Origin of the sequence: Prosthecobacter sp. (assembly GCF_044222345.1) — a bacterium.
GTDB lineage: Bacteria > Verrucomicrobiota > Verrucomicrobiia > Verrucomicrobiales > Verrucomicrobiaceae > Prosthecobacter.
Window position 1 is genome coordinate 57,672 of record NZ_JBGANL010000020.1, and the last position, 48,224, is coordinate 105,895.

The following is a 48,224-nucleotide window of genomic DNA, read 5'->3' on the forward strand; positions in this document are numbered from 1 at the left end:
GCTGGCCAAGCTGATGCTCGCCACAGGCCTCGACTCCAAGACTGACAAGATGCCCATCGACGAAGGCGTGAAGAGCGCGCTGCCGGATGCCAAAATTCGATGACTTCGATTTAAACCCTTGTAAAACCATCCAAATGAGACAGCGTCTCATTTCATTTCCAACCGATCTTTCATGCGCCGTTTTCTCGCCTCCTTCCTCTGCTTTGCCGGTCTTGTGACCGCCCAAACTCCCGCGGTCAATCCAACGCCTGCGGTGCCAGAAACTCCGGCTGCTTCTGGAGGTAATCCGGTTCCGGCCGCACCAGCCAGCCCAACGCCTACAGCCACACCCAATGCCGCGCCGGCCACCGCTGCTGCCACACCCACTGAAACACCCCAGCCTGCCCCACTGCCCCCCATCCAGCCGCCGCCGGTGAAGGTGCCTGTGGTGCCGACACTGCCAGCGGGACCACCGCCGAACATCATCGTTGTGCTTGTCGATGACATGGGCTGGACGGATCTGGGCTGCTACGGCTCGAAGTATTATGAGACGCCGCACATCGACAAGCTGGCGCAGGAGGGCATGCGCTTCACGCAGGCGTATTCGGCATGCACCGTGTGCTCGCCCACACGTGCGGCCATGCTGACGGGCAAAACACCTGCCCGCCTGCACATCACTGACTGGATCGCAGGCCATGTGCCGAGCAATGGACGCCTGCTTATTCCGAATTGGACGATGCAACTGCCACTGGAGGAAGAGACCATCGCCGAACGTCTCAAGACGCGTGGGTACGCCACGGCAAGCATCGGCAAATGGCACCTCGGCGAGGAGGCGTTTTATCCCACCAAGCATGGCTTTGATGTGAACATCGGAGGCATGCACATCGGCTCTCCACCGAGCTATTTTTCGCCTTACAAAATCGCCACGCTGCCAGATGGACCCAAGGATGAGTTCCTGAGCGACCGCCTCACCGATGAGGCCGTGAAATTCATCGAGAAGAACAAGGCCAAACCGTTCTTCGTTTACCTTCCGCACTACGGCGTCCACACGCCCATCATGGGCAAGCCGGAAGTCATCGCGAAGTATCAGGCGAAGAAAGCCGTGGGCGGTCACAGCAATCCCGTGTATGCCGCGCTGGTCGAAAGCATTGATGACAGCGTGGGCAAACTGCGCGCCAAATTGGATGAGTTGAAGCTCGCTGAGAACACGATCTTCATCTTCACCAGTGACAACGGCGGCCTCAGCGGAACCGTCAACGCCAACGGCTGGTCACGCGGCCCCACGGACAACAGCCCGGCACGGCTCGGCAAAGGCAGTGCGTATGAAGGCGGTGTGCACATCCCTCTCATCGTCTCCTGGCCCGGGCTGGTGAAACCCGGCAGCACCTGCGATGTGCCGGTGATCACCTATGACCACGTGCCCACGCTGCTGGCCGCCACGCAGACGCCGCTGCAGAAGGATCAGGTCGTCGATGGCGAGTCACTGCTGCCACTGCTCGGCGGCACGGACACGCTGGCCCGCGAGGCCATCTACTGGCACTACCCCCACTACCACCCTGGCAGCGCGACGCCTTACAGCGCCATTCGCGAAGGCGACTGGAAACTCATCTACTTCCATGAGGACAGCCACGTCGAACTTTACAACTTGAAACTCGACGCAGGTGAAGCGGACAACCGCGCGCCGTTTGACTCGGTGCGCGCGATGCAGCTGCGCGACAAGCTCATGGCCTGGCTCAAAGACAGCGGCGCCCAGATCCCAGAACGCAATCCGAAGTACGATCCCGACAAGCCTCTCAATGAGCCGCGGAAGCCGGGGGCGGGGAAAAAGAAGGCGAAGTGATTCAAAGAAGCGCAGCTCTTTGTGCTTCCTGACGTTTCTGCGGAAGCTCCGCCTGCGATGGTGCGTTGTAAGTGTACAACCATGAGTGCCAGCCAACCTGTCTCGTCCCGCCGTCAGTTCCTTGCCCGCAGCGCCACCGCAGCTGCAGCCTTGGGATTTCCCGCCATTGTCAGTTCACGCTCCCCGAACGAGAAGCTGAATCTCGTCTTCATCGGCGTGGGCGGACGCGGTGCATCGAACATCAAGGAGCTTACCGGTGTCGCGCTGTACACGCCACCGCGTGGCAAGAACGCCGCCAAGCCAGACGCGGGTGCGCAGCCGCCTCCTGCCATGGAACCGCGTGAAAACGTCGTCGCCATTTGCGATGTGAATGGCGAGAACCTTGACCGCGCAGGCGTGGCCTTTCCCAAGGCGCAGAAGTTCCGCGATTTCCGCAAGTTGTACGATTCCGTCAGCGCTGGTGAGATTGATGCCGTGGTGGTCAGCACCACGGAGCACACGCATGCCTATGCCACGCTGCCTGCGCTGCTGATGAAGAAGCATGTGTATTGTGAGAAGCCGCTGTCCCACAACGTCGCCGAAGCGCGTTTCATCACCGAAGTTGCTGCCAAAGCCGGTGTCGTCACGCAGATGGGCACGCAGATTGCAGATGGGCACGCAGATTCACGGCATGCCAAACTACCGCCGTGTGGTGGAACTGATTCAAAGTGGTGCGATTGGCAAAGTCACGGAAGCCCATGTGTGTGTCTCGCGCGCCTGGGGCCTGCAGAGCGAGGAAGACGCGAAGAAGAACGGAGACATTGTTTACGTCACGGAGCGCCCCACTGTGGGAGAAACACCACCGCCGTATCTTGACTGGGATCTGTGGATCGGCCCTGCGCCGATGCGTCCTTACAACAGCGTTTATTTCCCAGGACCCAAGTGGTACCGCTGGTGGGACTTCGGCAATGGAACGATGTCCGATCTCGGCAGCCATTGGAACGACCTGCCGTTCTGGGCGCTCAAGCTCGACGCCCCGCTCAGTGTCGAAGCCTTTGGCCCGCCGCCGCACCCCGAGATCGCCCCGGCTTCTATGCACGCCGTGTATGAGTACGGTCCGCGTGGCGACATGCCCGCGTGCAAGATCCACTGGCACCAGGGTGCGGACAAACCCGACGTGTGGAAGAATGATCCTTTCATCAGCAAATGGAGCAGCGGAGTGCTCTTCATTGGCGACAAAGGCATGCTGCTCTCTGACTACGGCAAGCATGTCCTGCTTCCTGAAGCCACGTTCAAAGACTTCCAGGCACCCAAGCCCTTCATCGCTGACTCACCAGGACAGCATGCCGAATTCCTCGCCGCCATCCGCAACGGCACCCCCACCGGCAGCCCCTTCAGCTACGCGGGTCCGCTGACGGAAGCCAATCACCTCGGCAACGTGGCGCACCGCGCGGGTGGCAAGATCGTATGGGATGCGAAGGCCATGCGCATCACGAACAATGAGGCGGCGAATCGTTTCCTCAGTCGTGTGCCGCGTGAGGGATGGAAGCTGGGATGAGCCTAAGTGTTTAGCAAGGAGCGGGACTTGCCAAGTCCCGCTTGGCAAGGTTGATTCGAACCCATAGACGGCACTTGGCAAGTGCCGCTCCTTGGGAGCGCCTTACGCCGCCACCATTTCGTCACGCATCTTCCAGCGCTGCTCGTGATTGAGAAGGGTACGGAAGAAGTCTTCCTCCTTCTTGGGATCCAAGTTGGTTTCGACGGGCAGGCTGAATTCGAGCTCCAGGCCACGCGGCTCCAGATGGCGGGCCTCGGCGGTGCCGCCATGCAGATGCATGGTGACGTAGCAGGCCATCATGTTCACGCCAAAATCATCCGGCTTGCGGCTGCGGGTGTAGAAGGGGTCAAACAGGTTCACTGGTTTGTCTGCACCCTCCCAGACACCGGTGTCGCGCACATACATCACCAGATGCGACCGGCCTCTCGCATCCTGACGCACTTTCGCGCTGATGTGAATGCTGTCTCCAGGACTCAGATGTGTGAGCTCCTCCATGAAGATCAAACGCCACATCTGGCGGAAGCGTGCGCCATGCACCAGGACGGGCGGCAGGCCAGGATCCACCGAGATCTCGAGATGCAAGTTCTTTTCCTTCATCTGCTGTGAGAACAGTTCGAGCATCTCGCTCATCACGCTGCTTAGATGGCATTCATCGTTGCGTTCCAGGCGCTTGGAGTGCGAGGCCTCGGCCAGACGGGCCAGCATGGATTGAATGCGCTCCAGCTGTGACTGAGCCTGATTTTGCACATCAATCCAGAAAGATGGATCACGCGGATGCGCGCCGCCGATTTCCTCCATCAGCTTCATCGGCGCCAGATCAATGAATGCGCGCACAACTGTAAGCGCATTGCGCAGATGATGATTCAGACCTTCCGCTAGGATGCCGAGGCCAGAAACTTTGTCGGCAGAGAGCATGTTGCGCACGGATTCCGCCTTCTCCACCAGCAGACGTTCGCGCTCAATGAGCGCGTGGTAGTAATTCAGCGCGTGCTTGATCACCACACCCAGCTCATCGGGGTCCCAGGGCTTGTGAATATAACGGAAGCAGCGTCCTGAGTTCACCGCATCCACCGCCGCATGATAATCGGTGTAAGCCGTGACGAGAATGCGCACCAAGTTGGGATTGAGCTTGCGGGCGTGCTCCATCAGTTCGACCCCGCTGGGGCCGGGCATGCGCTGATCCGTGAGCAGCAGGCCGATCTGCGGCCCATAATTTTGCAGGATGCGGTAGCCGTCCATCGCGTTGTTGGCGACGTGGATCGTGTACTCATCACCAAAGATCTCCTTGAAGTAATGCAACGCCTTCTCCTCGTCATCGACGTAGAGGATGTGATAGGGCGATAGCAGCGTGCTCGGCATCAGGCTCAGGTGTTCGCAGGTTTTTTCAGGCTCAGTGTAAACTGAGTGTGGCTGCCCTCAACAGTGTCAATCTTCACTTCGCCTTCCATCTGCTGGATCATGCGGAAGCAGATGCTCAGGCCCAGGCCCATGCCCTGCCCAACCTGCTTGGTGGTGAAAAAGGGATCAAAGATCTTGGAGAGGTTCTCTTTCGGAATGCCCGGACCGTTGTCCCGAACAATGAAATCCACACCGTTCGCGGTTTCGCAGGCTTTGAGCCAGATGGTGGGCGATGGACGACCAGCCAGCGCGTCCAGGCTGTTTTGCACCAGATTGAGCAGAATCTGGATGAGGTAGTTCTCGTCTCCCTGCGCGATGACATCCGCCGGGATCTCATCCACCAGCATCACTCCGCGGTCACCGATCTCCTTGGCCAGCAGGCGCAGCGCCTTGCGCGCGGTCTCCTGCAGATTCACCGGTCGGGAGCCACGATGTTCCGGATGCGCAAAGGTGCGCAGATCCGAGACAATGGCAGCCACGCGGTCGATGCCTTCACCAATGTCTTCGGCAATGCTGGTGAAGGTCTCTGCAATGTCAGGCGGCAGCGCCCTGCCCTTTTTCTTCAGCAGATAGACCGCTGACTTCACGTAGTTCAGCGGGTTGTTGATCTCGTGCACGATCCCGGCGCTGAGACGGCCGATGGAGGCGAGCTTTTCACTCTGATCAAGCTGGGCTTCGGTTTCGCGCAGGCGCTTCAGCGTGGCGGTGAGCTCTTCATTGCGTGCGGCCAGTTCTTCACGCTGGTCCTCCACCTTGCAGCGGTTCGCAAACTCCCGCAGGCGGATCGCGTGATGCTGGCGGCTGCCGACATAGAGAACCACGCAATGCAGCAGGAGGAAGCCGGTGTTGTTCACGAAAATCCCCAGAGCCCGGGGATCATTCGTGGTGAAAAGATTGGGAAGCGTGGCCGCAAGGTAGGCGATCACCACCAACCCAAGTGTGATGCCGATCTCACGAAACGTCCAATGGAACACAAACGCCGTGGCCACAATGCAGAGCAGCAGCCCGGCATAATAACCGGAGCCAGGGTCTCCGCTGAGGTAGATCATGAAGCAGATCATCAGCGCCGGCAGCAGCGGCAGAATAATCGGGTAGGCCCGGCAGTATCTGCGGCCTAGCGATCCGTTCAGAGCCAGCAGCAATGGCACGCAGCTGGCCGCACAGGCCAGGCGCAGCACTAAAAACTGCCAGTAACTTGCAGGATAAGCCATCCAATCGAGGAAACTGCACAATGGAACAAGGACCATGACAAACCAAGCCCCCATTCGAGCATTTCGTAAATTAAGCTCCATCTGTTCCCTCTCGAAACGGTTGGGTGGTGGCACGGTTTTTTCTGGACCACGCCTGACGGGGCGGTCGGTACTGGGTGCAATCAGGGGCGTATTGATCTCTGCCAGGGCGGCGCTTGACATAATTACCATAAACTTAATAATATTTACGTCGATAAAGCAAGGTCAATTCAAGGTTTTTTACAATTCCCTGACACCTTAAAGCAGGCACTTCTTGAGATTCAAAACACACACCAGCTTGGCAGTCCACGGCGTCTCGGCATCATGCAGCGCACATGCGCATTCTCATCGCCATCGACAAATTTAAGGGCTCCATCCCGGCCAGCGTAGCGGCTCAGGCCATCGCCTCGGCTATGAATCAGACTTTGCCAGAGGCTGCCTGCGATCTCTGCCCGATTGCTGACGGGGGGGAAGGCACCGCCGAGGCGGTCGTCGCTGCACTGAATGGCGAATGGTGTGAGGCCGCGACATTTGACGCCCAAAACCGCCCGGTCACAGCAAGCTATGGTCTTGCGCGGGAGACCGGAGGTTTGGAAGCCATCATGGAAATGAGCACTGCGTCCGGTCTTGCCATGGTCAGTGACCTTCCGCTGAATCCGGCCACGGCCAGCACGCACGGCACGGGTTTGATGCTGCAGGATGCCATGGCACGTGGCGTGCAGCGCATCGTCATCGGCATCGGCGGCAGTGCCACGAATGACGGCGGCATCGGCATGGCGGCGGCGCTGGGGTTTCGTTTTCTGGACGCGTCAGGTGCACCGCTTGAGGCCATCATCGCCAACATGAACCTGCTGGCCAGGATCGAGCCTCCAGAAGGTGAGTTTCCCGAAATCCTGGTCGCCTGTGATGTGAACAATCCCCTGCTCGGCCTCCATGGTTGCACTCAGGTGTATGGAAAGCAGAAGGGTGTGGCGGATTTTGAGTTCTTTGAAAGTCGTCTGCTGCATCTGGCGGACATCGCGAAACGAGATCTCGGTGTCGATCACCGCGATGTTCCCGGCGCAGGAGCCGCTGGAGGCCTGGGATTTGGCCTTATGGCTTTCTGCGGTGCCAAACTCACCAGCGGCTTCGATTTGATCGCCGATCTCGTCCATCTGCGGGAGCGCATCGCCGCCGCAGACCTCGTCATCACAGGTGAAGGCAGGCTGGACGCCCAGACGCTCCACGGCAAAGGGCCCATGGGCGTCGCTGACCTGGCCCGCGAACTTGGCAAACCCATCGCCGCCTTTGCCGGAGCCATCGAGGCCGAAGACCAGCTCCGCACCCGCTTCGATTTTCTCTGTGCCATCAAACCCAAGGAAATGCCCCTGGCCGAGGCCATGCGGCGCGGCCCAGAACTCCTGATGGAAGCGGTCATTGCCCAAAGCCCGGCTATTCGCGACCTCTTGACCCGCCCCACTGACCGTGCTCAGTGATCCCTTCCACTCATTGAACAACCAGTCTCCCGTATCCAGCATCTCCGAATGAACGCAGTCCTCCTCTTCGCCGGTCAAGGCGCCCAGAAAGTCGGCATGGGCAAAGATCTTGCCGAAAGCTATCCCACCGTCCGCGCCCTCTTTGACCAGGCCGATGCCACCCTCGGCTACTCACTTTCGAACATCATGTTTGAGGGCCCGATGGAGGAGCTGACGAAGACATCGCGCTGCCAGCCTGCGCTTTACGCCCACGGCCTGGCCATCCTCGAAGTGCTGAAGAGCAAAGTGCCCGCGCTCAACATCACCGCCACCGCCGGACTTTCCCTTGGTGAATTCACCGCGCACGCCGCTGCAGGCACCTTTGACTTTGCCACCGGCCTCAATCTCGTCTTCCAGCGCGGCAGCTTCATGGAGGAAGCCTGCGAAAACACGAAGGGGGCCATGCTGGCTTTGCTCGGTGGTGAGGAATCCGCCATCCGTGAACTCGCGAAGGAATGCGATGTGGACGTGGCCAATCTCAACGCGCCAGGACAGATCGTGCTCAGTGGCAGCGCTGAAGGCATTGCCGATGCTGCGGCCAAGTCGAAGGACAAGGGCATCAAGCGCGCCATTCCCTTGCCCGTCGCCGGTGCTTACCACAGCCGCCTGATGAAGTCTGCGCAGGACAAACTCGCCGTGGCGCTTGCTGCGGCATCCATCCAAAGCCCGAAGGTTCCGGTGGTGTGCAACTTTGAGGCCCGCCCTGTTTCCACGCCTGAGGAGATTCGTTCCACGCTCACCAGCCAGGTCACCGGCAGCGTCCGCTGGGTGGAGAGCATGCAGCACCTCATCGCCGCAGGTCACACCACCTTCATCGAACTCGGCCCTGACGCCACCCTCGCCGGACTCATGGGCAAGATCGACAAATCCGTGAAGGTCATCAGCATCAAGGACGCGGCTTCGCTGGATGCAGCGGTGGCTCAACTTCAATAAGGCCATGAAACACCTGCTTGTCGCCCTGCTGCTCTTCACCAGCATCGTCTCCGCACTCGAACTCCCAGCCACGGATGGCAAGAGCTACGATCCTGCGGCTGCGGGCGACAAGAAGGCCATCGTGCTCTTCTTTGTCTCCCCTTTCTGCTCGACCACCAAGTCGTTCATGAAGGAGATCAACCAGATCACGGCCGATTACAGCGACCGGATTGTGGTGTACCTTGTGCATTCGGATCCGGAGATCACGAATGAAGTGGCGATGGAGCATGCCATCCTCTCCGAGGTGAAGGCCACCGTGCTGCTCGACAAGGGGCAGGCGCTCGCCAAGCAGGTGCAGGCCAGGATCACGCCGGAGGCTGTCGTGCTCTCACCCAAGAGCGAAACGCTTTACAAGGGCCGTATCAACGACCTCTACCTGGGCCCCACCAAGCGCCAGCGCAAGGCGACAACGAAGGACCTGCGTGACGCGCTGGACGCCATTCTTGCAGGCAAGCCTGTGGCGTCTCCGCAACCTGAGGCGCAGGGCTGCAAGATCGGCGGCATGAAGTGAGTCACCTCACTCCTCTATCTTTTTCCCTTTGCCCTTCTTCTTGGGCTCTGGCTTGGGGCCCGCCTGTGCGACGTATTCCTTCTCCAGTTTCGCCCAGCGCTCCGTCATCGCCTTCACGCGCTCCGGTTCCTTGGCGGCGAGGTTGTTGGACTCTGCGCGATCCGTGGTCAGATGATAGAGTTCCCACGCATTGCCGTTGTCAGCGGCGCTGACGATTTTCCAGTCGCCTTCACGCAGCGCGCGATTGCCGGAGTGGTTCCAGAACAGGAAGTCGCGGCTGATTGTCTCGTCTTTCGCAAATGCGGGCACCAGACTGCGTCCCGGAAACGGTGGGGCATTTTCGGGGATGGCGGTGACATCACCCCCGGCGAGCGTGAGGATCGTGGGCACGATGTCGATGACATGTCCCGGTGTGTGGCGCAGTTCGCCCTTGGCGCTGATTCCCTGCGGCCAGTGGGCGATGAGCGGCGTGCTGATGCCGCCTTCATGCACCCAGATCTTGTGACGACGGAAGGGTGTGTTCGACACTGTGGAGCCTCCGGGCCCGAGGCAGAGATAGGATGCGGCAGCGCCCATGGGTGCGGCTTTGTCATGTCCGAGTCCGCGCACCATGATCTCTGCGCTCGCGCCGTTGTCTGAGAGGAACAGGATGAGCGTGTCCTCGAAGGCGTTCATGGCTTTCAACTGGGCCAGCACCCGGCCCACTTCCTGATCCAGGCGATCAATCATCGCCGCATGGACCGCCTGTTTTGTGGCTTGGAACTGCTGCTGCTCAGAGGTCAGACTTTCCCAGGGCACTGCATGCCGAGTCTCACCGGGGCCGAGGATTGCCAGATCGCTCTCCTTGCCGCTGGGTGCGGTGATCTGCGGCTCAGGATCGGACAGGGTGGTCGCGATGAGCCCCAGCTGTTTCTGCCGTTCAAAGCGCGCCGCCCGTGTCTTCGGCCAGCCTTGTGTGTAGGTGTCTTTGTATTTCGCAATGTCCTCCGGCAGAGCCTGAATCGGAAAGTGCGGCGCCGTGAAGGCCACGTAGCTGAAGAACGGCGTGCCCGCATGGTGCTGCGCGTGCTCCTTGAGGAAGTCGATCGCATGATCCGCAATGGCGATGCTCGAATACCACGGCCCGTCCGGCTCTGGCAGTGGCTTGTCATCCAGCTCATGCCTCTTCGGATGAAAGTGATTGTCCTGCTGTGCCACGTAATACGAACGGGTGAAGCCGCCGTTCGCCACGACCTTCGGCGCGTTGTTCACATGCCACTTGCCGGAGTGATAGCTGCGATACCCCAATGGCGCGAGGCGCTGCGGCAGCGTGCGCACCCAGGCCGGGAATTTGCCATACTGGGGGTCCATGCCGATCTGCTGCGCATAGTGCCCCGTCATGAGCACGCTGCGTGTGGGCCAGCAGCGTGCGGTGTTGTAAAACTGGGTGAACTTCAAGCCCCCCGCCGCCAGTTTGTCCAGATTCGGCGTCGCGATCTCGCTGCCATAGCAGCCGAGATCCGAGTAGCCGAGGTCATCCGCGAGGATGATGACGAAATTGGGGTTCGGAGACGCAGCGTGCAGCGAAGCGCAGACGAACAGCAGGAAGAAAAGAGGCAGGCGGATCATGCTGCATCCCAACGATCCCACCGCCCTCTTTCTACGTCTATTTCCGCCAGTCAGACATGATCACAAAAAAGAGGCGCAGTTGCCTGCGCCTCTTTGGATTTGCATGCCTGGCTTATTCCGCCGCAGGCGTGTCTTCCACTGGCGTTTCCTGGGTTGGTTCAACTGGAGGAGCTTCCGCGACGACCTCAGCTTCTTCCGCAACCACAGTGGCCACGTCCTGGATGGTTTCGCCTTCCTTGAGACCCATGAGCTTGACGCCCTGGGCATTGCGGCCGGTTTCGCGGATGTCACAAACACGGATGCGTACGCTCTGGCCCTTGGTGGTCATGAGCATGAGCTCGTCTTTGTCATGCACCGCCTTGGCGGCAACGACCTTGCCGGTTTTCTCCGTGACGTTCATGGTGGTCACGCCTTTGCCGCCACGATTGGCGAGGAGTCGATATTCATCGAAAGCAGTGCGTTTGCCGAGACCGTTTTCAGAGACAACGAGCACCATGGTGTCAGGCTCGTTGGTGATGCAACTGACGATGAAGTCGCCATCGTCCAGCGTGATGCCACGCACACCGGCGGTGGCACGGCCGATCGGACGCAGGTTCGGTGATGCTGGATCATCTCCCGTTTCATGGAAGCGGGCGCACATGCCTTCGTGGGTGACAAGGCAGACCTCCTTGTTGCCGTCCGTGAGCACGACATCGACGAGGTCGTTGCCTTCATCCAGCTTGATGGCGATGATGCCGTCCCTGCGGTAGTTTTTGAATTCTTCGAGGGCGGTCTTCTTCACCGTGCCGTCCTTGGTGGCGAAGAGCACATATTTGTCAGCAGCCCACATGGCCTCGTCTTCGGCACCCTGTGCCTTGAGGATCAGCACGCTGGCGATCTTCTCTTCGGCACGCAGGTTGAGCATGTTCTTGATGCTGCGCCCCTTGCCGGTGCGCGAGGCTTCCGGGATCTGGTACACGCGCTCCACATACATGCGGCCGGTGTTCGTGAAGAAGAGCAGGAAGTCGTGCAGATGCGCGCTGAAGAGACGCTCCACGAAGTCGCTGGCTTCGTCCTCGCCCTGCGCATCGCGGGTTTCCATGCCTTTGAGGCCCTTGCCGCCGCGGCCCTGCAAGCGGTATTCGGCGGTGGCGGTGCGCTTGATGCTGCCCATGTGCGTCATGGTGACGACGGTCGGATCGTTCGGGATGAGGTCGATGTTTTCGATCTCGCCCTCGGCGGCTTCGATGCGGGTGAGGCGCGGGGTGGCATGCTTCAGACGGATGGCCTGGAGCTCGTCCTTGATGATCTGGAGCACGCGGGTTTCACGGGCGAGGATGTCCATGAAATCGCGGATGCTGACGAGCACGTCATCGTAATCGGCTTTGATCTTGTCGCGCTCAAGTCCGACGAGCTGATAGAGGCGGAGTTCCAGGATGTCTTCGACCTGCTTGTCGGTGAAGATGTACTTGTCCCCCACGATGCTGGCCTGGGCACGAATCATGATGCCGAGCTGCTCGGCGGTGCTGATGGCGAAATGGTAGGCCTTGAGGCGCTCGCGGGCTTCATCGCGGTTCTTGCTGTCGCGGATGATCTTGATGAAGTCGTCCAGGTGACCGAGCGCGAGGAGCTGGGCTTCCAGCTTTTCAGCTTTGAACTCGGCCTGCTTCAGCAGGAAACGCGTGCGGCGGATGATGACCTCACGTCGATGCTCGATGTAGCATGCGATCGCGTCCTTCATGCTCAACACACGAGGCTTGCCGCCGTCGATGGCGAGCATGTGGATGGAGAAGCTCGACTCCAGCGCCGTGTGTTTGTACAGATTGTTCAGAACGATCTGGCCGCGCGCATCGCGCTTGAGGTCGATGACGACACGGGTGTTTTCATCCGATTCGTCACGCACACCGCTGATTTCGGTGATGACCTTTTCATTCGCCAGCTCGGCGATGCGCTTCACCAACTCAGCACGGTTCACGTTGAACGGAATCTCGGTGATGATGATCTGCTCGCGGTTGCCATTTTCGACGATCTCCGCCTGCCCACGGGTGCGCACACTGCCATGGCCCGTTTCCATGTATTCGCGAATGCCATTGGTGCCGAGGATGACGCAGCCCGTCGGGAAATCAGGGCCTTTGATGTGAGCCTGCAGCTCCGTGCAGGTGATCGCTGGATTGTCGATCTGGGCACACACCGCATCCACGACCTCGCCGAGATTGTGCGGCGGCATGTTGGTAGCCATGCCCACGGCGATGCCGGTGCCACCATTGACGATGAGATTTGGGAACGCCGCCGGGAAGACGGTGGGCTCAGTGAGACGTTCATCGTAGTTCGGCACGAAATCGACGGTCTCCTTCTCCATGTCCGACATCAGCGTGCCGCCCAGGTGCGTCATGCGGGCTTCCGTATAACGCATGGCTGCCGGAGGATCGCCTTCCACGGAACCGAAGTTCCCCTGGGGATCGATCAGAGGCTCACGAATGGCCCAGGGCTGGCCCATGTGAACGAGTGTGGGGTAAATAACGGCCTCACCGTGCGGATGGTAGTTACCGGAGGTGTCACCGCAGATCTTCGCGCACTTCATGTGCTTCTTTGGCGGATAGAGCGACAGCTCATGCATCGCATAAAGGATGCGGCGCTGGGAGGGCTTCAGGCCATCACGGACATCCGGCAGCGCACGGGCGATGATGACGGACATCGAGTAGTCGAGGAAGGAGTTCTTCACTTCTTCAGCGACAGAGATGGGGCGAATGTTGGGATCTTGCATGGACGGAGGGCGAAAAGGCTAAACGAAAGAACAGAAAGCGGGCATTGCGCCCTGGATTACACGTCGAGGTTGCGAACGTTGAGGGCGTTCTCTTCAATGAAGTGTTTCCGCGGCTCGACCACGTCGCCCATGAGAATGGTGAACATGCGTTCGGCTTCGTGGGAGTTGGTCTCGTCGAGCTTGATCTGAAGCAGCGTGCGCTTGTTCGGGTCCATGGTGGTCTCGAAGAGCTGCTTGGCGTTCATTTCACCCAGACCTTTGAATCGCTTGATCTCCATGCCGCGCTTGCCGATCTCCATGACTTTGTCGAGGATGCCCGGGATGCTGAAGACAGGATGCACCCTGGCGTTTTCGCCATCGCCTTCGATGACTTCAAAGAGCGGCTTGTCCTGGCTGCTGAAGTGATCCACGTGCAGGCCGAGTTCATCGAGCTGCTGGAAGCGCTTCTTCATGCCGTGGGCTTCGTGGATCTCAATGAGACGGGCACGACGGTGTGACTTCGGCAGTGCGACGGCACCGTTACCATTGGCTTCCACGGCGGCGGGATTGCCGAAGAGATGCAGGTCATTGTTCTCACGGGCAAAGGCGGCAAGCTGCTCATTGCTGTGGAAGTAGTTGATGTTGACCTCATTGCCCTCACGGATGACGACGAGGTGATGCGGCAGATTGCCGGTGGCTTCATCGCGGGCCTGAAGGTAGTGCTCGAAGTCAGCCCCATGGCGGCGGATGATGTCGGCAAATTTGGCGACAGGCACGAGCAGGTCCAGAATGGCCTTGAGGCGGTCTGCGGCCAGCTTGCTGCCGTCGGCAATGTTGCGCAGGCTGATTTCACCGGAGCCGAGTTCAAGCAGAATGGCGTCCATCTCGGCGTCGCTCTGCACGTATTCCTCACGCTTTTTACGCGTCACCTGGTAGAGCGGCGGCTGGGCCACATAGATGTGGCCGCGCTTCACCAGTTCCGGCATCTGGCGGAAGAAGAAGGTGAGCAGAAGGGTGCGGATGTGGCTGCCATCCACGTCAGCATCGGTCATGATGACGATCTTGTGGTAGCGGAGCTTTTCGATGTTGAAGGAGCCTTCCACCTCGCTGTCGCCACCGATGCCTGTGCCGATGGCTGTGATCATGGTCTGGACTTCCTTGTTCTGCAGCACCTTCTCGAGGCGGGCTTTCTCGGTATTGATGAGTTTTCCACGCAACGGGAGGATCGCCTGATTGTGGCGGTTCCGGCCCATCTTGGCGGAGCCACCGGCGGAGTCACCTTCGACAATGAACAGCTCGGTCTTGGCAGGATCGCGCTCGGAGCAGTCCGCCAGCTTGCCGGGCAGGCCGCCGCTGCTCATGGCATCCTTGCGAATCGCCTCGCGGGCTTTGCGCGCCGCTTCGCGGGATTTCGCGGCGATGATGATGTTCTTGATGATCTCGATGGCGGTGTCGGGATTCTCGTCAAAGAAGCGCAGCAGGCCTTCATAAACGATGGAGTTCACCACGCCTTCGACTTCGCCGTTCACCAGCTTCACCTTCGTCTGCGAGTTGAAACGAGGGTTGGTGAGCTTGACGCTGAGCACGCAGATCATGCCTTCGCGGCAGTCATCGCCTTCAATGTCAGGCAGCTTGTCTTTGAAGCTTTTCGGATTGGCGTTGATGTATTGCTTCACCGCCTTGGTCAGCGCTGACTTGAGGCCGCTGTAGTGCGTGCCGCCGTCCGGGTTTGGAATGGCATTGGCAAAGCAGAGTGTCTGCTCATTGAGTCCCTTGTTCCACTGGAGGACGCAATCGACGAGAATGAACTTCTTTTTGTCGTCGATCGGCACTTCACGACGGCCAGCAAGCGCGACGGGCTCGGGATGGATCTTGTCCTTGTCCGCACCCATCTCGCGCACGAACTGCTTCACACCTTCCTGATAAAACAACACTTCCTGACGCTGCGGCTCGGTGCGCTCGTCGGTCAGGGTGATGTTGATGCCGGGATTGAGGAAGGCCAGTTCGCGCAGGCGCACCAGCAGACGGTCAAAGTTATAAGTCGTGGTGACGGTGAAGATCGAGGCGTCCGGGAAGAAGGAAATCTTGGTGCCGGTGGTCTTTGGATCATCAAGATCGCCCAGAACCGTCAGCGGCTCCGTGGTTTTGCCACGCTCAAAACCGATGGCGTGGATCTTGCCGTCGCGGAAAACCTCGCACTTGAACCAGTCGGACAGGGCGTTCGTACACTTGGCGCCCACGCCGTGCAGACCACCGGAGAATTCATACGCGCCGTCTCCAAATTTACCACCGGCATGCAGGCTGGTGAGCACGAGCTCAACCGTGGGAATCTTCGCCACCTTGTGCATTTCCACCGGGATGCCTCGGCCATCATCCCGAATGGTGATGGAGCCGTCCATGTGGATGGAGATCCAGACGTTTTTACAATGACCGGCGAGATGTTCGTCGATGGAGTTGTCCACCACTTCAAACACGCAGTGGTGCAGGCCGCGCTCATCGGGGTCGCCGATGTACATTCCGGGTCGAAGCCGGACGGCTTCGAGGCCTTCGAGTTTCTGGATTTGATCGGCACCGTAGGCCTGGTTTTCGGCCACACCGGTATTGAAAGCAGTGTTCTGCTCAGAGGACTGTTCGGACATAAGATTTGAAGGGCTGCCCATCGACTGAATCCGTCCTTGAAACCGCTACCGGAAACGTGCTCGATGATGACCGTTTTAGACTAGCAAGATGAAGAGGCGAGAAAAGGGATTTTTTGCTCCCAAACGAAGTCTTTTTTGGCCCCCAAATCAGCCCTCAAACCACATCCTGCAAACCCAGCCTCTCGATGACCTCCGGCAGCACGCCGGGATAGGGGCCGCCAATGGTGACATTCCCCACGTAACCCAGGCTTTTCCAGGTCTGGCTATGACTGTAATAACCGCCGACACAGAGCTGGCGGAAGCGTTTGAAAAAGACCACCCCGACACGGTGCTCCGGTTTGGCCTTGGCTGCATCGCAGATGTCGTCCACAATTTGGGACTGCTGATCGACGCCCAGCTCCTCAAAACGCTCCGAAAAGCGCTTAAAACTCTCCGTATTGAGCCAGCCGAGGCCGCCACGTACGGTCTCGCGGTCCTCCTGATGCGCGGGATAATCAGCACTGACCCATTCATTGATAAAATCTGGAACGCCCACTTCCGAGGCAGCGGGAGAGGTTTCATCCTTCGGCAGGATCAAATCGGCCAGGGCCTGTGTGGTGGCCAGTTCCTCAGCAGACAGCAGCTTTTCCCACGGAAACTTCACCCCGCCCATGAAGTCCGGATCATGAAAGACAAACCGCGAAGGATGCGCTGGCGGTGCCGGCTCGGTGTGGTTCGGCGCTGCAAGGGCCGGGACGGCTGCTGCACCGGCAGCACCGCCAAGGAGGCCTTTGAGGGCATTGCGACGGGAAATGGGAGAAGATTCTGACATGGTGCAGATCGGTTAAATGTTCCCCCGTTTCATCTCTTCCATCAGCCATTCGCTGGAGCGCCAGGCGAGGGCAAGGATGGTGAGCGTGGGGTTTTTGTCGGGGTTGCTGGGCAGGACGGAGCCGTCCATAAGGAAGAGATTTTTCACGTCCCAGGTCTGGCAGTATTGGTTGGTGACGCTCTCAGCAGCTTTGTCGCCCATGCGAGCGGTGCCAACTTCGTGGATGATCTCGCCGGGCCGCTGAATGGCATCCGCTCCGCTGAGCGGCTTGGCTTTGCCGCCCATGCCCTCGATCATGGCTGCAAAGGTCTGCTGCATGTGCTCGGCCTGCTTGATTTCGTGATCGCTCCACTTCCAGTGAAAGCGCAGCACGGGAATGCCCCATTGATCCACCACGTTGGGGTCCAGTTCGCTGTAGCAGTCCTTGTTCGGCAGCATCTCGCCACGCCCGGAGAAGCCGAACTGCGCGCCGTAGTAGCGGCGGGCTTCCTCCTTGAGTTTGCGGCCATACACGCCTGGCGAAGTCGAGTCCAGATAACCGAAGCTCTTCGCCTCGGGCATCTGCCGGCCACCGCCCATCTCGATGTGGTAGCCTCGGGCAAAGCCGAGCTTGGCGTGGTCATTCACCAGCCACCACGGCACATAGGTGTGAAGTCCGCCCGCGCCGTCCTCATTCATCGGCGGCAGATCCTCCATGGCGGGAATGTGCGCCCCAAGACGTGTGCCGACGCTGTCCATGAGATTGCGCCCCACCTGCCCCGAGGAGTTGGCGAGACCCACCTTGTCGCGAGACTTGGAGTTTAGAAGAATGCGCGAGGTTTCGCAGGTGCTCGCGGCGAGAATGACCACGCGGGCTTTCGCGATCGCATCGCGGCGGGTGACTTTGTCGATGTAATGCACGCCCGTGGCTTTGCCGCTTTCATCCAGCACCACTTCACGCACCATTGCATCTGTGATGATGTCGAGATTTCCCGTGGCCAGCGCGGGTGGCAGCAGCACGGTGGTGCTTTGGAAATTGGCGCGGATGCTGCAGCCGCGGATGCAGTTGGTGGCCCAGAAGCAGGCGGCGCGTGACATCATGTCCTTGCCGATAATCTCCTGCGCCTTGGGGTTGTTTGGGAACAACACCTTCGGCAGATTTTTCCAATCCATCGGCTGGCTGAGCACCGCACGATGCGCGGCAACGACGGGCACGCCGAGTTTCCTCCCGGCCTTCTTCGCCAGCAGTTCGCCCACACGCGGCTTGGGCGGCGGCATCAGCACACCCGGAGATGAGTTTGGCGCATTCGCGATGCCATCATTCTCGCCATAGACACCGATCAACTGCTCTACCCGGTCATACCACGGAGCCATGTCAGCGTAGTTCATCGGCCAGTCCACACCAAGGCCATCACGTGATTTCGGCTTGAAATCGAACTCGCCAAAGCGCAGCGAGATGCGGCCCCAATGGTTCGTGCGTCCGCCGAGCATGCGCGCGCGCCACCACCAGAAGTCGCCTTCAGTCCCCTGCTTATTGGTGTACGGCTCCCCTGCCACCTGCCAGCCGCCGATGTTGGAATCATAAAACCCAAAGGGGCGGTCCGGCGTGGCCGCTCCACGCAGTGGCGCCATCTCCGGCGTGTTGAACATCGGCGTCTCTTTCACCGGCTCATAATTGCGCCCAGCCTCGATCATGAGCACCTTCACGCCATTCAAAGCAAGGATCATCGCTGCCATGCCGCCGCCGGCGCCAGAGCCCACGACAATGACATCATACTGCGGCTGCGTTTTGCGTTCGGTGAGGACAGGCATGGCGCGACTATAGCCAAGAGATGGAAGCGACAAGTCATGTTACGCTTTTTCCATATTGGAGACAGTGAGGGCCTGAATTTGACAGCCGCAATGCGCCGGGATTTCCACAAGGCATAATCGTAACGCCGGGCCTCTCGACAGCCGCAGTCATTGCACGAATAGGCGCGCGCTTGCGAATCTCACCTTGGGTTCCACGCCATCTGGCTTCGCGGGCCAGTTCACCATCGTGACCGATTCGCTCACGCTGCATGTAGATGCCGTGCCGTGTTGGGCGGCCTGGGCCTTGCCGCCTTGAGCTTCCACCGACGACCTTTGGCCAAGGCTTGATCGATCAAAACTCGCCACGGAACACGCAACGGGCGTTGGGTGTTTCATGGATCACGATCTCGCAGAGTCCGGGCAGCTGTGGAGCCAGTTTTTTCCAAAGCCAGGCGGCCATGTATTCAATGGTCGGATTCTCCAAGCCTTCGATCTCATTGAGGTAAGAGTGATCCAGTTGGTCCATGATCGGCTTCATCGCCCGAGAAATTTCCGCGTGGTCATAGACCCAGCCGATTTTCGGATCCACCTCGCCTTCGATGGCAATCTCCAGCTTGAAGGAATGGCCGTGCATCTTGGTGCATTTGTGATCGCCAGGAAGATTAGGCAGCGTCTGGGCGGCCTCGAAACGGAAGTCTTTGATGATGCGTGCGCGCATGTTTTTTGGGTGGAGGGAGTCTTTAACCCACGAATAACCACTCACCAGCACAATTGATGTGCGAAATTTGATAATTGAGTCACTACGGAACCTTGGCAGGGGCCTGAGCTGTGGGAACCATGGGCGCCTTGTGCGGAGGGAGGATGGTCAGTTTCAGGCGATAAACCACACCGTCAAACGGCGTGCTGTTGGGATATTGAGCGAGCTTCAAAATCCCGAAGCTCTGCCCGGCGGCGATGCCCGACTTAGGCTCCTGGGGAAATCCTTGATCAAACGGAGCGACGCCCAGCACTTCGCTGTGTCCGGGGACAGCCAGCGTGATGACACCCCCCGTGTCAATTTGCGCACGCATGTTCACACGGCCTTTATCAAGCGCCGCGCCACTGATGGTCGTGCTCCTGCCGTTGGTAAACACGGTCAATGTGGGCTGGGAGGCCTGCAGATGCAGGGCATAGCCGGACTGCTCGTCACCTTGTGCCAGCAGCGTACTGTCCTGATCCACCAGCGGATCAAAATCAAAGGAGGCGTCGATAAAAACGCCCCTGCCCTGCAGCTTGGGCGCATCCGCAGCACTGAGGACATCGCCGATATTCAGCGCCAGATCGAACGAGCCCGCCGGGCTGGCAGCGCCGATGATTTCAGCCACTGGGCGCACGGCGCTCTTGAATTCCTTTGGGAAAAACCCGGCCAGCGCGGACTTCAATGCCGCGTGTTCCGGCTTCGCCGCGAGATTTGTCCACTCGTTCGGATCGGCTTGATGATCGTAGAGTTCCTCGCTGCCGTCCGCATAGCGAATGTAGCGCCAGCGTTCATCGCGCGCGGCATACCCGGCGTTTTTGCCACCGCTCATGCAGGTGATGGCGGGGTGGTCACGCTTGGTCGTCGGGTCCCGCAGCAGAGGCTTCAAACTGCTGCCATCCAGATGCTCAGGCAGCGGCAATTTGGTGAGGTCACAAAGCGTGGGATACAGATCAATGAGGGCCACTGGCTGCGCCGAGACACTGTCAGGCTGCGTGACTCCCGGAACGTAGATCGAGAGCGGCACGCGCGTCGTCGGCTCCCAGAGCCTGCCCTTGTGCCACATCTGCTTTTCCCCGAGATACCAGCCGTGATCGGAAGTGAAGACGATGATCGTGTTCTTCGCGTTCGGCCCCTTTTCCACAGCTTCCAGAATGCGTCCCAGCATGGCATCGCAGAACGCCACGCTGGCCAGGTAGGCACGCACGGCGTCTTTCCAAAGATTCTTTTCGAGGATCTGTTTGTGCAATCCTTCCTTAAGATGCGTCTTCGCAATGGCAGGCACATCCTCCAGGTCATCCGCCTTCACCTCCGGCAGCTTGATCGAATCCAGGGGCAGCGCATCGAAGTACTTCTGCGGCACATACCATTGTGAATGCGGGCGGTAGAGTCCCAGCGCGAGGAAGAAGGGTTTCTTCTGCTTTTGCGTCAAAAATTCAGCAGCAAACGTCGCGATCTGGCCGTCATCGGTCTTTTCTTCGGCGACAGGAATGCCACCCCAGTCCCAGTGCCAGATGTTGAGTCCGTTGAAGTTCTGCCCGGTGCGCACCGGCAGATCCGGAATCTGCACACCCGCCTGCGGAAAGCGCAGGTCCCAGGCCGAATCCTGTTCGAAGCCGCGCCGCCCTCCGTGCCATCCGGCGAGCCGGCCTTCAGGTCCGCCGTGGTTGGCGTGGAATATTTTGCCTGCTGCCGCCGCCGTGTAGCCCTGGGCCTTGAAATGCTCCGGCAGCGTCGGTTTGCCGGCGATTTGTACGCTGCGCCGCCAGTCCTGCTCATTGCCAAAAACACCGCTCGACGATGGCTGCATGCCCGTGAGCAACGAGGTGCGCGAAGGATTGCACAGCGCGTAGTTGCAGTGCGCATTGGTGAACCGCATGCCCATTTTTGCCAGACGGTCCATGTTGGGTGTCACCGACTGAGGATGGCCGCCCATCCAGCCTGCGTAATCCCGCAGATCATCCGCGATGATGAACAGCACATTTGGCTTTCCTACTGCGGAAACGACCCTCGCCTTCGATTTCACGGCGGCATCAGCCGTCGCAGCGAGCAAACCGAGGGCGAAAAGGATGATACAGGAGTGGAATGACATCATGGAAAAACTCGCACGCGGGGGATGAGATGTCGAGACATTGGCCTGCTTATTCAGGTCCGGATGGGGTGATGGCAAAATCCTGACGTGCGCAACTCCACATCTCATGCTCAACGAGAAGTCCGGGTAACTATAGGCAAATAAGAGAGGCACCAGTTCAGGAAACACTACAGAGCGTACGGCTCGATAGACAGTCCTGACACCAACGCACCAGCCCCTTTGAATCATTCGAAAGAGGCCCCGAAGAACCTCTTTTCAGCTCCAAATGACCCGCAGACAGGCACTCTCAAGGGAGAAATTAGCCTTCACAAAACCCGCCAAGCGGCGACTTTGTGAAATTTTTCACAAATAGATCTTGCTACCCTCCTTTCATGTGGCTAAAAAAACGGCCCGCCATCCCGGCGAGACCCTACACCGACCCTCCCCGGTAGCCCCTACCCTCATGTTGCTTAATTTTCTCCAACCAATCTCCTTCTCGCCGCTGCTCGCGAATGTGCACAGCTATGCGTCGGAGTTTCTCAAAGAGAGCAGCAATCTTGGCTTTTTGACCAATTCCCTGCTTGTCGCGGGTGTTGTGGTCTGCCTGATTCTGTGGTTTGCCACCAAGGCAACGAAGAACATGACGCTGATCCCGCACAAGGCGCAGAACTTCTTCGAACTGGTGGTCGAGTTCCTCTATGGCCAGGTGGAATCCATCGTCGGCGCCAAGATCGCCCCCCGCGTGTTCCCCCTGCTCGCCACCATCTTCATTTACATTCTCGTTTCCAACTGGTTCGGTCTCCTTCCGGGCGTCGGAACCGTCGGCTGGGGCGAAGGCACTGGCTTCATGAGCGTCAAAGAAGTGCATGACCCGCTGCTCCGCGCGCCAACGGCTGACCTGAACATGACCTTTGGTCTTTCCGTCTCGATGTTCCTCGTCTGGCTTTACATCACCATCAAGGAAGTGGGTGTCTGGGGCTTCATCGTCCACACCTTCGGCGCCAAGGGCGGCCTGAAGGGCATCATGGGTGCCATGGTTGCTCTGGTTTTCCTGTTCGTCGGCGTCATCGAAGTCTTCTCCATCGTCTTCCGTCCGGTCACCCTGTCTTTCCGACTGTTCGGCAACGTGCTCGCCGGTGAAAACGTGCTTCACACCATGAGTGGCATGGGTGGCTTCATCGGCAGCGTTCTTGCCCCGTTCCCCTTCTACTTCATGGAACTTCTGGTCGGCCTGCTGCAGGCGATCGTATTCACCCTGCTCAGCGCGGTTTACATCCAGCTTTCCACCACTCATGACGATCACGGTCACGAGGAGGCGCATCACTAATCTCTGACTTTGCCTGCGGGACCATGCGCAACGCGTGGACGTCGGCGACACAACAAACCACATACTCGACACATATTATGACAATGGAACTCCTCTCTATGGCACAAGAAGCCGCCGCCCACGCTCCAGCCGCCGCAGCAGCAGCTGGCGTCACCGGCAGCATCGCCACCGGTATCGGTGCAGGCAGCGCCGCCATCGGCGTGGGCCTCATCGGCTCCAAGGCTGTTGAAGCCGTCGGTCGCAACCCCGGCGCTTTCGGCAACATCCTGACCCTCGGCATTATCGCCATGGCCCTTGCAGAAGGTCTGGGCATTCTGTCCTTCATTCTTGGCAAGTAAGCCCTGAATTTCGCGGCGGGCTGAAGGCAGCCCGCCGCAGTTAACTCTCTCTTCTCTCTTTTTTTACACTGTCATGGACCAGATCAAAGGCATCGCATATCAGATCGCAGGCGACTTCGGACTCGCTTGGGGCAAGTTCTTTGCCCAAGTCATCATTTTCATTCTGGTCTACACCGTCCTCAAGAAGTACGCCTTCGGTCCGATCATGGGCATGCTGGAGCAGCGCCGCCAGCGCATCGCCGATGGCGAAGCCAAGCTCGAAAAAATCACCCGCGACGCCGCCGAGGCCGCAAAGAACTCTCAGGCCATCCTCGACAAAGCAGAGGCTGACGCAGCCCGCCTTGTGAAGGAAGCCGACGACGCGGCCAAGCTCATTCAGGAGCGCCGCCAGCAGGAGGCCGTCTCCTCCGCCAACACCATCATCGCCAAGGCCCGTGAAGCCGCCCAGCTTGAGCAGGAGCAGCTCATGTCCCAGCTCAAGCGTGAGTTCGGCCGCATGGTCTCCGATGCCACCAGCCGCGTCACCGGCAAGGTCCTCAACTCCGAAGACCAGTCCCGCATCAATCAGGAAACCTCCGCCCAGGTCTCCGCTTAATTTTTCCGCCGCTTCGTCACCATGAAGATCACCAAAGAAGCCCGCCGCACCTCCCGCCAGCTTTTCCGCGCCTGTATCGCAGACGGGAAACTTGACGAGTCCCGCGTGCGCACCGTGGTCAACAGTGTGGCCCAAAGCAAGCCCCGTGGCTTCATTGGCATTCTGGATGCCTTCGCCCGCCTCGTGGGCAATGAAGTGGATCGTCAGCGTGCCGCTGTGGAAAGCGCCTCGGCTCTGACCCCAGCAACGCAGTCCGAGCTTCAGGCCAGCCTCTCCAAAAAGTATGGCCGTGCGCTCACCCTCGAATTCAGTGTCAATCCAGAGCTGCTTGGCGGCATCCGCGTGAAAGTCGGTTCCGACGTTTGGGATGGCAGTGTCAAAGCCCGTCTCAAAGCCCTTTCCGACTCCCTTTCCGCTTAATTTTTCCCGCCCTCAGCCCCTCTCTCAGTTTTTTAAACCAGCAATACCATGAGCAACATCCTCCAGGAGATCGAATCCCAAATCGCCGGCCTCAAGACCGCCGTCACGAAGTCCAATGTGGGCATCGTACGTGAAATCGGTGACGGCGCAGCCAAGATTGAAGGCTTGAGCGATGTCATGCTCAACGAAATGATCGAGTTCCCCGGTGGTGTCTTTGGTCTTGCGCTGAACCTCGAAGAAACCGAAGTCGGTTGCGTGCTTCTCGGCTCCGGCGAAAACGTCCGTGCAGGTGATGAAGTCAAGACCACCGGCCGCCTCCTCTCTGTGCCAGTCGGCAAGAGCCTCCTTGGTCGCGTCGTGAACGCCCTCGGTCAGGCCATCGACGGCAAAGGCGACATCAAGGGTGAAACCCAGTATCCTGTCGAAAAGCTTGCTCCTGGCATCATCGCCCGTAAGTCCGTGTCCGTCCCCGTGCAGACCGGCATCATGAGCATCGACGCCATGATCCCGATCGGCCGTGGCCAGCGCGAGCTGATCATCGGTGACCGTTCCACCGGCAAGACCACCATCGCGGTCGACACCATCATTTCCCAGGCGCAGCAGAACAAGGCCGCCGAACAGGGCAAGCTCAAGGGCCACAAGCCTCTCTACTGCATCTACGTCGCCATCGGCCAGAAGCAGTCCAACATTGCCCGTGTCGTCAAGACCCTCGAAGACGCCGGTGCCATGGAATACACCACCATCGTCAGCGCCTCCGCTTCTGACTCTGCGGTGAATCAATACCTCGCTCCCTACTCCGGCTGCGCCATCGGTGAGTGGTTCATGGATCAGGGACAGGACGTCCTCATCGTGTTCGATGACCTTTCCAAGCAGGCCGTCGCTTACCGTCAGGTTTCCCTCATTCTGAAGCGTCCTTCCGGTCGTGAAGCCTATCCGGGTGACGTGTTCTATCTCCACTCCCGTCTGCTTGAGCGTTCCTGCCGCGTCAGCGAAAACTACGGTGGTGGTTCCATGACCGCTCTGCCGATCATCGAGACCCAGGCTGGCGACGTGTCCGCTTACATCCCGACGAACGTGATCTCCATCACCGACGGCCAGATCTTCCTTGAAACCGACTTGTTCTATCAAGGCATCCGCCCTGCTATTTCCGTCGGTCTTTCCGTGTCCCGCGTGGGTTCCGCCGCTCAGACGAAGGCCATCAAGAAGGTCTCCGGCACCACGAAGCTCGATCTCGCCCAGTTCCGCGAACTCGCCGCTTTCGCCCAGTTCGGTTCCGACCTCGACGCCGGCACGAAGGCCAAGCTCGACCGCGGTGCTCGCATCGTGGAACTCTTCAAGCAGCAGCAGTATCAGCCGAAGAGCCTGCCGATCATGGTCAGCACGCTTTACGCGATGCAGAAGGGCTACTTCGACTCCGTTTCCGTGGATCGCGTGAAGGAATTCCAGGCCAAACTGGAAGACTACCTCAGCACCCGCAAGAGCGAGCTCATGGATCAGCTCGCCAACGAAAAGACCCTCGACAATGTCGAAGCCGGCCTCAAATCCGCCCTCGACGACTTCAAAGCCTCCTGGAAGTAACGCTCTCCGGTTTTCTGCTACACGCTCCTAGCTCCCCGCTCACATGCCCTCCACCCGCGACATCCGACGCCGAATCAAATCGGTCAAAAACACGGCCCAGATCACCAAGGCCATGCAGCTCGTCGCGGCTGCGAAGATGAAAAAAGCACAGGATCAGGCCAGTCATGGCCGTGCCTACGCCGAGATGCTCAACAAGGTTCTCGTGAACCTGAAGGCGCATGCCGAAGAAGGCATCCACCCCTTCTTCAGCGAAGGCAAGGGAGACAAGACCCTCGTCCTCCTCATCGCTTCTGACAAAGGTCTCTGCGGCGCCTTGAACACCAACCTGTTCAAGAAGCTCATCACCACGCAGATCGAAGGCGAAGTCGAATACGTCACCATCGGCCGCAAAGCCGTGCAGGCCATCAACCGCCTGCGTCGCACGCTCCTGGCTGATTTCCCGATCAAAGACCCTGCCAAGTTCGCTGAAGTGCGCGCTGTCAGCCGCTTCATCCAGGAAAAGTATCGCACTGGTGAATACAAGAAGGTGCTTGTGATCTTCAACAACTTCATCAACACCGTCACCGTGCTTCCATCGGTCGAGCAGCTGCTGCCCGTGAATCCGGTGACTCTGGGCGGCAAGCGTGACTTTGGCCACGAGCTCGCCCCGGCTGCTGCGGACTCTCTTGAGTATAAATTTGAACCCAGCGCCGCTGTGGTCTTTGAAACGGTTCTGCCTCAATATGTGAACGACACCGTTTACCAGATGGTGCTGGAATCCCGCGCATCCGAGCACTCCAGCCGAATGGTGGCCATGAAGAACGCCACCGACAACGCCAAGCAGATGATCAAGGACCTCAGCCTTGAGTACAACAAGCTCCGTCAGGCCGCGATCACCAACGAACTCCTCGAAATCACCACCGCCAAGATGGCTCTTGAATAAGCCCCCTTCACTTCTCCCTTTTCACTTTTCCCTTCTTTTATGAGCAACATCGGCAAAATCGTTCAAGTCATCGGTCCCGTGGTGGACGTGGATTTCTCCGCCTCCGGCAAACTGCCCGGCATCTACAACGCCCTCGAAATCAACTTCGAACAGGCAGGCAAAAAGGCCCGTCTTACCTGCGAGGTGCAGAGCCATCTCGGTGACGGCTGGGTCCGCTCCATCGCCATGATTTCCACAGAAGGTCTGAAGCGCGGCATGGACGCCCTCGACACCGGCGGCCCGATCACCGTTCCTGTCGGTGAAGAAGTGCTTGGTCGTATCTTCAACGTGACTGGCGATGCTTGCGATGACCAAGCGGCACCTAAGACTGAGAAGCGTTACGCCATTCACCGCGCCGCTCCAGCTCTCGTCGATCAGAATCCTTCCGCTCAGATCCTTGAAACCGGCATCAAGGTCATCGACCTTATCTGCCCTTTCACCAAGGGTGGTAAAGTGGGCGCCTTCGGTGGTGCTGGCGTCGGCAAGACCGTCGTCATCATGGAACTGATCAACAACATCGCCAAAGGCCACGGTGGCTACTCCGTGTTTGCCGGTGTGGGTGAGCGTACCCGTGAAGGGAACGACCTTTACCATGAAATGATCGAGTCCGACGTTATCAAGGTGAAGAAGAACGGCCACGACATCGTGAAGAACGAACAGGGCGGTTACATCAGCGAGCCCGGCTCCAAGGTGGCCCTTGTTTACGGCCAGATGAACGAGCCCCCAGGAGCCCGTCTCCGCGTCGCTCTCTCCGCCCTCTCCATGGCCGAGTACTTCCGCGATGAAAAGAACCAGGACGTGCTCTTCTTCGTGGACAACGTCTTCCGTTTCTCCCAGGCCGGTTCCGAAGTGTCCGCTCTGCTTGGACGTACGCCTTCCGCCGTGGGTTACCAGCCCACCTTGGCTGCTGAAATGGGTCAGATGCAGGAGCGAATCACCTCCACCAAGACCGGTTCCATCACGTCCTTCCAGGCCGTTTACGTCCCTGCTGATGACTTGACCGACCCTGCTCCGGCCAACACCTTCGCCCATCTTGACTCCACCGTCGTGCTTGAGCGTTCCCTCGCCGAGCTGGGCATCTACCCTGCTGTGGATCCTCTCGCCTCCGTGTCCAAGGCCCTCGCTCCCGAAATCGTGGGTGAAGAGCACTACCGTGTGGCCCGTGGCGTGCAGCGCGTCCTTCAGCGCTACAAAGATCTGCAGGACATCATCGCCATTCTCGGCATGGACGAACTCAGCGAAGAAGACAAACTCACCGTCTTCCGCGCTCGTAAGCTCCAGCGCTTCCTCTCCCAGCCCTTCCACGTGGCCGAAATCTTCACCGGCACCAAAGGTGAGTACGTCAAGGTGGCCGACACCATCAAGGGTTTCGCCGAAATTCTCGACGGCAAGCACGACAGCGTCCCTGAAGCCAACTTCTACATGAAGGGCGGCATCGACTCCGTTAAGAAGGACTAATCCACTGCGCCGCTCTTCCTGGGCGGCGCATTCATTCGTCGCTCTGATTTCGACATTCGTCACTAACCGCTCCGTCTAGCCCACATGCCTCTTAAACTGGAAATCGTCACCCCTGAAGCCCGCATCTACTCCGATGAGGTCGATACCGTCGTGCTTCCGGGGTATGAGGGTGAAATGGGCGTCCTGCCTGCGCACAGCAATCTCGTGACCACCTTGGTCCCCGGTGAACTGCGCATCACCAAGGGCGGCAAAACGATCGAACTCGCCGTCGGCGAAGGCTTGGTCGAAGTCACCGGTTCCGTCACCCGCATTCTCACCGATGCCGCTGTGGATGCCGACAAGATCGACGAAGCAGCCGCTGAGGAAGCGATCGCCCGTGCGAAGACGGCCCTCGAAAACCTCAAGCCTGGCGAACATCAGGAAGAAGTGGCAGCCGCCATGGCAGCCATTCAGCGCGCCACCATCCACCTCCACATCAAGCGCAAGCGCAAGACCATTTGATCTGAGGCTCCTAAATTCGCTCCTCCTCGGAGCACAGCAGACCATGAGACTTCCATCTCATGGTCTTTTTTTTGGACTGCGGACGAGTCGTGAGGAACGAATGCAGCTACTGCTTTCCGCAGGCCGGTTCAATTCAAGCACACCACCTGGCGTGCTTACGCAGCAGGCTGCAAGAACCAGTCCCAGACCCAACTACCGTCCGATGGAGAACGAATCCACGATCCGCTGCACCGCCGGTCCACGCGAAATCGGCATGCCATAATAGGCAAACAGAAGGCCGACCATCTTTCCCTTCTCAATGAACGTGTAGTTCAAGAAGGATTGATTGGTCTCCGGCTTGCGGGCTTCGCAGCGCATCGCCTCACGTCCGCCCACTGTCACCAGTTGCGGCTTGCTAAACTTCGTGAATCCCTTCGCACTCCAGGCGCGCTGATAATCTTTGATGAAATAAGGGTCTTTGACTCCCTTGTGGCTGGAATCAGGCGCCGTGATCAGAGCAAACACGATGCCCCCGGGCTGGTCGCCATTGTCATGCGCCGCCCCCAGCAGCCGCCCCTCCCCCTTCGTTTTGGGCATCACCTTCCAGCCGTCTGGCAAAAAGAACGAGATGCGCTGTGCTGGAAAGGAGACCATCTCGCCACCCGCCACAGGCTGGCGCTGGGGCTTGGAGGCCGTGGCGCAGCTCATCAATGACAGGGCGCTCGTGAGCAGGAGAAGCAGGGAAATTTTCTTCATGACGGGTTCATGCAGTTGGCCGCGTACCATGCACGGGGTCAAGCACGAATGATTCACCTGCCTGCTGGAATCCAGCCCCTGCGCGCCTCAGGCGAGCAAGTGTCACCCGATCTCCACCCGCTGCCCCACGGCGCTCTCATAGATCTGGTGCAGCTGGTAGGTCTGCTGCGCGCCGAGTTTCTGGCCGACCTGTGCCATTGCATACAGCCCTGCGGCGATCACCAGCATTGAGCTGAAGATCCACAGTCCCCAGGGCATCATCCCCAGCGTACACTGGCAGCCACCGAGAATTCCGGAAAAAACTCCCAGCGATCCCACGATCAGGTAGGCATAGAGCATGGCGGCCCACATGTTCGCATTCGGCCCATAGATGCCCTCCACACGGGTCTGCTCCGCGCCTTCCGCCTCTAGGCTCAGGTTCAGCCGGGGCGACCAGCAATGCCGCTCTTCCTCTGGAATCCGCAGGCACACGAAGCCTGGAAAACTTTTCACCTCGCAGCGCGCGCCGTCTCGCGCCACCTGACCCACGATTTTTTCTCGTGCCGCATCCACACCGAGATCCAGCATCTGCGTAAACCGGGGGCGAAGTCGAAAGCTGCTCATGTCCCCGAGACTACAAAAATTGACCAAAACCTGTCAATACTCCTCTTTTCCCGGCCACCTGCCGGCCACAGGAGAGCCTGTCTCTGGAATTCCAACTCCCTGCCACCTTTGTAGTTGGCATCCATACTTTTCCCCGAGACTCTTCACACCAGCAACCTCTCCCTCTTATGTCCATCGCCTTTGGCTGTCTTGTTGGATTCCTCGTCTGGTTCCTGATGCGTTACCTGATCGCCGGGTTTTACACGGTCAATCAAAACGAACGCGCGGTCAAAACCAGCTTCGGACGTGCGCAACGCGTCGGCAATCTTCGCACGATTGATGATCCCATTGCGGAGCACCTCACCGCCGATCAGAAACTGCGCTACGACTACCCGCAGGTGCGCGTCATCCAGCCGGGTGGTCCGTACTTCAAATGGCCCTGGGAGAAAGTGCACAAAGTGGACATCGCCACCAGCACGGTGAACATGGCCTGGGATCCCGATGATCCTTCCGCCAACAACTCCGGCAGCATCCTCGATGCCGTCACCAAGGATCAGCTCAATGTCGGGCTCAATGGCCAGATCCGCTTTCGCGTCTCCGAGCGCAATCTCTACGCCTTCGTCTTCGGCGTGAAGAACGCCTACGCCCACGTCATGGGCTACTTCGTCAGCGTCTTGCGCGAGCGCATCGCCACCTTTGAGGCACCGCTGGATCCTGCGGCTAATCCGGAGCACTCGGCTGCTGCCTCCACCATCGGCATCTCGATCAACGACATCCGCAAAAACATGCGCGATCTCAACGAGCACATGGACCACGAATGCCAGAGCTCCTCCGCGCGCTACGGCATCGTGCTGGATGCCTCCCTGATCACCGGCATCGACCCCCCGCACGAAGTTGAGTCCGCCCTCGCCGCCATCAACACCGCCTACAATCAGGTCTCCTCCGACATCAGTCTTGCCCAGGCCAGCGCCGATCAAAAAATCGTGCAGTCCCAGCGTGCGGTCGAAATCGAAACGCTCAAAGCCCAGGCCGAAGTCGAGCCCCTCAAGTGTCTCGCCTCCCAGCTCCTCGATTTGAAAACCCGCGGCAGCGCCGCCCTGCGCTCCTACGTGCGCAATGTCCGTCTCGCCCTCTTCGACAAAGCCAGCCAGGTCTTCGTCGAAACCCGCAGAGACTAAAACCAGGAACAAAGAACCCAGAACTCTTATGGACGCTTTCTCCAACTTCCTTCTCGCCGCTGCTGTCACCTTCATCGGCTGCAGCATTGCGGTGCCGCTCATTCTTTCCATCGGGCGCATCATCGGACTCTATGCCGTCGTGCAGGAGCGCCGCAGCCAGGTGTACCTGCTCTTTGGCAAAGTCGTCGGCACTCTTGACGAACCCGGCCTGCACTTCCTGCCCGCCAAACTCGGCCCCGCTGCATTTCTGGTCAACTGGCTCGGCAAATGCCACATCGTCGATCTGCGACTGGATCAGATGTACCTGCGCAGCCAGCCGGTCAACTCCGAAGAAGGCGCCCCCATGGGCATCGGCATCTGGTATGAGATGTTCGTCAGCGACCCCGTCTCCTTCCTCTTCAAAAACACCGACCCACGCGGCTCCCTTTCCGCCAACGTCAGCAACTCCACAGTGCGCTGTCTCAGCAATCTGCCGCTCGCCAAGATGCTCGTGAACCGTCACGTCATGAGCGACACCGTGCGCAGCGAAGTCACGCCCAAGTCTCACGAATGGGGCTTCAAACTCGGCAGCGTGTACATCCGCAAGGTCCACTTCCGCGATGCCATGATGATCAAGCAGATCGAGAGCAAGGTCGTCAACCGCCTCCGTCAGGTCACTTCCGCCATCAAGCAGGACGGTGTCAATCAGGTCAGCGTGATCACCAGCACTGCGGAGAAAACCGCCGCCATCGAGCTCGCCAAAGCCGCCGCCGTCCGCCCCGAGATCGTCGGCAATGCGCTCCGTGACATTTCCAACGACCCCGACGTCGCCCAGGCCGTCTTCGAAGTCCTCGAAGCCCAAAAGATCATCAACGGCAAAGCCAGCGTGACACTCCTGCCTGCTTCAGGCAGCGGACTCCTCACCGACATCCTCGCCTCCCAGCCCCCACGGCGCGATGTCGGCCCGCCGCCAGTGAAGGCGTGATGCCCGCCAAGGAGAGGCGCGTGCCAAGTGCCATGGTGAGGGAGGATGGAGACTGGGCGGCGGCGTGCGGAGTTCCCTAGCCGGGACTTGGCAAGTCCCGCTCCTTGTTCACCTGCCCATCCTTAGCATTTCCGTCGCTTGCATTCCCCCCATGCCTGCTACACTCGACCTCCCGCCAAATTTGGCATTCCACCTTCCCTTTTCGTCATTCCCCTTTCCCCCTCATGTCCCACAGAGTCCTCATCATCGGAGCCGGCGGCGTTGGCCGCGTTGTCGTTCATAAATGCGCCCAGCTTCCCGACGTGTTCGGTGAGATCATGCTGGCCAGCCGCACGAAATCCAAGTGCGACAGCATCGCTGCGGAGCTGAAGCGCCCGATTCAAACCGCCGCCGTGGATGCGGACAACGTGCCTGAGCTGGTCAAGCTGCTGAAGAGCTACAAGCCCGAAGTCGTCATCAATGTGGCGCTGCCGTATCAGGATCTCACCATCATGGACGCCTGCCTCGAAGCCGGGGTGCATTACATCGACACCGCGAACTACGAGCCGCGCGACGTGGCGAAGTTTGAGTACCACTGGCAGTGGGCCTATCAGGACAAGTTCAAGAAAGCGGGCCTCACCGCGCTGCTGGGCTGCGGCTTCGATCCGGGTGTCACGAATGTGTACACCGCCTACGCGATGAAGCACCACTTCTCGAAGATCAACACGCTGGACATTCTCGACTGCAACGCCGGCGACCATGGCAAGGCCTTCGCCACGAATTTCAACCCTGAGATCAATCTGCGCGAAGTCACCGCCAACGGCCGCTACTGGCAGGATGGCAAGTGGGTGGAAACCAAGCCGCTCGAAATCAAGCGCAGCTTCCCCTTCCCAGCCGGCATCGGTCCGAAGAACATCTACTGCCTCTACCACGAAGAGCTGGAGTCCCTCACCAAGCACTTCGACATCGGCCGCGCACGCTTCTGGATGACCTTTGGCGACGCCTACATCAAGCACATGGAAGTGCTGGTGAACGTCGGCATGACCGGCATCCATCCCGTGAAGCACAAGGGCGTGGACATCATCCCTATCGAGTTCCTCAAGACCCTGCTGCCAGAACCCGGCACCCTCGGAGCAGACACCAAGGGCAAGACCTGCATCGGCAACTGGATCGAAGGCCTGGATAAAAACGGCCAGCCTCTGCGCTACTACGTCTACAACATCTGCGACCACCAGGAGTGCTACGTGGAGACGAACAGCCAGGGCGTCAGCTACACCACCGGCGTGCCCGCCATGATCGCCGCACGTCAGCTTCTCACCAATCCCGCCGAGTACCGTCAGCCCGGCGTCTGGAACGTCGAACAGCTCAATCCAGATCCCTTCATGGCTGACCTGAACGCCTACGGCCTCCCATGGCTGGAGACCTGGCCGACGGAGCCTCTTCCAGGAGAGTGATCCACTTTTTCCTCCCGCTTCTATGAGAACCCGATTTGCAGCAGCGTGCTTCACCTGCTGCGTCGGGTTCTGGATGGTGGGAGAGGTTCAGCCCCAAGCACAGACAGTTCAGGATCGCTGTGTCGATGCCTTGAGAGCCTCTGCGGCGATTGATGCCACGCTCGATTCTGATTTTTTCAGATCGAAGCTGTCATCCTATCCCTGGCACATCATCGAGCATGATGACGGTCATTTGGAAGACACCATCTCCGGAGGTCCGGCAAACCGCAAAACGGTCAGCAAGATCGAGCACACGGCCAGCTGCATCTCCACCCACCAGGGAGAGCACTTCATGTCCTTCTGTGAAGCGACTCAGCGCGGACAAGGAGTGGATCTGGTGATCACGGGTGGCATGCCCGCCTATGCGAGCATACTGACGTTGAAGATCGATGCACTGAAGCAGATCACCTGCGCTTTCGAAGCCTCCTATCCCATGACCATTCCTGGAGAAATGCTGCAGTGGAGCATCACGAAAAAAGCCTTTCGGATGAAAAACGAGGGGTTCAAGCCCGAAGCTCGTTTGCTCGGCTGGCTGTCGGTGGAGTTTGAAGAAATCACCAGCCTCCATGGCAAAGAGACCCGCAGGAGCCACAGGATCGAAGGTTATGTAAAGCCGGTGATTCAACACGCCGCGACACAGCGATAGACAAAGTTGAAGCAGTCAACCTAGTCCAGGCAGCGCACCATGCTGTTTGGACTATTCCTTGACCTCTTGCCCGCCTGCGCTCCGCTCCAGTCCCCCAATGTCTCTCTCCCTCATCCTCACCCATCCCGGCGGCTCACATAAAGACGAACTCCTAGCGTGCTGCCTCCTCGCCGCCGTGCACCGCGTGCCCATCGTGCGCCGCGAACCCACGCCGGAGGATCTGGCGGATCCCACGATTGCCGTCGTCGATGTCGGCGGCGAGCACGCCTCGGAGCGCCACAACTTCGACCACCATCAGTTCCCAGCCGATCATCCGCCTATCTGCGCCCTGAGTCTCGTGCTGCAGCATCTGGGCGTCTATGAAGACGCCCGCGCTTTCTGCGACTGGCTGGAGCCCGCCGAATGGTTCGACACCCGTGGCCCCAACGTCACCGCCAAGTGGCTGGGTGTGGACCGCGGCACCATGAACAAGCTCAATTCCCCCATCGATGTCACTGTGCTGCGTCGCTTCGCCAAAGCGAAGCGCCTGGAGCCCGGCGAGCCTCTGTGGGAAATCCTCAGCTACATCGGCGTCGATCTCCTCGAGTACCTGCGAGAACTGCGCAGCCGCCTCGACTACGTCGCCCAGCACGCCGAATTCTGGACCGTGGACGACCACGAAGTCCTCTTCCTTCCCCGCACCGATCCCCTGCCCGACGAACCCTCCGCAGGCATTGATCGTTATCTCGCCAGCATCGGCAAAGACAAAACCGTCGCCGCCCTCATCTACCCCGACCGCCGAGGCAACGGCTACGGCCTCTCCCGCCACAACGACAACCCGCTCTACGACTTCACCCGCATCGAGAAGGAACCGGATGTCCATTTCGCCCATGCGCGGGGGTTTGTGGCGAAGACTTCTGCTGCCGAGGTTGACAGACTCAAAGAGCTGCTGGGGCAGGCTAAGGTCTGAACGGATGCTTTCCAATCACGTCGCGCAGATGTCGGTTTCCCGGCCGGATTTGATTCAGTTGATGCAGCAGCTTGCGGGTCTGCTTCTCATCTAATTTTTCGCACAGATCAGCCAGAGACATTCCTCCTGGCAGTCCATCGACACTGTCTGCCACCGCCAAAAACTGCTGCTGCTTCAATTGAGTCGAAGTCGGAAAAGAAGGCTCTTCGCCGTAAAGCAACCAAGCAAACTGAACCCCGATCACCAAGAACACAACTCCCACCAAAAGAACAACCCACAAGACCGGATTGGAATAGTCAAAACCATTCCACAGCATGCCAGCCACCAGCATGACGGGAGCCAATACCGCTATCGTGATAAAACGATCTAGGATTCGGCTTTTCCATCTGGAGAAATAATCCTTCGGCATATCTCCGCCACGAATAACAAAAGCGCTCAAGAAGGTCAAGGCTCGAGCCTCGACCTCTTGGACACTCCTCGACCGCCTACAGCCTCCGGTCCTTCACCTCTGCCTGAATCTCCGCGAGGAAATCGGCAATCGGCTTCACGCCGAGATCGCCCTTCTTGCAGTGACGGACGGCGACGCTTTGGGCGGCGGCTTCCTTCTCGCCGAGGACGAGCATGTAGGGGATGCGGTCGAGCTGGGCGAGGCGGATCTTGGCGCCGATCTTGTCGGCGTCGTTGTTGAGGGAAACGCGCAGTCCGGCGTCCTTGAGCTGGACGTAAATTTCATCGGCGAAGGCGTCCACCTTCTCGCTGATGGTGAGGATGCGCACCTGCTCGGGGGCGAGCCAGGTCGGGAAGTGACCGGCGAAGTGCTCGATGAGCACGCCGCAGAAACGCTCCATGCTGCCGAAGGGCGCGCGGTGGATCATCACCGGGCGGTGCGGCTTGTTGTCCGCGCCGTTGTAGGTGAGATCAAAGCGCACGGGCAGGACGTAGTCCACCTGCACGGTGCCGAGCTGCCATTCGCGGCCGATGACGTCCTTGATGACGAAGTCGATCTTCGGGCCGTAGAAGGCGGCTTCGCCGGGCTCTTCGGTGAAGGGCACGCCCAGGGTGGCGGCGGCTTCGCGGCAGGCGGCTTCGGCTTTGTCCCACTGCTCGGGATTGCCGGTGAACTTGCTGCTGTCCGGATCTCGCAGGCCCACGCGGACGCGGTAGTCGTGCATGCCCAGGGTGTTGAGCACAATTTTGACGAGGCTGAGGCAGCCGAGGACTTCCTTGGCCACCTGGTCTTCGGTGCAGAAAAGATGCGCGTCATCCTGCGTAAAGCCACGCACACGGGTCATGCCGTTCAACTCACCGCTCTGCTCCCAGCGGTACACCGTGCCGAATTCGGCGAGGCGCACGGGCAGGTCGCGATAGCTGCGCGGCTGGCTGTCGTAAATCTTGATGTGGTGCGGGCAGTTCATCGGCTTCAGCAGGAAGCCGTCGAGCAGCTTGTCATCTGGCAGCACGCGGTCTTCCGTGATGACTTCCTTGCCCGCGCGCTCGTTGAGCTGCTGGCGCATGCGGGCGGACACGGCACCGAGGCGCTCCATGACCTCGCAGCAGCCGCAGCCTTCCTTGATCACCTTGGCAAGATCGTCGTTCTCAATGACCGGGGCGAACTGGCTGTCCTTGTAATACGGGAAGTGGCCGCTGGTCTTGTACAGGCCCACTTTGCCGATGTGCGGCGTGAAAACCTGGCTGTAACCCTGCTTGCGCAACTCTTCGCTGATGAAGCTCTGCAGCTCCTGACGCAGGATGGCACCATTCGGCGTCCAGAGGATGAGCCCCTGCCCCACTTCTTCGTCGATGTGGAAAAGTTTGAGTTCCTTGCCCAGCTTGCGGTGGTCGCGCTTCCTAGCTTCTTCCAGTTGCACCAGGTGCTGGTCCAGCTCTTCCTTGCTCGGAAATGCCGTGCCGTACAAGCGCTGAAGCTGCGGCTTGGTGTCGTCGCCCATGTAGAAGGCACTGGCGACCGACATGATTTTGACGTGCTTGCACTTGCCGCTGTAGCCCACGTGGGGTCCGGCGCAGAGGTCAATGAAGTCACCGTTCTGGAAGGTCGAGATCTGCTCGCCTTCAGGAATCTTTTCCAGCAGGTCGAGTTTGAAGACGCTGGGATTTCCCGGGCGCTCCGTCAGACCACCGAGGCGGCCCGATTTGGCGAGAGCGATGGCTTCATCCCGGCTCACACCCTTCCATTCAAACTTCTGGTTCTCCTTGGAGATCTTCTTCATCTCCGCCTCGATCTTCTCGAAGTCATCCGGGGTGATGCGGTGATCCGGCAGGTCGAAGTCATAGTAGAAGCCGTTTTCGACCGGAGGGCCGTAGGCAAACTGGGCATTGGGCCACAGGCGCAGGATGGCGGTGGCCATCACGTGGGCACAGGAGTGGCGCAGGCGGTCGATGTCAGACATCTGAGCGCGTTCTTCGAGGGTCTTGCGGGCTTCGGACATGGTTGTAAGTGGGGCCGTGTCCATGCAGCAGAACGCGACGAGATTCAAGGTGATAACGACGAGTAAAGGAGTCAGCCCACCGTTCCCGCCGCTGGCGCACAGAGCCAGTCCGTAGGTGAGCGTTCAAACTGTGGCGGCGGAACAAGAAAAGAATTTCTTCACCGAGGGTCGCTTAACGATGCATGCGTCTCTTGATGTCAAAAAAACGGAGCCCGACTTTTTCAAGACGGGCTCCGCGTGGTGGGGCGTGGTCATGCTTTGAGCAGACGTGGCAGGACGGAGGCGGGAACTACTTCATAGCTTGTGGGGACCATGGAGTAGCTGGCGCGACCGCGTGAGAGGCTGCGAATGGCTCCGGCGTAGCCGAACATTTCGGCGAGGGGGACCTCGGCGAGGATGCCGGATTCGGTGCCGCGATGATCGATGCTGGTGATGCGGGCGCGGCGACGGCTGAGATCGCCCAGGATGTCTCCCTGGTGCTCGTCGCTGACGGTGCATTCGACCTGCATGACGGGCTCCAGCAGCACGGGGGCTGCCAGACGCAGGGCCTCGCGGAGGGCGTCTCCGGCGGCCATGCGGAAAGCCTGGTCGTTGGAGTCTTTGGCGTGGTAGGCACCGTCGATGATGCGGACGCGGACATCGACGAGAGGACTGCCGGACAGGGGGCCTGACACGGCGGCCTCAGTGATGCCACGGCGCACCGCGCCCATGAACTGGGAGGGGATGCTGCCGCCGACGATGGCGTCCTCAATGACGAGGCCTGCGCCGCGCTCCAGAGGCTCGACGGTAAGCTTCACACGGGCATACATGCCGGAGCCGCCGTTTTGCTTTTTGAGCAAGTGGTCGGCCTCTGCGGTTTGCGTGATGGTTTCACGGCAGGCGATCTCGGGTGCGCCGGCGAGGGTTTCGACGCCGTGCTCGCGCAGGAGTTTTTCGCGGATCACTTCGAGGTGGAGCTCGCCCATGCCGGAGATGAGGCACTGGCCGGTCTCCTCTTGGGTGCGGACGCGGAAGGTGGGGTCTTCATCGCTGAGACGTGAGAGGGCGGTGGCCAGACGTGACTGGTCGGCGGATTTTGCGGGCTCGATGGCCATGCTGACGACGGGTTCAGGGAACACCGGCGGCTCAAGCATGATGGCATGATCTACCAGACACAGGGTATCGCCTGTGCTGAAGTTGTTGAGTCCGGTGACGGCGCAGATGTCGCCTGCTTGGACGCTTTCGAGTTCATCGCGGCGGTTGGCGAAGACACGGAGCAGCCTGCCGCAGCGCTCGGATTTGCCGAGGCGCGGATTGAGCAGCGGGGTGCCTTTATGAAGCGTGCCGGAATAGACACGGACATAGACGAGGCGGCCTGCCTGGGGATGACGCACGATTTTGAAGGCGAGCGCGGCGAGGGGGGCTTCGATGGCGTTCACGCGCTGCACCTCTTCAGGCGCGGGCAGGAAGTCCACGATGGCATCCACCAGCGCGGAGACACCGATGTGTTTATACGCGCTGCCGCCGATGACGGGCACGAAGCGGCCTGCGAGGGTCTGACGACGGATCGCGGTGCGGAGGAGGTGCGCGGGCACGGACTGGTCTTCGATCCAGAGTTCGGCGATTTCGTCATCGAGGCTGGCGAGAGCCTGGATGAGATCACGGCGCGCGGATTCGACGGCGGAGAGGCATTCGGTGGGAATGTCTTCGACGGTGTAGCCGATGGGCGAGTCGGCATGGGTGCGCAGGGCGCGCTCTTCGATGACATCGAGCTGACCACAGAGCGCGGACTCCGCGCCCCAGGGCAGCAGGATGGGCCAGGCGCAAGCGTTGAGCTTTGTCTGCAATTCGCCCACGACGCGGGCGAAGTCCGCGCCGAGGCGGTCCATCTTGTTGATGAAGGCCAGGCGCGGTACGCGGTAGCGGTCCATCTGTCGCCAGACGGTTTCGCTTTGCGGCTGCACGCCACCGACGCCGCAGAAGACGGCGACGGCACCATCGAGCACGCGGAGGGAGCGTTCGACTTCGGCGGTGAAATCGACGTGGCCGGGGGTGTCGATGAGGTTGAGGCGATGGGGCTGGCCCGAGAAGAGGCGGGTGAGGCCTGCGACGGGTTGCTGAGTCCACGAGCATGGGGCCGCGGCGGAGGAGATGGTGATCCCCTTCTCGCGTTCTATGTCCGAGAAATCGGTGGTGGTGTTGCCTTCGTGCACATCCCCGCAGGCATGGATGGCGCCTGCGTAGAAGAGAATGCGTTCGGTGAGCGTGGTTTTGCCAGCATCAATGTGGGCGGCGATGCCGATGTTGCGGATGCGGCCCGAGTCAGTCGTATTGAGTTTCATAAGAGTCAGATGTTCGAATGTGGAACGGCTGCTCCCCGGAAGGATATGAAAAGGCCCTGATGCAGACTGACGGCATTCAGGGCTCCCGGGGATAGCAGCAAAATCTGACTTCTGTCCTCTATGACATCGTCATCCCGAACCCTGGCCGTAGCCGGGCAGAATGAAATATGATGATGGAGAGGCGTGGTATCATAAGACGCGGTGACTACATAACATACGACTTGAAAAAGTCAATGGGGGCACCGGGCAGGATAGAGTATCCTGCCTGGGTTGTGCGGGGAGATGCACGAGTCAGCCAATCGAAAGAACAAAAAAGGACGGCAAGGAAAACGGGCCTCTTCGCCCTGGCTTTGTTTTTGAAATCTGCTGATGCGTCAGCGTGTTTTGTGCGATGATGCTGAGTGAAATCCCCCCACCGGACATGAGACCGCAATCTTTTCACATCCGTCCCTTTCAGTCTGCTGACGAAGCGGCGGTCATTGAACTGTGGAAGATTTGCGGGCTGGTGGTGCCGCAGAATGATCCGGTGGCGGACATTGCGCGGAAGCTGCGGGTGAATCCGGAATTGTTTCTGGTGGGCGAGGTGGAGGGGCAGATCGTGGGCTCGTGCATGGTGGGGTATGAGGGGCACCGGGGATGGATCAATTATCTGGCGGTGCATCCAGAGCGGCGGCGGCAGGGGCTGGCGCGGAAGATGATGGAGCATGCGGAGGAGCTGCTGCGGGCGGTGGGGTGCCCGAAGATCAATCTGCAGGTGCGCACGACCAACGCGGCGGTCATTGCTTTCTATGAGGCTCTAGGTTTTGGTGTCGATGAGGTGGTGAGCCTGGGCAAGCGACTGAAGCATGATGCGCCATGAATCTTGCCATTGGCATGAACTATGGTTGGATGCGGGCATGAAGACCTCTTTCGTTCCTCTGCTGGTTTTGGGTTTCAGTCTGGCGGGTGCGGCCGTGCGGATTCACGCGGCGGAGGGGGATTTGAAGAAGGCGGTGTACTGCCATGGGTTCAAAGAGGATCAGTCACCGAAGGATGTGGCGGAGTTTTTCAAGCCGGATGAGACGGTGTTTCTTTCGATCGAGCTGAAGGGGAGGCCGAAGTCGGGGGTGGTGGCGGCGAAGTTCATGTTTCGGGAGGATCTGATGGCAGAGGCGAAGGTGGATGTGGCGACGGTGAACAAGGGGGTGATCTTCTCGTTTGGGGAGGACACGTTTGTGAGCTTTGACATGAAGACGAAGCAACCGATGCCGGTGGGGGCGTGCTACCGGGCGGATGTGACTTTGGATGGAAAGCCGCTGGGACAGTTTCCGTTTCGGGTGGCGCCGCCGAAGGAGGCCATTCCGAGCAAGCTGCTGAAAACCGCACTGGCCAAGGGTGCGGACGAGGACCACAAGCCGGTGAATGAGGCGCGTGAGTTTGACGGCTTGGACAAGGTCTTCCTGACGGGCGTGGGCAATCTGGGCCTGTCATCATGGCTGGAGGCGACGTGGCTGGTGAATGGCAAGGTGGACGATGAGGGGACGCGCAGCTTTACGATGGAGGAGAACAAGGAAAACGTGCCTTTCCATTTCGCCTTCATCCCCGCCGGTGGCTGGCCTGCGGGGACGCATGAGGTCTCACTGCAGCTCGACGGGCAGGAGGTGGCGCATGAGAAGTTCACGGTGAAGGTGGGCGCGCCGATGGCGGGAAAGACGAAGCTGGTGCTGGACTCATCGCAGTTGTTTCGGGATGACGGCAAGGGCGAGGCTGGCAAGGAGGTGAAGGCTTTCACCACGGACGACACGGAGCTGCATGTGCGGTGGAACCTGAAGGAGAAGGCGCTGGCCAAAGGTGTGCAGCTTGTCTGGAGGTTGGTGGAAGTGAAAGGCGAGAAGGCGCAGGTGATCGCGACGGCGGACGTGGAGGCCGGGGTGAGTGATCAGATCGACTCTTCGCTCGAGGTGAAGGACGGCCTGCCGGCTGGGAAGTACTGCGTGGATCTGGTGCAGGATGGGAAGGTGCTGGATACGAAGGCGTTTGAGGTGAAGTGAGGGCCTGCGGCCATGAGAGGCATTTTTCAAGTGCGCTTGCGATGAGCTGTCGCTTTCGAATGTTTCGTGGCAGGCGTGAGGTGACCGGCTGGCGAAAGCGGCAGCTGCGTTTGTTCCTCACTCCGCGACCGCAGTCCATAAGGGTGCTGCTTCGGCTCTCGCAGGAAATGAGTTTTTCGAGGGGGGAGTACAACCCGATTGTTGCTCCTGGTTGCCTGAGGCATAGAAGAGGGGCCTCGGCTTGAAGGGGAGGTTGTGTCGTTAAGAGTCTGGCGCTTCGGCGGAGTGCTGCGGAATAAATTCCGCGCTCCTAGGATCAAGGCTGGATGATGCGTGCGCCGCGCTGCCAGGTGATGTAGGACCAGACCCAGTGGAGGAAGACGATGGCGCGATTGCGCATGCCCATGAGAAATAGGAGATGGACGAAGAGCCACATGAGCCAGGCGAGCATGCCGCGCAGGTGCATGCCGGCAAAGCTGACGACGGCGGCACTGCGGCCGATGGTGGCCATGGTACCTTTGTCGAGATAGGTGAAGGGTTTGCGCGGCACGGACATGCCTTCGTCCAAGATCGTCCGGGTGATGAAGTGACCCATCTGAATGGCGGCGGGACTGACGCCGGGGACGCGGATGCCTTTGGCATCGGTCAGTGCCACGAGATCGCCTGCGGCGAAAACTTCGGGATGGCCGGGGAGGCTCAGGTCTGGCTGGACCTGGATGCGGCCTGCGCGATCCAATGGGATGCCTGCGAGGGTGCGGGTGACGCCGCTGGCCTCCACGCCTGCGGCCCAGATGATGGTGTCTGTCTCGATACGGTGATCTCCGATGATGACATAGCCTGCGCCGACTTCTTTGACGGGTGAATTCAGATGCACCGTCACCCCCAGGTGCTCGAGATGCTGGCAGGCGTAGTTCGGCAGTCCGCCGGGAAAAGTCGCGAGCAGCTTGGGCCCGGCCTCGATGAGATGGATTTTCGCCTGGCTGGGATCAATGCGCCGGAAGTCCTCTTTCAGCACCTGCTGTGCGAGTTCGGCGAGCGAGCCCGCCATCTCCACACCGGTGGGACCGCCGCCCACAATGACCATCGTCAGCAAACGTGCGGTTGTCTGGGGATCATTCGAGCACTCGGCCTGCTCAAAGGCGAGGAGCACCTGCTTGCGGATTTTCATGGCGTCATCCAGGCTTTTCAGACCCAGCGTGTGCGCGGCCCATTCGTCATGGCCAAAGTAGCCGGTCCTGGCACCGAGGGCGATGACGAGGTAGTCGTAATCCAGCACCTGTTCCTTCAGGTGGACCTGCCTGGCATCCAGATCAATGCGGCTCACTTCATCCATCAAGGTGGTGACGTTTTTATAGTCGGAAAGAATGGAGCGCAGCGGCTGTGCGATGTCGGTCATGGCGAGACCGCCGGTGGCGACCTGGTAGAGCAGCGGCTGGAAGAGATGGTGATTCCAGCGGTCCACCAGTGTCACGGCGAAGCGTTCTTCAGGGAATCCTTTGGCACAGGCCAGACCGGCAAATCCACCCCCGAGAATCACGACGCGCTGTTGTTTCATATTTCACTAGAGCATACGCACGCCAGACCGCAAACCGGCGGGTTTCTTTCGCACAGCTTCCGCAGCGGGAAAGCTGGATGAATTGACGATAAGCGCTGCTGCAAGTGGCGTTAGTTACGCACCATGAAATCCGCCATTCTGTTTGCCCTGATACTGACCACCGCTCTTCCTGCCGCCGACAACTTCACGATGCCGGGGCTGAAGCAGGACATTGAATTTGCGAAGGCGGGCGATGTGTCGCTGACGCTGGATGCGTATGTGCCGGAGGGAGAGGGGCCGTTTGCCACGTGCATTCTGGTGCATGGCGGCGGCTTCACAAAGGGGGACAAGCATTCGTTCATCAAGCCGTTGTTTGAGCCGCTGTCGAAGGCAGGCTTCACGTGGTTCACGATCAACTACCGGCTGGCGCCGCAGCATGCGTGGCCGGCATGTGCGGAGGATGTGGCGAGCGCGATCAAGTGGGTGAAGGCGCATGCGGCAGAGTACAAGGTGGATGTGAACCGCATCGCGCTGATTGGCGAATCCGCGGGCGGGCATCTTGTTTCCTGGGCGGGCATGACGGGCAAGGGAGACACACGGGTGGCGGCGGTGGTGCCTTTTTATGCGCCGCATGATCTGGTGGTGCAGGTGGAGCGGCGCAAAGCGCTGGGTGGGCTGGGCGGACTCATTGGGACGGAGGAGCTCAATGATGCGGCCTTGAAGAAGCTGGCGGAGATTTCGCCGATCAATCACATCCAGGGTGGCCTGCCGCCGTTTCTGCAAATCCACGGAGACAAGGATGTGACGGTGCCGCTTTCGCAGAGTGTGAATTTTGAGGCGAAGACGAAGGCGGCGGGGAACCGATGCGAGACCATCGTGGTGCCCGGGGGCATCCATGGCATGGGCGGCTGGGAGAAGCTGGGCTCGGACTATCAAGCGCAGATGATTGCGTGGCTGCGGAAGACGCTGAAGTGAGCAGTGTATTCCGTGGTTGAAGAAATCCGGCCTTCTTCGCATCCCTATCTAAGACACATAATCTGCAAAAAGATATTCGTGTGAGCGTTCCCCTTCTCTCTATTCCTGACCATGATCCGCCCACTTCTCTGCCTGCTGGCTCTCTTTGTCACTGTCTTCGCTGCTGCTGAAGGCACTCCCCTGCCCTCCAAGGATAAATTTCATCTCTTTCTGCTCGTAGGGCAGTCAAACATGGCGGGTCGTGGGGTGGTCGAGACGCAGGATCTGGTGGTCAATCCGAAGGTGCTGATGCTGAGCAAGGATGGCAAGTGGGTGCCTGCGGTGGATCCGATGCATTTCGACAAACCCGCAGCGGGTGTGGGTCTGGGCAAGACGTTTGGCCAGATCATCGCGGAGGCGAATCCGGGGGTGACGATTGGCTTGATCCCCTGCGCGGTGGGTGGATCGCCGATCGACACCTGGAAGCCGGGGGTGTTCTATCCGGCGACGAAGAGCCACCCGTGGGATGACATGGTGAAGCGGGTGGAGCTCGCGCTGCCAGCGGGGACGATGAAAGGCATTCTCTGGCATCAAGGCGAGAGCGATTCACTGCCGGGGCTGGCGGAGACGTATGCGGGCAAGCTGCAGGATCTGGTGAAACGGCTGCGTGAGCTGGTGAAAGCGCCGGAGGTGCCGTTCATCGCGGGACAGATGGGCGTGTTTGATGAAGTGCCGTGGTCGCCGGAGAAGGTGCTGGTGGACAAGGCGCACCGGGATCTGCCCAAGGAGGTGCCGCACACAGCCTTCGTGACGGCGGAGGGATTGCACCACAAGGGTGACAAGGTGCACTTTGATTCAGCGGCGTACCGGGAACTGGGCAAGAGGTATGCGGCGGCGTTTTTGCAAATGACGAAGTGAGGGATGGTGGTGGAGTGCGGTGCTGAGTTCCTGACCGCATTCGGAGAGTGCGGACCACGCCGTGCTGGGTTTGCTGCAGGCTCTTCCAGAGGGGGCGATGATGGGAAGTCACAAAAGGCGGCGTATTGGGCATAATAAGCACCGCCACCGGCGGCGTATTCTCACGCACCATGATGCGTTTTATTCTCCCGCTTTCTGTTCTGCTGTTTGCCACCTCGATTCACGCTGAGTTCAAAGCGGGGGCGGCGGTCGTGGACATCTCGCCGCCGAAGCTGCCAGTGCTGGTGAATGGCGGGATGCTGAGCCGCTACGTGGACAAGATCACCTCACGCGTGCATGCGCGCGCCATCGTGGCAACGGATGGCAAGACGGAGCTGGCCATCGTGGTGGCGGACAGCTGCATGATGAGCCGCGAGGTGCTGGACGATGCGAAGAAGATGGCGGCGGCGAAGACGGGCATCCCGGCGGAGCGCCTGCTGATTTCCGCCACGCATGCGCATTCCGTCCCGGCTTCCATGGGCTGCCTGGGCACGGACCCTGATCCGAGCTATGTGCCTTTTTTGAAGGAGAAACTCGTGGAGGCCATCGCGGCGGCGCAGGCGGCGATGGTGCCTGCGCGCATCGGCTTTGCCAAGGCGAATGCAGCGGAGTTCACCGCGCTGCGGCAGTGGATTCGCAGGCCGGACCGCGTGGTGGAAGATCCCTTTGGCAACAAGTCGGTGCGGGCCAACATGCATGCGGGGCGCAACTGGGATGATGTGACGGGCGAGTCCGGCCCGGAGGATCCGGACCTTTCGCTGATCTCCATCCAAACGAAGGACGGGAAACCGCTGGCGGTGCTAGCGAATTTTTCGATGCACTACTTTGGCGACAAGGACATCGGCGCGGATTACTTCGGCCTGTTTTCGGATGGACTGCAGAAGCGCATCGACCCGGAAGGAAAGATGGTGGGCTTGATGTCGCATGGCTGCAGCGGGGACATCTACCGCACGGATTACACGATCCCGGAGAAGGACCGGCCGAAGCCGACCATGGATGAGTATGCGAACGGGTTGCTGGACATCGCGATGAAGGCCTACGCCGGCATCAAATATGAAGAGAATCCCACCGTGGCGATGACGGAGACACGCATGACTTTGAAATATCGTACGCCGGACAAGCAGCGCCTGGAGTGGGCGCAGCGTGTGATGGCGGAGATGGGCGACCGGCTGGCGAAGACGCAGACGGAGGTGTATGCGCGGGAGCAGATTCTTTTGAATGAGCGGCAGCAGACGGAGATCGTGGTGCAAGGGGTGCGCCTCGGAGACATCGGCATCGCCACGACGCCGAATGAGACGTACGCGATTACGGGGCTGAAGATCAAAGCGGCGAGTCCCCTGCCCCACACGATGGTGATCGAGCTCGCGAATGGTGGCGACGGCTACATCCCGCCGCCGGAGATGCATGCGTGGGGCGGCTACAACACCTGGGCGGCACGCTCCGCCGGGCTGGAGGTGAATGCGGAGCCGAAGATCGCGGGGGCGGCCATCGCCGCGCTGGAGCGAGTGGCGGAGAAGCCGCGCAAGGAATGGAAGCTGGGCAATGGCGCAGCCGCCAAGGCGGTGCTGGCACTGAAACCGGCGGCTTACTGGCGCCTGAACGAATTCACCGGACCGGTGGCGGCGGATGCGAGCCCCCACGGCCATGATGCGGTGTATGAGCGTGATGTGGCCTACTACCTTGAAGGCCCCAAGTCCGCGAGCTTTTGTGCTGACGAAGTGAACCGCGCTCCGCATCTGGTGGGTGCGCGCATTCGCTCACGCCTTGCCGGGCTGGGGAGTCAATATTCTGTCTCGCTGTGGTTTTGGAACGGCATGCCGAATGACGGGCGCGAGACCAGCGGCTGGTTGTTCTCCCGGGGGCAGGACCATGGACTCAGCGTGATGGGCGAGCACCTCGGCATCGGCGGGAAGAGCGGCCACACCGGCAAGCTGATCTTCTTCAGCGGCACGAACGACAAGAACCTCGTGGCAGGCAAGAGCGAGATCCCGCGCTGGCAGTGGCAGCATCTGGTGGTGGTGCGCGACAAGAACCAGGTGCGTGCCTATCTCAATGGCACGCTGGAGCTTGAAACGGAGAGCGTCATGGCAGCGGCCCGAGCCCCGCTGGAGTGCTTCTTCGGCGGACGCAGCGACAATGACTCGAACTGGGAAGGGCGGCTGGATGAGATCGCGGTGTTTGACCGGGCGCTGAAGGCTGAGGAGATCGCGAAGCTGGAAGCGCCGTGATGAAGCCGGGGCTTTGGTCCTGTGTCCACCTTCAGTGTGTTCCGCAACTGACAGCAGCCGTCCTGGCCTTCCGCTGATCTTGTTCCAGCCGTTCCACGATGTAGCCTCCACCAGGTGATCATTTTCAAGTGCTTAGAGCATTTTAAATTATTTTATAGCCTAATAGGGCGGCGGCGGTGACGCGGATTTGATGGGTGTGGCGGAGCGCCGCACAGGGGACTGTGCGGGCCACTTTGCTGTCGCCCTCGCGATAGCTTTGGATTTTTCAACCCAGATGAGGCCACTTTTTTATTTAAAATGCTCTAGCCTTGGGTGCTGTCAAAGCGAGCGCCGCCGAGGTGAAGCTGACGCTCCGCGTGGCATTCCGCGCTTTCTGCCCATGACTGCGAGGCTGCTGCAGGTGAGGCTGCCTGTTTGCCAGCCCTGTTCAAGGTTGTCGGCACCGCAGCGCCCTCCCTCCAGGCTGCCATGGTGCGACGATTTATTGTGAGAGACAGGCGGGGCTTGGATGGTTATTATCCTGCTGTTGCTCTAAAATCTTACTGCTTCGCTTTTTATGAAACTTTCTCTTCTGCTTGTTTGCGCCTTGGTGACGGCTGGTGGGCTTGTCTCTTGCACGGGTGATTTGTACCGCCGCACGGTGCCGGCGCGGACGACTTCGACTTCGGCGAAGGTGGCTCCGCCTGCGTTTGGATCGCCAGCGTATGTGAGC

38 protein-coding genes and 1 pseudogene (1 of these 39 only partly in view) are annotated in these 48,224 nt (G+C 59.7%); 24 read left to right on the top strand and 15 right to left on the bottom strand.

The window, feature by feature from the left end; genetic code table 11:
* From ACILSL_RS12755 to ACILSL_RS12765, 3 genes and pseudogenes are all read left to right on the top strand, one after another.
* Window positions 1–103 carry the end of a sulfatase/phosphatase domain-containing protein gene (locus tag ACILSL_RS12755; RefSeq protein ID WP_395732420.1) on the top strand. 440 nt of this gene lie to the left of the window's left edge, so 103 of the gene's 543 nt are visible here — the last part of the coding sequence; its start codon lies off the left edge, out of view; its stop codon occupies window positions 101–103.
* A gap of 69 nt (window positions 104–172) precedes the next feature.
* The gene (locus ACILSL_RS12760; protein ID WP_395732421.1) at window positions 173–1,819 is read left to right on the top strand and encodes a sulfatase; all 1,647 of its coding nucleotides are present in this window, start codon (window positions 173–175) and stop codon (window positions 1,817–1,819) included.
* 81 nt (window positions 1,820–1,900) lie between these two features.
* Window positions 1,901–3,356, top strand: a pseudogene (locus tag ACILSL_RS12765) (Gfo/Idh/MocA family protein).
* A gap of 102 nt (window positions 3,357–3,458) precedes the next feature.
* On the opposite strand, the gene ACILSL_RS12770 reads toward ACILSL_RS12765, so the two are convergent.
* Together ACILSL_RS12770 and ACILSL_RS12775 are read right to left on the bottom strand one after the other, a co-directional pair.
* The gene (locus ACILSL_RS12770) at window positions 3,459–4,715 is read right to left on the bottom strand and encodes a response regulator (RefSeq protein WP_395732422.1); all 1,257 of its coding nucleotides are present in this window, start codon (window positions 4,713–4,715) and stop codon (window positions 3,459–3,461) included.
* 5 nt (window positions 4,716–4,720) lie between these two features.
* Window positions 4,721–5,965 (bottom strand): sensor histidine kinase, encoded by a 1,245-nt coding sequence (locus ACILSL_RS12775; RefSeq protein WP_395732423.1) that lies wholly within the window; start codon window positions 5,963–5,965, stop codon window positions 4,721–4,723.
* Window positions 5,966–6,318: 353 nt separating this feature from the next.
* On the opposite strand from ACILSL_RS12775, the gene ACILSL_RS12780 reads away from it, so the two are divergent.
* Genes ACILSL_RS12780 through ACILSL_RS12790 form a run of 3 tightly spaced genes read left to right on the top strand, consistent with a single transcriptional unit; the run spans window position 6,319 to window position 8,980 of the window.
* Entirely contained in the window at window positions 6,319–7,458 is a 1,140-nt protein-coding gene (locus ACILSL_RS12780; RefSeq protein WP_395732424.1) for a glycerate kinase, read from the top strand.
* A gap of 48 nt (window positions 7,459–7,506) precedes the next feature.
* Complete coding sequence (gene fabD, locus ACILSL_RS12785; protein WP_395732425.1) at window positions 7,507–8,430, top strand: ACP S-malonyltransferase; 924 nt, start codon at window positions 7,507–7,509, stop codon at window positions 8,428–8,430.
* 4 nt (window positions 8,431–8,434) lie between these two features.
* Window positions 8,435–8,980 carry a redoxin family protein gene (locus ACILSL_RS12790; RefSeq protein ID WP_395732426.1) on the top strand — a complete coding sequence of 182 codons (546 nt, stop codon included), beginning with the start codon at window positions 8,435–8,437 and terminating at the stop codon, window positions 8,978–8,980.
* 6 nt (window positions 8,981–8,986) lie between these two features.
* Here ACILSL_RS12790 and ACILSL_RS12795 read toward each other — a convergent pair whose 3' ends face one another.
* From ACILSL_RS12795 to ACILSL_RS12825, 7 genes are all read right to left on the bottom strand, one after another.
* Window positions 8,987–10,588: an arylsulfatase gene (locus tag ACILSL_RS12795; protein WP_395732427.1), complete on the bottom strand. Its 1,602-nt coding sequence runs from the start codon at window positions 10,586–10,588 to the stop codon at window positions 8,987–8,989.
* A 112-nt stretch (window positions 10,589–10,700) separates the two neighbouring features.
* A complete protein-coding gene (gene gyrA, locus ACILSL_RS12800; protein WP_395732428.1) occupies window positions 10,701–13,331 on the bottom strand; it encodes a DNA gyrase subunit A in 2,631 nt (876 codons plus the stop codon).
* A 56-nt stretch (window positions 13,332–13,387) separates the two neighbouring features.
* Entirely contained in the window at window positions 13,388–15,949 is a 2,562-nt protein-coding gene (locus ACILSL_RS12805; RefSeq protein ID WP_395732429.1) for a DNA gyrase subunit B, read from the bottom strand.
* Window positions 15,950–16,103: 154 nt separating this feature from the next.
* Window positions 16,104–16,760, bottom strand: coding sequence for a gluconate 2-dehydrogenase subunit 3 family protein (locus tag ACILSL_RS12810; protein WP_395732430.1), 657 nt, complete (start codon window positions 16,758–16,760; stop codon window positions 16,104–16,106).
* Between the two features lie 12 nt (window positions 16,761–16,772).
* Window positions 16,773–18,551: a GMC family oxidoreductase gene (locus tag ACILSL_RS12815; protein ID WP_395732431.1), complete on the bottom strand. Its 1,779-nt coding sequence runs from the start codon at window positions 18,549–18,551 to the stop codon at window positions 16,773–16,775.
* Window positions 18,552–18,882: 331 nt separating this feature from the next.
* Entirely contained in the window at window positions 18,883–19,248 is a 366-nt protein-coding gene (queD, locus tag ACILSL_RS12820) for a 6-carboxytetrahydropterin synthase QueD (RefSeq protein ID WP_395732432.1), read from the bottom strand.
* Between the two features lie 82 nt (window positions 19,249–19,330).
* Window positions 19,331–21,361, bottom strand: a complete 2,031-nt coding sequence (locus tag ACILSL_RS12825; RefSeq protein WP_395732433.1) for a sulfatase — start codon at window positions 21,359–21,361, stop codon at window positions 19,331–19,333.
* Between the two features lie 370 nt (window positions 21,362–21,731).
* Here ACILSL_RS12825 and atpB point away from each other — a divergent pair, with 370 nt between their 5' ends.
* From atpB to atpC, 8 genes are all read left to right on the top strand, one after another.
* Window positions 21,732–22,664, top strand: coding sequence for a F0F1 ATP synthase subunit A (gene atpB, locus ACILSL_RS12830; protein WP_395732434.1), 933 nt, complete (start codon window positions 21,732–21,734; stop codon window positions 22,662–22,664).
* A gap of 98 nt (window positions 22,665–22,762) precedes the next feature.
* Window positions 22,763–23,002 carry an ATP synthase F0 subunit C gene (locus tag ACILSL_RS12835; RefSeq protein ID WP_395732435.1) on the top strand — a complete coding sequence of 80 codons (240 nt, stop codon included), beginning with the start codon at window positions 22,763–22,765 and terminating at the stop codon, window positions 23,000–23,002.
* Window positions 23,003–23,075: 73 nt separating this feature from the next.
* On the top strand, window positions 23,076–23,597 hold the full coding sequence (locus ACILSL_RS12840) for an ATP synthase F0 subunit B (RefSeq protein ID WP_395732436.1): 522 nt from the start codon (window positions 23,076–23,078) through the stop codon (window positions 23,595–23,597).
* A gap of 21 nt (window positions 23,598–23,618) precedes the next feature.
* Window positions 23,619–24,017, top strand: a complete 399-nt coding sequence (gene atpH / locus ACILSL_RS12845; protein ID WP_395732437.1) for an ATP synthase F1 subunit delta — start codon at window positions 23,619–23,621, stop codon at window positions 24,015–24,017.
* A gap of 48 nt (window positions 24,018–24,065) precedes the next feature.
* Window positions 24,066–25,595, top strand: coding sequence for a F0F1 ATP synthase subunit alpha (gene atpA, locus ACILSL_RS12850; protein WP_395732438.1), 1,530 nt, complete (start codon window positions 24,066–24,068; stop codon window positions 25,593–25,595).
* A 43-nt stretch (window positions 25,596–25,638) separates the two neighbouring features.
* A complete protein-coding gene (gene atpG / locus ACILSL_RS12855; protein ID WP_395732439.1) occupies window positions 25,639–26,517 on the top strand; it encodes an ATP synthase F1 subunit gamma in 879 nt (292 codons plus the stop codon).
* A gap of 39 nt (window positions 26,518–26,556) precedes the next feature.
* Window positions 26,557–28,014 (top strand): F0F1 ATP synthase subunit beta, encoded by a 1,458-nt coding sequence (gene atpD, locus ACILSL_RS12860; RefSeq protein WP_395732440.1) that lies wholly within the window; start codon window positions 26,557–26,559, stop codon window positions 28,012–28,014.
* Between the two features lie 84 nt (window positions 28,015–28,098).
* Window positions 28,099–28,515: an ATP synthase F1 subunit epsilon gene (gene atpC, locus ACILSL_RS12865; protein WP_395732441.1), complete on the top strand. Its 417-nt coding sequence runs from the start codon at window positions 28,099–28,101 to the stop codon at window positions 28,513–28,515.
* Window positions 28,516–28,707: 192 nt separating this feature from the next.
* Here atpC and ACILSL_RS12870 read toward each other — a convergent pair whose 3' ends face one another.
* A complete protein-coding gene (locus ACILSL_RS12870; protein WP_395732442.1) occupies window positions 28,708–29,250 on the bottom strand; it encodes a hypothetical protein in 543 nt (180 codons plus the stop codon).
* Window positions 29,251–29,352: 102 nt separating this feature from the next.
* On the bottom strand, window positions 29,353–29,853 hold the full coding sequence (locus tag ACILSL_RS12875; protein ID WP_395732443.1) for a hypothetical protein: 501 nt from the start codon (window positions 29,851–29,853) through the stop codon (window positions 29,353–29,355).
* Between the two features lie 167 nt (window positions 29,854–30,020).
* Between ACILSL_RS12875 and ACILSL_RS12880 the strand changes: the two genes are divergently transcribed.
* The 5 genes from ACILSL_RS12880 to ACILSL_RS12900 all read left to right on the top strand — a co-directional run bounded on the left by ACILSL_RS12880 (window position 30,021) and on the right by ACILSL_RS12900 (window position 35,041).
* On the top strand, window positions 30,021–31,010 hold the full coding sequence (locus ACILSL_RS12880; protein ID WP_395732444.1) for an SPFH domain-containing protein: 990 nt from the start codon (window positions 30,021–30,023) through the stop codon (window positions 31,008–31,010).
* A 28-nt stretch (window positions 31,011–31,038) separates the two neighbouring features.
* The gene (locus tag ACILSL_RS12885; RefSeq protein WP_395732445.1) at window positions 31,039–31,974 is read left to right on the top strand and encodes an SPFH domain-containing protein; all 936 of its coding nucleotides are present in this window, start codon (window positions 31,039–31,041) and stop codon (window positions 31,972–31,974) included.
* Window positions 31,975–32,198: 224 nt separating this feature from the next.
* Window positions 32,199–33,407 carry a saccharopine dehydrogenase family protein gene (locus tag ACILSL_RS12890; RefSeq protein ID WP_395732446.1) on the top strand — a complete coding sequence of 403 codons (1,209 nt, stop codon included), beginning with the start codon at window positions 32,199–32,201 and terminating at the stop codon, window positions 33,405–33,407.
* 130 nt (window positions 33,408–33,537) lie between these two features.
* Entirely contained in the window at window positions 33,538–34,092 is a 555-nt protein-coding gene (locus tag ACILSL_RS12895) for a hypothetical protein (RefSeq protein WP_395732447.1), read from the top strand.
* A 97-nt stretch (window positions 34,093–34,189) separates the two neighbouring features.
* A complete protein-coding gene (locus tag ACILSL_RS12900; protein ID WP_395732448.1) occupies window positions 34,190–35,041 on the top strand; it encodes an MYG1 family protein in 852 nt (283 codons plus the stop codon).
* On the opposite strand, the gene ACILSL_RS12905 is transcribed toward ACILSL_RS12900, so the two are convergent.
* The 3 genes from ACILSL_RS12905 to fusA all read right to left on the bottom strand — a co-directional run bounded on the left by ACILSL_RS12905 (window position 35,031) and on the right by fusA (window position 39,809).
* Window positions 35,031–35,480: a hypothetical protein gene (locus tag ACILSL_RS12905; protein WP_395732449.1), complete on the bottom strand. Its 450-nt coding sequence runs from the start codon at window positions 35,478–35,480 to the stop codon at window positions 35,031–35,033. The two genes, ACILSL_RS12900 and ACILSL_RS12905, sit on opposite strands and share 11 nt — an antisense overlap.
* A gap of 46 nt (window positions 35,481–35,526) precedes the next feature.
* The gene (gene thrS, locus ACILSL_RS12910) at window positions 35,527–37,488 is read right to left on the bottom strand and encodes a threonine--tRNA ligase (RefSeq protein WP_395732450.1); all 1,962 of its coding nucleotides are present in this window, start codon (window positions 37,486–37,488) and stop codon (window positions 35,527–35,529) included.
* A 251-nt stretch (window positions 37,489–37,739) separates the two neighbouring features.
* Complete coding sequence (fusA, locus tag ACILSL_RS12915; protein WP_395732451.1) at window positions 37,740–39,809, bottom strand: elongation factor G; 2,070 nt, start codon at window positions 39,807–39,809, stop codon at window positions 37,740–37,742.
* Between the two features lie 421 nt (window positions 39,810–40,230).
* Between fusA and ACILSL_RS12920 the strand changes: the two genes are divergently transcribed.
* Entirely contained in the window at window positions 40,231–40,668 is a 438-nt protein-coding gene (locus ACILSL_RS12920) for a GNAT family acetyltransferase (protein WP_395732452.1), read from the top strand.
* A gap of 37 nt (window positions 40,669–40,705) precedes the next feature.
* Window positions 40,706–41,839, top strand: coding sequence for a hypothetical protein (locus ACILSL_RS12925; RefSeq protein WP_395732453.1), 1,134 nt, complete (start codon window positions 40,706–40,708; stop codon window positions 41,837–41,839).
* Between the two features lie 316 nt (window positions 41,840–42,155).
* Here ACILSL_RS12925 and ACILSL_RS12930 read toward each other — a convergent pair whose 3' ends face one another.
* Window positions 42,156–43,394: an NAD(P)/FAD-dependent oxidoreductase gene (locus ACILSL_RS12930; RefSeq protein WP_395732454.1), complete on the bottom strand. Its 1,239-nt coding sequence runs from the start codon at window positions 43,392–43,394 to the stop codon at window positions 42,156–42,158.
* A 123-nt stretch (window positions 43,395–43,517) separates the two neighbouring features.
* On the opposite strand from ACILSL_RS12930, the gene ACILSL_RS12935 reads away from it, so the two are divergent.
* The 3 genes from ACILSL_RS12935 to ACILSL_RS12945 all read left to right on the top strand — a co-directional run bounded on the left by ACILSL_RS12935 (window position 43,518) and on the right by ACILSL_RS12945 (window position 47,512).
* Window positions 43,518–44,348, top strand: coding sequence for an alpha/beta hydrolase (locus ACILSL_RS12935; protein WP_395732455.1), 831 nt, complete (start codon window positions 43,518–43,520; stop codon window positions 44,346–44,348).
* Window positions 44,349–44,459: 111 nt separating this feature from the next.
* Window positions 44,460–45,245: a sialate O-acetylesterase gene (locus tag ACILSL_RS12940; protein ID WP_395732456.1), complete on the top strand. Its 786-nt coding sequence runs from the start codon at window positions 44,460–44,462 to the stop codon at window positions 45,243–45,245.
* A 170-nt stretch (window positions 45,246–45,415) separates the two neighbouring features.
* The gene (locus tag ACILSL_RS12945; RefSeq protein WP_395732457.1) at window positions 45,416–47,512 is read left to right on the top strand and encodes a LamG-like jellyroll fold domain-containing protein; all 2,097 of its coding nucleotides are present in this window, start codon (window positions 45,416–45,418) and stop codon (window positions 47,510–47,512) included.
* The last annotated feature ends 712 nt before the right edge of the window (window positions 47,513–48,224 follow it).

Bases quoted from the DNA above. Each gene is read 5' to 3' on its own strand.
- ACILSL_RS12760 (WP_395732421.1), top strand. From the start codon at position 173: ATGCGCCGTTTTCTCGCCTCCTTCCTCTGCTTTGCCGGTCTTGTGACC.
- ACILSL_RS12770 (WP_395732422.1), bottom strand. From the start codon at position 4,715: ATGCCGAGCACGCTGCTATCGCCCTATCACATCCTCTACGTCGATGAC.
- ACILSL_RS12775 (WP_395732423.1), bottom strand. From the start codon at position 5,965: ATGGCTTATCCTGCAAGTTACTGGCAGTTTTTAGTGCTGCGCCTGGCC.
- ACILSL_RS12780 (WP_395732424.1), top strand. From the start codon at position 6,319: ATGCGCATTCTCATCGCCATCGACAAATTTAAGGGCTCCATCCCGGCC.
- fabD (WP_395732425.1), top strand. From the start codon at position 7,507: ATGAACGCAGTCCTCCTCTTCGCCGGTCAAGGCGCCCAGAAAGTCGGC.
- ACILSL_RS12790 (WP_395732426.1), top strand. From the start codon at position 8,435: ATGAAACACCTGCTTGTCGCCCTGCTGCTCTTCACCAGCATCGTCTCC.
- ACILSL_RS12795 (WP_395732427.1), bottom strand. From the start codon at position 10,588: ATGATCCGCCTGCCTCTTTTCTTCCTGCTGTTCGTCTGCGCTTCGCTG.
- gyrA (WP_395732428.1), bottom strand. From the start codon at position 13,331: ATGCAAGATCCCAACATTCGCCCCATCTCTGTCGCTGAAGAAGTGAAG.
- ACILSL_RS12805 (WP_395732429.1), bottom strand. From the start codon at position 15,949: ATGTCCGAACAGTCCTCTGAGCAGAACACTGCTTTCAATACCGGTGTG.
- ACILSL_RS12810 (WP_395732430.1), bottom strand. From the start codon at position 16,760: ATGTCAGAATCTTCTCCCATTTCCCGTCGCAATGCCCTCAAAGGCCTC.
- ACILSL_RS12815 (WP_395732431.1), bottom strand. From the start codon at position 18,551: ATGCCTGTCCTCACCGAACGCAAAACGCAGCCGCAGTATGATGTCATT.
- queD (WP_395732432.1), bottom strand. From the start codon at position 19,248: ATGCGCGCACGCATCATCAAAGACTTCCGTTTCGAGGCCGCCCAGACG.
- ACILSL_RS12825 (WP_395732433.1), bottom strand. From the start codon at position 21,361: ATGATGTCATTCCACTCCTGTATCATCCTTTTCGCCCTCGGTTTGCTC.
- ACILSL_RS12835 (WP_395732435.1), top strand. From the start codon at position 22,763: ATGGCACAAGAAGCCGCCGCCCACGCTCCAGCCGCCGCAGCAGCAGCT.
- ACILSL_RS12840 (WP_395732436.1), top strand. From the start codon at position 23,076: ATGGACCAGATCAAAGGCATCGCATATCAGATCGCAGGCGACTTCGGA.
- atpH (WP_395732437.1), top strand. From the start codon at position 23,619: ATGAAGATCACCAAAGAAGCCCGCCGCACCTCCCGCCAGCTTTTCCGC.
- atpA (WP_395732438.1), top strand. From the start codon at position 24,066: ATGAGCAACATCCTCCAGGAGATCGAATCCCAAATCGCCGGCCTCAAG.
- atpG (WP_395732439.1), top strand. From the start codon at position 25,639: ATGCCCTCCACCCGCGACATCCGACGCCGAATCAAATCGGTCAAAAAC.
- atpD (WP_395732440.1), top strand. From the start codon at position 26,557: ATGAGCAACATCGGCAAAATCGTTCAAGTCATCGGTCCCGTGGTGGAC.
- atpC (WP_395732441.1), top strand. From the start codon at position 28,099: ATGCCTCTTAAACTGGAAATCGTCACCCCTGAAGCCCGCATCTACTCC.
- ACILSL_RS12870 (WP_395732442.1), bottom strand. From the start codon at position 29,250: ATGAAGAAAATTTCCCTGCTTCTCCTGCTCACGAGCGCCCTGTCATTG.
- ACILSL_RS12875 (WP_395732443.1), bottom strand. From the start codon at position 29,853: ATGAGCAGCTTTCGACTTCGCCCCCGGTTTACGCAGATGCTGGATCTC.
- ACILSL_RS12880 (WP_395732444.1), top strand. From the start codon at position 30,021: ATGTCCATCGCCTTTGGCTGTCTTGTTGGATTCCTCGTCTGGTTCCTG.
- ACILSL_RS12885 (WP_395732445.1), top strand. From the start codon at position 31,039: ATGGACGCTTTCTCCAACTTCCTTCTCGCCGCTGCTGTCACCTTCATC.
- ACILSL_RS12890 (WP_395732446.1), top strand. From the start codon at position 32,199: ATGTCCCACAGAGTCCTCATCATCGGAGCCGGCGGCGTTGGCCGCGTT.
- ACILSL_RS12900 (WP_395732448.1), top strand. From the start codon at position 34,190: ATGTCTCTCTCCCTCATCCTCACCCATCCCGGCGGCTCACATAAAGAC.
- thrS (WP_395732450.1), bottom strand. From the start codon at position 37,488: ATGTCCGAAGCCCGCAAGACCCTCGAAGAACGCGCTCAGATGTCTGAC.
- fusA (WP_395732451.1), bottom strand. From the start codon at position 39,809: ATGAAACTCAATACGACTGACTCGGGCCGCATCCGCAACATCGGCATC.
- ACILSL_RS12920 (WP_395732452.1), top strand. From the start codon at position 40,231: ATGAGACCGCAATCTTTTCACATCCGTCCCTTTCAGTCTGCTGACGAA.
- ACILSL_RS12925 (WP_395732453.1), top strand. From the start codon at position 40,706: ATGAAGACCTCTTTCGTTCCTCTGCTGGTTTTGGGTTTCAGTCTGGCG.
- ACILSL_RS12930 (WP_395732454.1), bottom strand. From the start codon at position 43,394: ATGAAACAACAGCGCGTCGTGATTCTCGGGGGTGGATTTGCCGGTCTG.
- ACILSL_RS12935 (WP_395732455.1), top strand. From the start codon at position 43,518: ATGAAATCCGCCATTCTGTTTGCCCTGATACTGACCACCGCTCTTCCT.
- ACILSL_RS12940 (WP_395732456.1), top strand. From the start codon at position 44,460: ATGATCCGCCCACTTCTCTGCCTGCTGGCTCTCTTTGTCACTGTCTTC.
- ACILSL_RS12945 (WP_395732457.1), top strand. From the start codon at position 45,416: ATGATGCGTTTTATTCTCCCGCTTTCTGTTCTGCTGTTTGCCACCTCG.